Annotated in this window: 50 protein-coding genes and 1 other RNA gene (1 of these 51 cut by a window edge); 30 read left to right on the forward strand and 21 right to left on the reverse strand. The window is 33.1% G+C overall.

From position 1 onward, the window contains the following. Window positions 1–93, reverse strand: partial view of a sensor histidine kinase gene (locus tag ACEN2I_RS08850; protein ID WP_441765737.1) — the start only. 960 nt of this gene lie to the left of the window's left edge; only the first 93 of its 1,053 coding nucleotides appear in the window; its start codon is at window positions 91–93; its stop codon lies off the left edge, out of view. Between the two features lie 261 nt (window positions 94–354). Between ACEN2I_RS08850 and ACEN2I_RS08855 the strand changes: the two genes are divergently transcribed. The 5 genes from ACEN2I_RS08855 (at window position 355) to ACEN2I_RS08875 (ending at window position 15,250) form a co-directional block, all read left to right on the forward strand. Then, the gene (locus ACEN2I_RS08855; protein WP_441765738.1) at window positions 355–3,378 is read left to right on the forward strand and encodes a SusC/RagA family TonB-linked outer membrane protein; all 3,024 of its coding nucleotides are present in this window, start codon (window positions 355–357) and stop codon (window positions 3,376–3,378) included. A 10-nt stretch (window positions 3,379–3,388) separates the two neighbouring features. After that, window positions 3,389–4,972 carry a RagB/SusD family nutrient uptake outer membrane protein gene (locus ACEN2I_RS08860; RefSeq protein ID WP_441765739.1) on the forward strand — a complete coding sequence of 528 codons (1,584 nt, stop codon included), beginning with the start codon at window positions 3,389–3,391 and terminating at the stop codon, window positions 4,970–4,972. 114 nt (window positions 4,973–5,086) lie between these two features. Beyond that, a complete protein-coding gene (nagB, locus tag ACEN2I_RS08865; RefSeq protein WP_441765740.1) occupies window positions 5,087–7,024 on the forward strand; it encodes a glucosamine-6-phosphate deaminase in 1,938 nt (645 codons plus the stop codon). Window positions 7,025–7,176: 152 nt separating this feature from the next. Further along, on the forward strand, window positions 7,177–9,243 hold the full coding sequence (locus ACEN2I_RS08870) for a beta-N-acetylhexosaminidase (RefSeq protein ID WP_441765741.1): 2,067 nt from the start codon (window positions 7,177–7,179) through the stop codon (window positions 9,241–9,243). A gap of 499 nt (window positions 9,244–9,742) precedes the next feature. Beyond that, window positions 9,743–15,250: a glycosyl hydrolase family 18 protein gene (locus tag ACEN2I_RS08875; RefSeq protein WP_441765742.1), complete on the forward strand. Its 5,508-nt coding sequence runs from the start codon at window positions 9,743–9,745 to the stop codon at window positions 15,248–15,250. Window positions 15,251–15,483: 233 nt separating this feature from the next. On the opposite strand, the gene ACEN2I_RS08880 is transcribed toward ACEN2I_RS08875, so the two are convergent. Then, window positions 15,484–15,669 carry a hypothetical protein gene (locus ACEN2I_RS08880; protein ID WP_441765743.1) on the reverse strand — a complete coding sequence of 62 codons (186 nt, stop codon included), beginning with the start codon at window positions 15,667–15,669 and terminating at the stop codon, window positions 15,484–15,486. A gap of 53 nt (window positions 15,670–15,722) precedes the next feature. Here ACEN2I_RS08880 and ACEN2I_RS08885 point away from each other — a divergent pair, with 53 nt between their 5' ends. Together ACEN2I_RS08885 and ACEN2I_RS08890 are read left to right on the forward strand one after the other, a co-directional pair. Then, on the forward strand, window positions 15,723–16,496 hold the full coding sequence (locus ACEN2I_RS08885; protein ID WP_441765744.1) for a TlpA family protein disulfide reductase: 774 nt from the start codon (window positions 15,723–15,725) through the stop codon (window positions 16,494–16,496). A gap of 144 nt (window positions 16,497–16,640) precedes the next feature. Then, complete coding sequence (locus tag ACEN2I_RS08890) at window positions 16,641–18,260, forward strand: ABC-F family ATP-binding cassette domain-containing protein (RefSeq protein WP_441765745.1); 1,620 nt, start codon at window positions 16,641–16,643, stop codon at window positions 18,258–18,260. A gap of 64 nt (window positions 18,261–18,324) precedes the next feature. On the opposite strand, the gene ACEN2I_RS08895 is transcribed toward ACEN2I_RS08890, so the two are convergent. Beyond that, window positions 18,325–18,495 carry a hypothetical protein gene (locus ACEN2I_RS08895; RefSeq protein WP_441765746.1) on the reverse strand — a complete coding sequence of 57 codons (171 nt, stop codon included), beginning with the start codon at window positions 18,493–18,495 and terminating at the stop codon, window positions 18,325–18,327. A gap of 182 nt (window positions 18,496–18,677) precedes the next feature. Here ACEN2I_RS08895 and ACEN2I_RS08900 point away from each other — a divergent pair, with 182 nt between their 5' ends. Both ACEN2I_RS08900 and ACEN2I_RS08905 read left to right on the forward strand, forming a co-directional pair. Beyond that, a complete protein-coding gene (locus ACEN2I_RS08900) occupies window positions 18,678–19,559 on the forward strand; it encodes a helix-turn-helix domain-containing protein (RefSeq protein WP_441765747.1) in 882 nt (293 codons plus the stop codon). Between the two features lie 78 nt (window positions 19,560–19,637). Then, window positions 19,638–20,762 (forward strand): FAD-dependent monooxygenase, encoded by a 1,125-nt coding sequence (locus ACEN2I_RS08905; protein ID WP_441765748.1) that lies wholly within the window; start codon window positions 19,638–19,640, stop codon window positions 20,760–20,762. Window positions 20,763–20,855: 93 nt separating this feature from the next. Here the strand turns inward: ACEN2I_RS08905 and ACEN2I_RS08910 are convergent, their stop codons facing one another. The 5 genes from ACEN2I_RS08910 to ACEN2I_RS08930 all read right to left on the reverse strand — a co-directional run bounded on the left by ACEN2I_RS08910 (window position 20,856) and on the right by ACEN2I_RS08930 (window position 23,225). Further along, window positions 20,856–21,251, reverse strand: a complete 396-nt coding sequence (locus ACEN2I_RS08910; RefSeq protein ID WP_441765749.1) for a VOC family protein — start codon at window positions 21,249–21,251, stop codon at window positions 20,856–20,858. Between the two features lie 45 nt (window positions 21,252–21,296). After that, entirely contained in the window at window positions 21,297–21,686 is a 390-nt protein-coding gene (locus ACEN2I_RS08915) for a helix-turn-helix transcriptional regulator (protein WP_441765750.1), read from the reverse strand. 5 nt (window positions 21,687–21,691) lie between these two features. Continuing rightward, the gene (locus ACEN2I_RS08920; protein ID WP_441765751.1) at window positions 21,692–22,285 is read right to left on the reverse strand and encodes a dihydrofolate reductase family protein; all 594 of its coding nucleotides are present in this window, start codon (window positions 22,283–22,285) and stop codon (window positions 21,692–21,694) included. A 125-nt stretch (window positions 22,286–22,410) separates the two neighbouring features. Next, on the reverse strand, window positions 22,411–22,908 hold the full coding sequence (locus ACEN2I_RS08925) for an SRPBCC family protein (RefSeq protein ID WP_441765752.1): 498 nt from the start codon (window positions 22,906–22,908) through the stop codon (window positions 22,411–22,413). Between the two features lie 5 nt (window positions 22,909–22,913). Beyond that, window positions 22,914–23,225, reverse strand: a complete 312-nt coding sequence (locus tag ACEN2I_RS08930) for an ArsR/SmtB family transcription factor (protein WP_441765753.1) — start codon at window positions 23,223–23,225, stop codon at window positions 22,914–22,916. Window positions 23,226–23,797: 572 nt separating this feature from the next. Between ACEN2I_RS08930 and pyrR the strand changes: the two genes are divergently transcribed. The 9 genes from pyrR to ACEN2I_RS08975 all read left to right on the forward strand — a co-directional run bounded on the left by pyrR (window position 23,798) and on the right by ACEN2I_RS08975 (window position 32,127). After that, window positions 23,798–24,337, forward strand: a complete 540-nt coding sequence (gene pyrR / locus ACEN2I_RS08935; RefSeq protein ID WP_441765754.1) for a bifunctional pyr operon transcriptional regulator/uracil phosphoribosyltransferase PyrR — start codon at window positions 23,798–23,800, stop codon at window positions 24,335–24,337. A 101-nt stretch (window positions 24,338–24,438) separates the two neighbouring features. Further along, window positions 24,439–25,365 carry an aspartate carbamoyltransferase catalytic subunit gene (locus ACEN2I_RS08940; RefSeq protein WP_160373111.1) on the forward strand — a complete coding sequence of 309 codons (927 nt, stop codon included), beginning with the start codon at window positions 24,439–24,441 and terminating at the stop codon, window positions 25,363–25,365. Window positions 25,366–25,554: 189 nt separating this feature from the next. After that, the gene (locus ACEN2I_RS08945) at window positions 25,555–25,887 is read left to right on the forward strand and encodes a ribonuclease Z (protein WP_441765755.1); all 333 of its coding nucleotides are present in this window, start codon (window positions 25,555–25,557) and stop codon (window positions 25,885–25,887) included. A gap of 90 nt (window positions 25,888–25,977) precedes the next feature. Continuing rightward, window positions 25,978–26,883 carry a ribonuclease Z gene (locus ACEN2I_RS08950; protein WP_441765756.1) on the forward strand — a complete coding sequence of 302 codons (906 nt, stop codon included), beginning with the start codon at window positions 25,978–25,980 and terminating at the stop codon, window positions 26,881–26,883. A gap of 46 nt (window positions 26,884–26,929) precedes the next feature. Next, window positions 26,930–27,574, forward strand: coding sequence for a pyridoxamine 5'-phosphate oxidase (pdxH, locus tag ACEN2I_RS08955; RefSeq protein ID WP_441765757.1), 645 nt, complete (start codon window positions 26,930–26,932; stop codon window positions 27,572–27,574). Between the two features lie 445 nt (window positions 27,575–28,019). Continuing rightward, the gene (locus ACEN2I_RS08960) at window positions 28,020–28,505 is read left to right on the forward strand and encodes a SixA phosphatase family protein (RefSeq protein WP_441765758.1); all 486 of its coding nucleotides are present in this window, start codon (window positions 28,020–28,022) and stop codon (window positions 28,503–28,505) included. 5 nt (window positions 28,506–28,510) lie between these two features. Continuing rightward, on the forward strand, window positions 28,511–30,592 hold the full coding sequence (ppk1, locus tag ACEN2I_RS08965; protein WP_441765759.1) for a polyphosphate kinase 1: 2,082 nt from the start codon (window positions 28,511–28,513) through the stop codon (window positions 30,590–30,592). Between the two features lie 39 nt (window positions 30,593–30,631). Next, a complete protein-coding gene (locus tag ACEN2I_RS08970; RefSeq protein ID WP_441765760.1) occupies window positions 30,632–31,522 on the forward strand; it encodes a Ppx/GppA phosphatase family protein in 891 nt (296 codons plus the stop codon). A gap of 23 nt (window positions 31,523–31,545) precedes the next feature. Further along, window positions 31,546–32,127 (forward strand): TMEM175 family protein, encoded by a 582-nt coding sequence (locus tag ACEN2I_RS08975; protein ID WP_441765761.1) that lies wholly within the window; start codon window positions 31,546–31,548, stop codon window positions 32,125–32,127. A 45-nt stretch (window positions 32,128–32,172) separates the two neighbouring features. Here ACEN2I_RS08975 and ACEN2I_RS08980 read toward each other — a convergent pair whose 3' ends face one another. From ACEN2I_RS08980 to ACEN2I_RS08990, 3 genes are all read right to left on the reverse strand, one after another. Then, entirely contained in the window at window positions 32,173–32,811 is a 639-nt protein-coding gene (locus ACEN2I_RS08980; protein WP_441765762.1) for a DNA polymerase III subunit gamma/tau, read from the reverse strand. A 59-nt stretch (window positions 32,812–32,870) separates the two neighbouring features. Next, window positions 32,871–33,956, reverse strand: coding sequence for a DNA polymerase III subunit gamma/tau (gene dnaX, locus ACEN2I_RS08985; protein ID WP_441765763.1), 1,086 nt, complete (start codon window positions 33,954–33,956; stop codon window positions 32,871–32,873). A 161-nt stretch (window positions 33,957–34,117) separates the two neighbouring features. Continuing rightward, entirely contained in the window at window positions 34,118–34,348 is a 231-nt protein-coding gene (locus tag ACEN2I_RS08990; RefSeq protein WP_441765764.1) for a hypothetical protein, read from the reverse strand. Between the two features lie 392 nt (window positions 34,349–34,740). Between ACEN2I_RS08990 and ACEN2I_RS08995 the strand changes: the two genes are divergently transcribed. From ACEN2I_RS08995 to ACEN2I_RS09005, 3 genes are all read left to right on the forward strand, one after another. Beyond that, window positions 34,741–34,992, forward strand: a complete 252-nt coding sequence (locus ACEN2I_RS08995) for a type II toxin-antitoxin system RelE/ParE family toxin (RefSeq protein ID WP_441765765.1) — start codon at window positions 34,741–34,743, stop codon at window positions 34,990–34,992. A gap of 148 nt (window positions 34,993–35,140) precedes the next feature. Further along, window positions 35,141–35,620, forward strand: coding sequence for a BON domain-containing protein (locus tag ACEN2I_RS09000; RefSeq protein ID WP_441765766.1), 480 nt, complete (start codon window positions 35,141–35,143; stop codon window positions 35,618–35,620). A gap of 7 nt (window positions 35,621–35,627) precedes the next feature. Next, on the forward strand, window positions 35,628–35,999 hold the full coding sequence (locus ACEN2I_RS09005) for a LysM peptidoglycan-binding domain-containing protein (RefSeq protein ID WP_441765767.1): 372 nt from the start codon (window positions 35,628–35,630) through the stop codon (window positions 35,997–35,999). A 243-nt stretch (window positions 36,000–36,242) separates the two neighbouring features. On the opposite strand, the gene ACEN2I_RS09010 is transcribed toward ACEN2I_RS09005, so the two are convergent. Beyond that, the gene (locus tag ACEN2I_RS09010) at window positions 36,243–36,536 is read right to left on the reverse strand and encodes a hypothetical protein (RefSeq protein WP_441765768.1); all 294 of its coding nucleotides are present in this window, start codon (window positions 36,534–36,536) and stop codon (window positions 36,243–36,245) included. Between the two features lie 122 nt (window positions 36,537–36,658). Here ACEN2I_RS09010 and rnpB point away from each other — a divergent pair. Next, an RNA gene (gene rnpB / locus ACEN2I_RS09015) (RNase P RNA component class A) lies at window positions 36,659–36,976 on the forward strand. Window positions 36,977–37,198: 222 nt separating this feature from the next. Continuing rightward, window positions 37,199–38,116 (forward strand): ketopantoate reductase family protein, encoded by a 918-nt coding sequence (locus ACEN2I_RS09020; protein ID WP_441765769.1) that lies wholly within the window; start codon window positions 37,199–37,201, stop codon window positions 38,114–38,116. Window positions 38,117–38,121: 5 nt separating this feature from the next. Here the strand turns inward: ACEN2I_RS09020 and ACEN2I_RS09025 are convergent, their stop codons facing one another. Further along, a complete protein-coding gene (locus ACEN2I_RS09025; RefSeq protein ID WP_441765770.1) occupies window positions 38,122–38,316 on the reverse strand; it encodes a hypothetical protein in 195 nt (64 codons plus the stop codon). Window positions 38,317–38,498: 182 nt separating this feature from the next. Between ACEN2I_RS09025 and ACEN2I_RS09030 the strand changes: the two genes are divergently transcribed. Continuing rightward, window positions 38,499–39,050 carry a hypothetical protein gene (locus ACEN2I_RS09030; protein ID WP_441765771.1) on the forward strand — a complete coding sequence of 184 codons (552 nt, stop codon included), beginning with the start codon at window positions 38,499–38,501 and terminating at the stop codon, window positions 39,048–39,050. 32 nt (window positions 39,051–39,082) lie between these two features. Here the strand turns inward: ACEN2I_RS09030 and ACEN2I_RS09035 are convergent, their stop codons facing one another. Together ACEN2I_RS09035 and ACEN2I_RS09040 are read right to left on the reverse strand one after the other, a co-directional pair. Then, a complete protein-coding gene (locus ACEN2I_RS09035) occupies window positions 39,083–39,772 on the reverse strand; it encodes a response regulator transcription factor (RefSeq protein WP_441765772.1) in 690 nt (229 codons plus the stop codon). 10 nt (window positions 39,773–39,782) lie between these two features. Continuing rightward, complete coding sequence (locus ACEN2I_RS09040; RefSeq protein WP_441765773.1) at window positions 39,783–41,141, reverse strand: sensor histidine kinase; 1,359 nt, start codon at window positions 41,139–41,141, stop codon at window positions 39,783–39,785. Window positions 41,142–41,278: 137 nt separating this feature from the next. Here ACEN2I_RS09040 and ACEN2I_RS09045 point away from each other — a divergent pair, with 137 nt between their 5' ends. After that, on the forward strand, window positions 41,279–43,390 hold the full coding sequence (locus ACEN2I_RS09045; protein ID WP_441765774.1) for a TonB-dependent receptor domain-containing protein: 2,112 nt from the start codon (window positions 41,279–41,281) through the stop codon (window positions 43,388–43,390). Between the two features lie 52 nt (window positions 43,391–43,442). On the opposite strand, the gene ACEN2I_RS09050 is transcribed toward ACEN2I_RS09045, so the two are convergent. Continuing rightward, window positions 43,443–44,048 carry an RsmD family RNA methyltransferase gene (locus tag ACEN2I_RS09050; RefSeq protein ID WP_441765775.1) on the reverse strand — a complete coding sequence of 202 codons (606 nt, stop codon included), beginning with the start codon at window positions 44,046–44,048 and terminating at the stop codon, window positions 43,443–43,445. Beyond that, entirely contained in the window at window positions 44,045–44,866 is an 822-nt protein-coding gene (locus ACEN2I_RS09055; protein ID WP_441765776.1) for a DUF3822 family protein, read from the reverse strand. Before ACEN2I_RS09055 ends, ACEN2I_RS09050 begins: the two co-directional genes overlap by 4 nt. A gap of 327 nt (window positions 44,867–45,193) precedes the next feature. On the opposite strand from ACEN2I_RS09055, the gene ACEN2I_RS09060 reads away from it, so the two are divergent. The 4 genes from ACEN2I_RS09060 to ACEN2I_RS09075 all read left to right on the forward strand — a co-directional run bounded on the left by ACEN2I_RS09060 (window position 45,194) and on the right by ACEN2I_RS09075 (window position 48,803). Next, window positions 45,194–46,618 carry an ATP-dependent DNA helicase gene (locus ACEN2I_RS09060; RefSeq protein ID WP_441765777.1) on the forward strand — a complete coding sequence of 475 codons (1,425 nt, stop codon included), beginning with the start codon at window positions 45,194–45,196 and terminating at the stop codon, window positions 46,616–46,618. An 85-nt stretch (window positions 46,619–46,703) separates the two neighbouring features. Continuing rightward, a complete protein-coding gene (ygiD, locus tag ACEN2I_RS09065; RefSeq protein ID WP_441765778.1) occupies window positions 46,704–47,534 on the forward strand; it encodes a 4,5-DOPA dioxygenase extradiol in 831 nt (276 codons plus the stop codon). A 100-nt stretch (window positions 47,535–47,634) separates the two neighbouring features. Continuing rightward, entirely contained in the window at window positions 47,635–48,378 is a 744-nt protein-coding gene (gene kdsB / locus ACEN2I_RS09070; RefSeq protein ID WP_441765779.1) for a 3-deoxy-manno-octulosonate cytidylyltransferase, read from the forward strand. Between the two features lie 125 nt (window positions 48,379–48,503). Next, entirely contained in the window at window positions 48,504–48,803 is a 300-nt protein-coding gene (locus ACEN2I_RS09075; RefSeq protein ID WP_441765780.1) for a hypothetical protein, read from the forward strand. Between the two features lie 245 nt (window positions 48,804–49,048). Here ACEN2I_RS09075 and ACEN2I_RS09080 read toward each other — a convergent pair whose 3' ends face one another. The 4 genes from ACEN2I_RS09080 to ACEN2I_RS09095 all read right to left on the reverse strand — a co-directional run bounded on the left by ACEN2I_RS09080 (window position 49,049) and on the right by ACEN2I_RS09095 (window position 56,537). Continuing rightward, entirely contained in the window at window positions 49,049–51,460 is a 2,412-nt protein-coding gene (locus tag ACEN2I_RS09080) for an alpha-ketoacid dehydrogenase subunit alpha/beta (protein WP_441765781.1), read from the reverse strand. Between the two features lie 188 nt (window positions 51,461–51,648). Further along, entirely contained in the window at window positions 51,649–54,399 is a 2,751-nt protein-coding gene (locus tag ACEN2I_RS09085) for an aminopeptidase (protein ID WP_441765814.1), read from the reverse strand. A gap of 290 nt (window positions 54,400–54,689) precedes the next feature. Next, window positions 54,690–55,418, reverse strand: coding sequence for a TIGR00730 family Rossman fold protein (locus tag ACEN2I_RS09090; protein WP_441765782.1), 729 nt, complete (start codon window positions 55,416–55,418; stop codon window positions 54,690–54,692). A gap of 231 nt (window positions 55,419–55,649) precedes the next feature. Then, window positions 55,650–56,537 (reverse strand): dienelactone hydrolase family protein, encoded by an 888-nt coding sequence (locus ACEN2I_RS09095; RefSeq protein WP_441765783.1) that lies wholly within the window; start codon window positions 56,535–56,537, stop codon window positions 55,650–55,652. 258 nt (window positions 56,538–56,795) lie between these two features. Between ACEN2I_RS09095 and ACEN2I_RS09100 the strand changes: the two genes are divergently transcribed. Further along, a complete protein-coding gene (locus ACEN2I_RS09100) occupies window positions 56,796–57,221 on the forward strand; it encodes a response regulator (protein ID WP_441765784.1) in 426 nt (141 codons plus the stop codon). Window positions 57,222–57,671: the final 450 nt, after the last annotated feature.

Below are 57,671 nucleotides of genomic sequence, written 5' to 3' on the forward strand. Positions count from 1 at the left end.
CCATCTTAAAAAGTTAAGTGTGAAATAAACACTCCAAAACCAAATATGATTTTGAAGTTTAATATCAAAATTTAATTTTTGAATTTCACTCAATTTTTTAATGTATTAGAGATATTGTGATTGGTTTAATTATATGCAACTTTAAACAATTACTTGATGAAACACAATTTTTTTGAATAAAATTTTATATAATTCCAGTAATAGTATATTATTTTATTAAAAAAACGTTTTCGTAAAACGTATTATTGATTGTTTTATGTCGTTCGTTTAAAGTTTGATGCAGTTTGTATAAATTATTTTTTTTAACAATACCTTAAGAATAAATTTACACCATAACTAACAAATAAAATAAACATGAAAAAATTTTTATTAATCTTTATGATTGTTTTTACAGCGCAGGTTTCACTTGCTCAGGTAAAAAATGTCAAGGGTTTGATTACAGATTCTGACGGGATGCCATTACCAGGTGCATCTGTTGCAGTACAAGGAGGCCAAAAGGGAACAACTACCGATTTTGACGGATTGTACACAATCGAAGTTCAAAAAGGTCAGAGTTTAGTTTTTACTTATGTAGGGCTAGAAACTCAGACAATAGTTGTAGGAGATGCCACTACAATTAATGTAAATATGAAACAAGCAGCATCAAATGCACTTAATGAAGTTGTGGTAACTTCTTTAGGTTTGAAGAAAACGAGAAAATCTTTGACATACGCAGCTCAGGAGCTTAAAGGCGAAGAACTAACTCGTGTAAAAGATGCTAACGTTATCAATACAATTGCAGGTAAAATTGCCGGTGTAGCCGTAACTAAAAGTTCTGGTGGTACAGGTGGATCTACTAAAGTAGTTATTCGTGGAAATTCATCAGTTGTTAATAGCCAGCCTTTATACGTTATAGATGGTATCCCAATGTTAAACTCAGGTTCTGGTCAGCCTAATGATTCATTTGGTAGTTTATCTGGAGGTAACCGTGATGGTGGAGATGTAGTTTCTTTAATTAATCCTGATGATTACGAAGGAATGACAGTTCTTAAAGGTGCTGCGGCTTCTGTATTATACGGTTCTCAGGGAGCTAATGGTGTAATTTTGCTTTCATCTAAAAAAGCTAAAACAGGAAAGGCTAATTTTACAGCTTCATCTGTAACTACTTTTGAAGAAGCGGCTTATATGCCTAAATTCCAAACAGATTATATCGCTGCTCCGGGAGCTGACGAATCTTGGGGAGCGAAACAAAAATCACCAGATCATGTGAAAGACTTTTTTAGTACAGGAACTACTCAAATTACATCAGTAGGATATTCTCTTGGTACTGAAACTTCTTCAACTGCATTTTCTTATGCTAATACAAATGCAACAGGTATAGTTCCAGGAAATAGTTTAAAGAAAAACAACTTCGGAATTAGACAAACAGCGAAATTCTTTGATAATAAATTAACTTTTGGAGCTAATGCAAATTATACTTCTCAAACAATTATAAATAAACCTGTTAATGGTTTTTACTTTAACCCGCTTACTGGTGTTTATTTGATGCCAAGAGGAAATGATTTTAATGAATACAAAAATAACTACGAGTTATTTGATCCAAACAGAAACTTAATGGCGCAAAACTGGATGACTAATAGAGATATTATGCAAAATCCATATTGGGCAATCAACAGAAATAAATCTGAAGATCAAAATGATTTCTTCAACGGATCGTTATCTCTATCTTACAAAGCAAGTAGCTGGTTAACAATTGCATCAAGATATAGCTATAATAGAATAACAAGTTCATTTGATAAAAAAATATACGCTACAACTCAAGGTACTCTTTCTAATATTAACGGTAGATATATTAATGAAAATGCATTAAGTTCACAGCGTTACGCAGATTTAATAGCTACAATCAATACAAAAATTGGTTCTGATTTCAATTTCAGTGCAAATGTTGGAACAAGTATTACAAATACATCAACAAACGATAAAACAATTTTAGATTCTGGTATTAGTTCAGGATTAGTTTATGCTAACTGGTTTACATTAGCCAACTTTGTAAATAATTCAGGTAATTATCAAACAATAGATTCAAGAAGAGAAGTTCAATCTGTATTTGCAACTACAACATTTGGTTACAAAGATATGCTATTCTTAGATCTTGCCGGAAGAAACGACTGGTCATCTACAGTGCCTGATCCTTATTTTTATCCATCTGTGGGTGTAACTGCACTAATTAGTGAAATGACAACATTACCAGAATGGATTAATTATGGAAAAGTACGTGGTACGTTTGCAAAAGTTGGTAATGATATCTATCCTTTTATTACTGATCCTACTTACCTTTATACTCCTACTAACGGTCAAAATACACAGCCAAATGCCGGACCAAAAACAGGAACTACATTAAAACCTGAATTAAAATCAGAATTTGAGTTTGGTACAGAGTGGAGAATGTTTAATAATAGATTAGGTTTTGAGATCTCTTATTATAATTCTGAAACAAAAAATCAATACTTACAGATTTTGGCACCAGTTGGAAATAAAGAAGGGGTTAAATATTATGGATTTAATGCTGGTAGTATTCAAAACAAAGGTATTGAGATTGTATTAACTGGAGGAATTGTAAGAGGAGATAAATTTTCTTGGGATACTACAATCAACTTTTCACAGAATAAAAATAAAGTAAAAGAAATTCCTAACGAATTAGGAGGAAGAGTTAATTTAACTGAAGCTGGTGTTAACAGCTACAGATATGCATTAATAGAGGGAAGACCTTACGGTGTAATTGAAGGAATTAACTTTAAAAGAGATGCTCAGGGCAGAATTTTGCTAAACGATGATAATACAGTTCAAAAAACAGACTTTGAAGAAGTTGGAAACTCTAATCCTGATTTCATGTTAGGTTGGTCAAACTCATTCAAATTTGGTTCTTTCTTTGCTAATGTATTAATTGACGGTCGTTTTGGCGGTGATGTAATGAGTTTAACAGAAGCTCAAAATGATTCTTTTGGAGTTTCTAAAGCAACTGGCGATGCCAGAAATGCAGGTGGTGTTGCAATCAATGCTGTAAGAGCAAGTGACGGTACTCCGGTTAATACAATGGATGCTCAGTTCTATTATACACAAGTTGGTGGAAGAGCGGGAGTTACTGGTGAATACGTTTATGATGCAACAAATGTAAGTGTAAGAGAGGTTTCTATTGGATACAATTTTAATCCTAAAACATTGCCTTTTATTCAATCAGCGAGTATTTCATTAATTGCCAGAAACTTATTCTTTATTTACAAAGACGCTCCTTTTGATCCAAATATTGCATTAAGTACTGGTCAAGGGTTACAGGGTGTAGACATTTATGGCTTACCATCTACGAGAAGTATTGGTCTTAATTTAAATGTAACTTTCTAAATTTAAAAAAATGAAACTAAATAATAAAATAACGAAAGCGGCTATTTGTGTGTCATTGCTTGCTGCAGTAGGTTGTACAAGTAATTTTGACGAAATAAATACCAATCCATATGGTATTACACCAGAACTGCGTGAACAGGATTTTAACCACATCAAAGGAGATTTTTCTCCGATGTTTAATAATATACAAGTTCTGACTCCGGAGTGGGTTTATCAATTACAACAAGGTTTAAATTGTGATATCTGGTCTGGTTATATGGCGACTCCAACAGGTTTTGCAGGAGGAATCAACAATACAACTTATTCATTAGTTGATGGATGGAATGGATTTATCTGGGATTACGCATATCCAAACGTAATGTTTAATGCCTATGATATTGCAAATAAATCTAAAGGTAAATATGATCAGTTTTATGCTTTGTCTTTAATATTGAAAGTTGAAGGAATGCACAGAATGACAGATACTTTTGGACCAATAATTTATTCTCAATTTGGTACATCAGATGCTACAATTGGATATGATTCACAAGAAGAAGTATACAATCAAATGTTTAGTGAATTGGATATTGCTGTAGCTGAATTAACAAAAAGAGTAGATGCAGGTGAGGCTTCAACATTTGTAACAACTGACTTGTCTGCATATAAAGGAGATTATAAAGCTTGGGTAAAATTTGCAAACACTTTGCGCTTAAGATTAGCAATGCGTATTGTAAAAGTAAAACCGGCATTGGCAAAAACAGAAGCTGAAAAAGCTGTTGCTCAAAAATTTGGAGTGTTTATGACAAATGCTGATTTATTTAAAATTGTATCACCTGTTTATACAAATCCAATTGCAACAATTAGTGATTCATGGTTAGATATTAGAATGTCTGCCGATATGGAATCAATTATGGGAGGATATGAAGATCCAAGACTGGCAATTTATTTTGACCTTTCAACTCAATTTCCTGGTCAATTTAAAGGAGTTCGTACAGGTATAGATATTGCTGCAAAATCAGATCACCAGGACTTTTCAGGAATTGGATCAGTTGTTAAATCTAAAGAAATTGTTTTAATGACTACCGCTGAAGCTTATTTTTTAAGAGCTGAAGGTGCATTAAGAGGATGGGATATGGGAGGTGACGCTGAGTCATTATATAAAGCGGGAATTCAAGCTTCATTTGACCAAAGAGGAGCATCTGGCGCAGCAGCATATATGGCTGACAATATAAAAACTGCAAAAGCTTATGTAGATCCTAATTTCCCGGTAAACAATTCTCCAGCGGTGAACAATGTTACTGTGGCCTGGGATGAAGCTGCAACTAATGAAGTGAAATTGCAAAAAATTATTACTCAAAAATGGATTGCAGGTTTCCCTGAAGGACAAGAAGCTTGGTCTGATTACAGAAGAACAGGATATCCTAAACTTTTCCCTGTACTTAAAAATTATAGTGGAAATACAATCACGACAGAATTTGGTGTAAGAAGAATCAATTTCGTTCAATCTGAAAAATCTGCTAATTCAGGTGGTGTTGCAACAGGTGTTGCTAAACTGAATGGTCCTGATACAGGAGGAACAAGACTTTGGTGGGATACTACTGGCCCTAACTTCTAAAAAAAAATAAAAAAAAAGAAAGAATATTAAGTTTGGTTAGTAAATGGTATAAGCGGTGAAAATTGCTTATACCATTTCAAAAACCAAAAGGGTAATTACTATAAAAAGAAAAAAATGAAAAGTGCTTTAGAAATAAAACCTGATATCAGCTATAAAAGTGCAGGGAAATTTGAAGAGACCAGATTTGAAAAAATCCATAATGAAATTTTCAAAAATTCTACTGAAGCTTCAATAATTGTTGCGCAGGAAATTGCACAATTAATTAAATCTAAACAAGAAAAAAACAAGTCTTGTGTATTGGGTTTAGCAACAGGTTCTTCTCCTATAAAAGTATATGAGGAATTAGTGAGAATGCACAAAGAAGAAGGATTAAGTTTTCGTAATGTAATCACTTTTAATCTGGATGAATATTATCCAATGACAAAAGAGAACAATCAGAGTTACCACTATTTCATGCATCAGCATCTTTTTAACCATATTGATATTGATCCTGAAAATGTAAATATTCCTGATGGTACGGTATCTATTGATGAATTAAATCAGTATTGCATTGATTATGAGATGAATATTAAAAATGCAGGAGGGCTTGATTTTCAATTGTTAGGTATTGGTCGTACGGGTCACGTAGGTTTTAATGAGCCGGGATCACATATTAATTCAGGAACCAGAATCATTACACTGGATCACATTACAAGAGTTGATGCTTCATCAGATTTTAATGGTATAGACAATGTCCCGAAAAGAGCAATTACTATGGGCGTTTCTACAATCATGAGATCAAAAAGAATTGTATTAATGGCCTGGGGACAAAACAAAGCCGATATCATCAAAAGAACGATTCAGGGTGATATCAGTTCTGAAGTTCCAGCCACATTTTTACAAAACCATCCAAATGCGACTTTCGTATTGGATCAGTCTGCAGCAGTAGAATTAACGCGTTTTAAAACACCTTGGTTAGTAGGAGAATGTATCTGGACACAGGAATTAAAAAGTAAAGCGATTGTTTGGTTATGCCAAAAAACGAAACAATCTATATTAAAACTGACTGACCGTGATTACAACAACAACGGAATGTCTGATCTTTTGGCGCAAGAGGGTTCTGCGTACGATTTGAATATTAATATGTTCAATGTTTTGCAGCATACCATTACAGGATGGCCGGGTGGAAAACCAAACACAGACGATTCACATCGTCCGGAAAGAGCTAATCCTGCTAAAAAAAGAGTTATTCTTTTTAGTCCACACCCTGATGATGATGTGATTTCTATGGGAGGAACTTTTTCAAAATTGATAAAACAAGGTCACGATGTACATGTAGTATATCAAACCTCAGGAAATATTGCAGTTACAGATGACGAGGCATTAAAATTTGCCGAAGTAGCTAAAGATTTTGTTGGCGATTCCGCCAGCGTAATTAACTTCAAATCGGTAATTGAATTTTTGAATAACAAATCAGAAAACCAAATCGATTCTTTAGAAGTTCGCAAATTAAAAGGACTTATAAGAAGAAGAGAATCTTATGCAGCAACAAGATACATTGGATTAAAAGATGAAAATACTCATTTTTTAGATCTTCCATTTTATGAAACGGGACAAGTTAAGAAGAATCCATTAGGTCCTGAAGATGTGGCTATTGTTAAGGATATTATAGCCAAAATAAAACCACATCAGGTATTTGCAGCAGGCGATCTTGCTGATCCACACGGAACACATGAAGTTTGTCTAAACGCCATCTTTGCAGCCATGAAACAATTAAAACCAGAAAAATATATGGATGATTGCTGGTTATGGTTATACCGAGGTGCATGGCACGAGTGGGATATTCATGAAATTGATATGGCCGTTCCGCTTTCACCATCAGAAGTATTATTGAAACGTCACGCAATCTTGTACCACCAATCCCAGAAAGACAGGGTTATGTTCCAGGGTAATGATTCCAGGGAATTCTGGGTTAGGGCAGAAGACCGAAATAAAAACACAGCAATTCTATATGATGAATTAGGACTGGCAGAATATGAAGCTATTGAAGCTTTTAAGCGTTTTGATTATTAAGATTATTTAGTGATTTGAGTGGGGACAAATCTAATAGCAAAATTCAGTTTGATTCATAGTGATTTGTGAGTTTCAATAAAGATCATCTGAGTTTTGTTTCTTAATTATTTATTAATGTTATCAGTTGGTAACATCATTTCAAAGAAAAGAAAATGAAATATATACTAGTCCTACTATTAGCAGGTTTAACATCTAGTGCTCAAGTTCAAAAAGAGCAGCTAAATCTTATGCCGTGGCCGCAAAACATTGTTTTAAATGATGGGAATTTTGCTTTAAATAAAAATTTTAAAGTAAACATTACCGGAAATCCAAATCCAAGAATTTTTGGAGGTGTAACTCGTTTTTTACGTCGCTTAGATGGTAGAACTGGAATGTTTTTCGGACAGGATTTTATTACGAAACTAAACGAAGTTCCAACTGCAGAGCTTCAGATTAACTGTACGAAAAACGGAAAAATTGGTTTGTATGAAGACGAAAGTTATCATTTAGATATCAAACAAAACCAAATTACAATCAATGCAACAACAGATTTAGGAGCGTTACATGGCCTCGAAACGTTATTGCAAATGATGCAGAGCAATAGTACATCATTTTATTTTCCGAACTCACAAATTTCAGACTTTCCAAGATTTACATGGAGGGGTTTGATGATCGATGCTTCAAGACATTTTCAGCCTGTAGATGTGATCAAAAGAAATATTGACGGATTGGCTGCTATGAAAATGAATATATTCCACTGGCATTTAGTAGATGATCAGGGCTGGAGAATTGAAATGAAAAAACACCCAAAGTTAATTGAATTGGCTTCGGATGGACAATATTACACACAAGAGGAAATTAAAAATATCGTTAAATATGCTGATGAACGCGGTATTTTGATCGTTCCGGAAATAGATGTTCCTGGTCACGGATCTGCAATCCTTACAGCGTATCCTGAAATAGGAAGCAAAGTGATTACGCTGACAGGAGGGACTTCAGAAAAAAACATTCAGGGAACAGCAATTGCTACCTATGGAGTTGAAAGAAATGCGGGTATTTTTTCGCCAACATTAGATCCTTCAAATCCTAAAACATACCAATTATTAAGTGAGATTTTTGATGAGGTCTGCCCATTATTTCCCGGAGCTTATTTTCATATCGGGGGAGATGAAAATGAAGGGAAAGACTGGGATGCAAACCCAAAAATTCAGGCATTTAAAAAGAAAAATAATTTAGCAACAAATCACGAATTACAGACCTATTTTACTATGCAATTAGTGCCAATGCTTAAAAAACACGGCAAACAATTAATGGGATGGGAAGAAATTTTGACAAAAAACATGTCTAAAGAAGCTATTATTCATTCCTGGAGAGGCCCGAATGAAGGTGTTGCTGCAGGTCAGTCATTAGTAGATGCAGTAAAAAAAGGATACAAAACAGTATTATCAAACGGATATTATATTGATTTGATGTATCCAATTGAGAGTCATTATCTAAACGATCCAATGCCTAAAAATGCTAGTTTAACTGCCGAAGAAAAAGCAAGAATTCTTGGAGGTGAAGCCACTATGTGGACAGAATTGGCAACGCCAACAACATTAGATTCAAGAATTTGGCCTAGAACAGCCGCTATTGCAGAAAGACTTTGGTCAGATGAAAATATTACAGATGTATCTAATATGCACAGACGTCTTGAAACCGTTTCTTTCAGATTAGAAGAATTGGGTTTGACACACATTCGCAACAAAGGTGTGATTTTAAGAAATATTTCAAACAATCAAGATACTAAATCTCTTAACGAATTTTCAAATGTTTGTGAACCTTTAAAAGGATATACCCGAAATAAAGACGGAACAGAATATCAAACGTATTCTCCTTTCACACTTTTTGCAGATGCCTGTACGCCTGATGCAAAAGATGCGCTGGCTTTTGATGAAGCCGTAACACAGTATTTGACTGCTAAAACAGCTGATAATAAAGCAAAAGTAGCCCGTTTTTTCAACAAATGGATTGCTGTAAATAAAGAACTAAATAATTTAAGTGCAAATGCCCCTTTAGTACAGCCAATTTTGCCTTTAGCTAAAAAACTGAATGATGCCTCACAAGAATTGCTACTTGTTTTAGACAATAAATCAACTTTAAAATCAGAAGATTTAAAAAGTTTAATCGAACAATGTAATACAAAAGAACATGCTGATGTTGAGTTGGCAGTGTATGCAAGTCTTAAAAAATTGATATAAAAATTGGTTTGAATTAGTAAGTGTTTAGGTTTTGTTACCATTATTGTTTTGGATTTTATTTATCTCTACTAGAAATTCCTAGTAGAGATAATTATGGTAAACACTCTTTATACTTAGAATTATAAGAAAACCAAGACCAATAAAAAAAATAACCATCAAATAGTAATAATCTTTAAAACCAAATAAATAGAATAAGAAACAGAAAGAACAAAAAAGTAAAATATTTAGAATGATGATTTATTTTCAAATTTATCTTTTAGTATTTAACAAATATCTTTAAAAAAGACATAAGTATAATTTACTACTATTCACTAATCATTATTGACAAAATAGGTAATAGTAATATTTATTTTTAGAAGTAAAAAAGAATTTATTCCAACTGTATGCAAGGTTTTTATTTGTAATCAGTTGAATCCCAGTTATTGTATTTGCAGGTTTTTTTTAAGCCAGTGTCTATTGTAATTGGAATATTTTTTCTATTAACCAATATTAATTAACTATGAAACATTATTACAGATTACTTTTTTTACTATTGTTTCCCTTACTCGCGTCAGCACAACCAGCTCACGGTAAAAAAGTAGTAGGGTATTATGCACAATGGTCAATCTATGCGCGGGATTTTAACGTTCCGAAAATTGACGGAAGCAAATTGACGCATTTGAATTATTCTTTTTACGGAACCACTTTTGATCCCGCCCACCCGGAAAACACAAAGTTATTATCCTTAGATTCTTATGCCGATTTTGAGCATATGGAAGGCGGAATTCCGTGGGATGCTCCTGTAAAAGGGAACTTCTATGATTTGAAAAAACTAAAAGAAAAGTATCCACATTTAAAAATTTTAATTTCTGTAGGAGGATGGACAAAAGGCCAGGATCTTTCTCCAATTGCTGCAAGTCCGGTAGCAAGAGCTGCTTTAGCTGCGGATATGGCCAATTTTATTGTTACTTATCCCTTTATTGACGGATTTGACATTGATTGGGAATATCCTCTTTCCGGAGGAACAGATGGTACAGAAGTGATTAACGGATCTCCAATCCCTCCACAAAAGTACAGTCCGGACGACAACAAAAATCTGGTTTATTTATTAAAAGCAATGCGTCAGGCAATGCCAAATAAATTAATTTCTATTGCGGCAGGAAATAATGTCCGCAAAGTAGGCTCACAATATTTAGGGCCAAATAACAGATCTCAATACGGAATGACAGAAGATATTTCGACTTATTGTGATTATATTACTTATTTCGGTTATGATTTTGGAGGAAACTGGTATGATAAAACATGCTACAATGCTCCTTTATATTCAAGTGGAAACTCAAACGATCCTTTATACGGTGCAACTCAATCAGAGTCATTGGATGAGTTAACAAATCAATTTCTGAATGTGGTTGGTTTTCCTGCTAATAAATTAATAATGGGATTGCCTTTTTACGGAAAAAAATTCGATCATGTTGCTAATAATGGAACAAATCCTAATTTACCGGGATTATTTGTTTCAGCGCCAAGAGATATCGTTTCAGGATGTACAAATCCACAGAATCCGACAGGAACCTGGGATGGGCCTGCAGCCTGCGAAAAATCCGGAAGTATTGAAATTTGTGATTTAGTAGGTAATCCGGTTACTAATTCTCATCCTTATTTAGATCCAAATACCATGTTAGTAACGCCAACTGCTGCAGCTGCTGGATGGGTCAGGTATTTTGATAATACTACAAAAGTCCCTTATTTATACAATGCTACTTTAAAACAGTTTATCTCTTATGAAGATAAGCAGTCAATGGATTTGAAAGTGCAATACATAAAATCAAGAAATCTTGCCGGAGGTATGGTTTGGGAATTATCGCAGGATACCAGAGGTTCGATTCCTAATTCGTTATTAAACCAGGTTGATACTTCTTTCGGTAGTATAGTTGCAGGAACAGTAAGTATTGCCGGTTCTGTAAAAAACGGATCAGTTCTGGTTCCTGACGTGACTGTTGAATTGCGCAATGCAAGTAATGTAGTATTGCAGACAGTGGTTTCTACAGCAGGTAATTTTACGTTTAATAATTTAACTTCAGGTCAAAATTATACTTTGACAGCTTTAAAAGCGAGTTATACTTTTACTCCGGTAACCTTAACTAATGTTACCGTAAACCAAACAGCAATTGTTATTAATGGAACACAACCAACATATACGGTAAACGGAACAGTTCTTGACGGCACAACACCGGTTTCAGGAGTTACAATTTCCGCAGTTTCTGGAAGTACAGCTTTAACAGCTGTTTCTAACGCAAGTGGAATTTATAGTGTAACAGGTTTAACTGCTGGTCTTAATTTTACAGTAACCGCCTCAAAAACAGGGTTCTCTTATACTCCAACCTCTACAGTTTATACATCAATTGATGCGAATAAAACTTTGGATTTTGTTCAGGGAGCACCAATTGTATACTATACGGTAAGCGGAACTATTTCGAATAATACAATGCCAGTTTCAGGAGTTACAGTTACAGCAACCTCTACAGGAGGAACTTTTACTGCTACAACAAACGCAAGCGGAGTTTATACGATTGCTAATTTGCCATCGGGTGGCAATTATACAGTTACTGCTGCATTAGCGGGAAAAACATATACTCCTGCTTCAACAGTTTATACTAATTTAACGGCTAATAAAACATTGAACTTTACGCAAGATGTTATCATCGTTGGAGCCAGTAAAATTAGCGGAACAGTTAAAAATGGTACAAATCCGGTTTCTGGTGCAAAAGTAGAATTGATTTTGCCTTGGACAGATAATACACATCCATATGTAAGTAAAATAGCGGTGACGGATGCTCAGGGAAAATATAGTTTTGATAATGCGATTTTAAATGGGTACACCTCAATTTCGAGCTTAAAATTAAACACTTGGGAAAACGGTGAGGTAGTTTACTTACCAAATAATTTAGCAAATTTCCCAGTTCCTGCAACAGCAACAGTTTATGATTTTAATACAAATGTGGTTACGCCAACTTATTACACAGTTAGCGGAACAGTCTTAAACGGATCAGCTCCGGTTTCTGGCGCAACCATTACGGCAGTATCAGGAAGCGCCACATTAACAGCGGTTTCAGATGCAAACGGAAATTATAGTGTTGCAAATTTAGCTGCTGGATTAGACTATACTGTTACGATTACAAAAACAGGTTTGACATTTACTCCGGCTTCTACTGTTTATACAGGGATAAATTCAAATAAAACAATAAATTTCACACAAACTGTAATAAATCCAACTTATTATACAGTTAGCGGAACAGTTTTAAACGGATCAGCTGCGGTTTCTGGCGCAACCATTTCAGCGGTTTCTGGAAGCACAACTTTAACAGGAACTTCAGATGCTTCAGGAAATTATAGTATTGCTAATTTGGTTTCAGGATCAAATTACACGGTAACTATTGCTAAAACAGGATTAACTTTTACGCCGGCATCAACAGTTTATAGCGCTATTGGTTCTAATAAAACGTTGAATTTTACACAAGTTGTAAATCCAGCTTATTATACCGTTAGCGGAACAACCAAAAATGGAACTACTGCAGTTTCAGGAGTAACAGTTTCTGCGATTTCAGGAGCTACAACATTAACAGCAGTTTCAGATGCTTCGGGAAATTATAGCGTTGCCAATTTAGTTGCAGGATCAGATTATACTGTAACGGCTTCAAAAACGGGAGCAAGTTTTAGTCCGTCTTCAACGGTTTATTCTGCAATAAACTCAAATAAAACATTAAACTTTACGCAGAATACTGCCAATGGTTATTTAATTAGCGGGACTGTTAAAAATGGAGCAGCTCCAGTAGCTGGAGTAAAAGTGGATTTAATTTTACCATATACTAATGAGACTCATGGATGGGTTAACTTATCAACTTTGTCAGACGCCCAGGGAAATTACCATTTTGAAAATGTTGCACTTAATGGCTATACTACTTTTTTAAGTCTAAAGATTAATGGTTGGGAAAATCAAGGTGTTGCTTATTTACCATCTTATCCACAAACAAATCTTCCAACTTCACCACAAGTCTTTAATTTTAATACGCAGACGGTAGTTGCTACAACTCCAGTGGTTACAATTACTGCACCAACAAGTTCAGCGATTTCTTTAAATTTAGGATCAGCAATTAATTTTGTTGCAAGTGTTGGATTAAGTGCTGCTGATGCCACTTCAATCTCATCTGTTGTATTTAGTTTAGATGGACAAAGCCTGAGTACTACCAATTCTTCGGGAACTTATACAGCGATTTGGACACCAGTAGCAAATCAGTTTTCGCTTTCTCATACGTTAACCGTTACGGCTACTGCATCAAACGGAACAACAGATACAAAAACATATAGTTTTACATTAAATTGTTCAGGTGCAAACTGCCCAAATTCACTACCAGTAATTACTTGGAATTCACCATCAAATACTACTGTGAACCAAAGTTCTTTTCAGGTTGTGCCAATTTCAGTTACAGCTGTTGATAGTGACGGATCGGTTTCAGGTGTTAGTATTACAATAAATGGGGGTACATTTAATATGTCAGCAGGGGCAAATAATACCTATACGTATAATTTTACACCAGCCGCTTATCAGGATTATCCAGTTGTGATCAAAGCAACAGATAACAAATCCGGCGTAACTACATTAAACAATACCATTAAAATTGCGCCAGTCAGCACTAATAGATTTATTGCACTTCCATCTAAAGTTATTTTAGGATATGCACACTCTTGGGAAAACTCTGCTGCTCCATTTTTGTATTTTTCTCAAATGGTTGGAAGCAAGTTCAACGTAGTTGACTATTCTTTCGTAGAAACAGTTAATCGTGATGGTTATACACCAGTACTAACTACAAATGACAACAGATATCTGACTAATGGGGTTTTCAATAAACAATTGTTGAAAAATGATATTCAAAGTTTAAGAGCTAGCGGCGTTCCCGTTATTATCTCTATTGGAGGTCAAAATGGTCATGTCGTTTTAGATAATGTAACTCAAAAAAATATTTTTGTTAATGGCTTAAAAGCAATTATTGACGAGTATCAATTTGATGGAGTTGATTTAGATTTTGAAGGTGGATCAATGAATTTTAATGCAGGAAGTTTAAGAGATATTTCTTATGCGGGAATCTCAGCTTATCCAAGATTAAAAAACATAGTAGATGCCTGTAAAGAATTAAAAGCGTACTATGGCCCTGGATTTTTATTAACTGCAGCTCCGGAAACACAATATGTACAAGGAGGATATTCTACCTATACGGATACTTTTGGTTCCTTCCTTCCAATTATTCAAAACTTGCGTAATGAATTGGATTTGCTAGCTGTACAATTGTATAATACAGGAGGAGAAAACGGATTAGATGGTCAATACTATGGTTCAGCTAAGAGAGCAAATATGGTGACCGCTCTAACTGATATGCTTGTAAAAGGGTATAATATTGGTACAACCGGAATGCATTTTGATGGTTTACCACCTTCAAAAATTCTTATAGGGTTACCCGCTTGTCCAAGTGCAGCTGGTAGTGGTTATATCACTCCGGCCGAAGGAATTAGTGCTTTGAATTATTTAAGAACAGGAACCACTTTTTCAGGAAGAACGTATACTATGCAACCTGGAGGGCCTTATCCTAATTTGAGAGGTTTAATGACTTGGTCTGTAAACTGGGATGCTTCTTCTTGTGGCAATTCGTCTGAATTATCAAAGGCATATGCAGCCTATTTTGCCTCACAATCAACAGCGAAAATGTTAGCAATTGAGGATTATTCTACTGAAAGTAAAACAGTTGCATATTTTAAAAACGACGCTTTATCAGTAACAAGTAATACAGAAGATATCGATCAGGTTGATGTTTTCAATTTACTAGGACAAAGAGTAGTTAGTTATAAAAACATTCAAAATAATAAAGAAATTTTACTTCAGAATCACAGTTTCTCTACTAAACAATTGTTTTTAGTTATAGTAACAAACAAATCAGGAAGTAAAAAAACTTTCAAAGTCATGAACTTTATGAACTAGAGTTAAGGGCTAAAATTTAGAAATAAAATGTTAGGATGGTTAAAATTGAGTTTGGTTATTTATTTTTTAATCTAATTTTTATTTCGAATAAATGTATCGATTTTAGGTAATTTGTTATTTGGTTTTTGCTTAGAGGAGAGCATTATAAACCTGGCAAGTAATTGTCAGGTTTTTTTGTGTTTTAAAACTAAACGCATAAAGTAACTGCGAAGCATAAAGTTAGAATTTGAATTTTATTTTTCATTAGGAGCTATTTCCTGCTCTCCGTTTAATCTTTTATGGCGAACCCCGCCATAAAAGGATAACGCTTCGATCAGGGCTAGGGCTTTAAGTTTAGCAAGAAAGTTTGTTGTCTTTGCAAGGAACGAAGCAATCTCATTTACTAAATAAATTAGCTGCTTAATCTCCAGAATCTGCATAAGATATGAATTTTTAAGTACTTTTGAATCCTAAAATTATTCTATTGAATTTCATGAAGAAACTAATTAGCTTTATCGTTATATCCTTAATTGTAAGTTCTTGCTCAGGTCAGACTAAATTTGGAAATCCAGAAGTTGATCCAATTCAGATTCAAAATAAATTTATGGATTGGTGGACGTATCAAAGCAAAAAAATAATGCTTTCAAGAGATTTTACAGCACTTGATCTTCAGTCAAAAGAAATTTCAAAAGAATCATTTTTGGATCAATTGGTTAACGAAAGTTTTATTCCAGTCTGTTTAAAATCAGCTGACTCGGTTTATTATTATAAATTATTTAAAATTCAGCCTAAATCTGATACCAGTATAAAAGCCACAATCAATCAAATTGCTTTTGACGTCCTTAAAAACTATAAGATGGAAGGCAACACTTTTCCTGAATTCACTTTTAAAGATTTAGACGGAAATGTAGTTTCAAACGAAACTATGAAAGGAAAAATTATTGTCATTAAATGCTGGTACATTCATTGTGCCGCCTGCATCAAAGAATTTCCGCATGTCAATCAATTAGTCGAAAAATACAAAGACAGGAAAGATATTTTATTTATAAGTCTCGCCGAAGACACAGAGGAACAGCTAAAAACATTTTTGGCAAGAAAACCATTGTCATATTCCGTAATCCCAAACATGAAACTGTATATGAACGAAACTTTAGATTTAAATGCTTTTCCAACACATTTTATCCTAAATAAAGAAGGTATAATAACGAAAGTGGTGAATGATTACGAAAGTTTAGAAGTTGCTTTGGAGAAAGAAAGTAAATTGTAATATGTTATAAGTTTTAGTGTGGTAGACGTCTCACATTTCACTTTTTTTTACCACTTGCACCACAAAAAAACTTAGCAACGTAGCGCCTTTGCAACTTAGAACCTTTTTTCGTACTTTTGCACCAAATTAATTAAAAAGACATTCATGTTAACAGTCAATAATTTATCAGTTCAATTTGGCAAACGTATTTTGTTTGACGAAGTAAATACTACATTCACACACGGAAATATTTACGGCGTTATTGGAGCCAATGGTGCTGGAAAATCTACTTTTCTAAAAATCATTTCGGGCGATATCGACCCAACTTCTGGCCACATTCATTTAGAACCGGGAAAACGTATGTCGGTTTTGAACCAAAATCACAACATGTTCGATGAACATACGGTTTTGGAAACTGTTTTGATGGGAAATAAAGTTTTATATGCTGTTAAAAAAGAAATGGATGAACTTTATTTAGACTACAACGATAAAAACGCGGATAGAATTGGAGAACTTCAGGTTCAGTTTGAAGAAATGAACGGCTGGAATGCTGATTCTGATGCTGCTGCGATGTTGTCTAACTTAGGAATCAACGAAGAGCATCATTATACTTTAATGGGTGATTTAGAGGGAAAAATTAAAGTACGTGTGCTTTTGGCGCAGGCACTTTTCGGAAACCCTGATTTGCTTATTATGGATGAGCCTACCAACGATTTGGATTTTGAAACAATCGCCTGGTTAGAGAATTTCTTGGCAAATTATGAAAATACTGTAATTGTAGTATCTCACGACCGTCACTTTTTAGATGCGGTTTGTACCCATATTTCAGATATCGATTTTGGAAAAATAAATCACTATTCAGGAAATTATACTTTCTGGTACGAGTCTAGCCAATTAGCGGCAAAACAACGTGCTCAGCAAAACAAAAAAGCCGAAGAGAAGAAACAAGAGCTGGAAGAATTTATTCGTCGTTTTAGTGCGAACGTTGCCAAATCGAAACAAGCGACTTCACGTAAAAAAATGATTTCTAAATTGAATATTTCAGAAATCAAGCCTTCAAGCCGTCGTTATCCTGCGATTATTTTTGATCAGGATCGTGAAGCCGGAGATCAGATTTTGAATGTTGAAGGTTTGGCAGCTTCTGTAGAAGGAGATCTTTTGTTTAAAGATGTAGATTTGAATATGGCAAAAGGAGATAAAATCGTTCTTTTCTCAAAAGATTCGCGTGCTACAACAGCTTTCTACGAAATTTTGAATGGCCAGCAAAAAGCAGATGCTGGAACTTTTGATTGGGGAATTACAACCAATCAGGCATATTTGCCTGCTGAAAATCATTCATTCTTTGAAAATGATTTGACGTTGGTAGACTGGTTACGTCAATACGCAAAAACAGAAGAGGAGCGTGATGAGGTATTTATTAGAGGATTCTTAGGGAAAATGATTTTCTCAGGAGAAGAAGCTTTAAAAACAAGTCGCGTATTATCAGGAGGAGAAAAAGTACGTTGTATGTTATCCAGAATGATGATGGAGCGCGCTAATATCTTAATGTTAGATGAGCCAACTAATCACCTGGATTTGGAGTCTATTACGGCTTTCAATAACTCATTAAAAAACTTCAAAGGATCTGTAATTTTTACCACGCATGACCACGAGTTTGCACAAACTGTGGGTAATAGAGTAGTGGAACTTACACCAAACGGAGCAATTGACCGTTACATGACATTTGATGAATATCTGGATGACGAAAAAATTCAGGAACAAAGAAAGAAAATGTATAATTTGTAAAATACAATCTGAATAAAAAAAATCCCGTTATTTAATAGTAACGGGATTTTTTATGTTTTTTATTTTATTTTTTGAAGAATTTGGCAAATATCCAAATAATTATGGCGATTACAAAAATCACAATAAAGATTCCAACGCCCATTCCGGCCTGAAAAATATCTCCTACTAGTTCGCAACTTGTAAATGAAAATAGTATTACGAATACCATTAACAAACGTGTAATGATTTTTTGCATGATTTTGCTGTTTTAATTGTTTTAAAAAGAATTTAGTATTCTAATTATCGTTAGAATAAAATTACTTCAAACAACAAAAAAATGTCTTATATAATTTTTGAGAAAAGTTCTAATATTTAGAGATTCTCTAATATCTTTATTCTCTAAATTTTAACTATCCTATAATCCTGGGTAAAAAGATAATGATTAAAAAAGCACAATCGATTCCTGTAAATACAATGACTGACAATTTTGACGGCGATATTTCTATTGAAAGAATTTGTATTGATGATTTACTTACTTTAAACAAAGAAAATTTACCTACTGTTGAAGAAGCAACAGACACGCACAGGCATGATAGGCATTCTTTTTTTCTGCTTGAAAGCGGAACAGTTCAGCTTGATATTGATTTTCAGAATTTTACTATTACAGCTCCTTCTATTATTTATATTCACCCAGATCAGGTACACCGTACAATAACATCTGAAAATGTAATCGTCAGTAGTTGGGCCATTAGTAATGAAAGCCTTAATCCTGAATACCTGAAATTGTTGCAGGACATAACACCGGCAAAACCTTTAGTATTAACTAACGAAATGTTTTTAATGCTGTCAGAAGCTGTTTCAGTTTTTATAAAATTTACGGAACGTAAAAATGACAAACTTTATCATGCTGTATTAAAAGACAGTTGCAATACATTGGTGGCTTTGGTTATTTCACAATATCTGGAACAATCGAAGTCTACAGATAATCCTGCACGATTTGAAACTATTACGAAATCTTTCAGGCAACTTTTAGAAAATAATTATACAACAGTAAAACGTCCGGCAGAATATGCTCAAAAGTTGCATTTGTCTAGACCATATCTTAACGAATGTATTAAAACGACAACTGGTTTTTCGGTTTCTTATCATATACAGAACCGTATAATTTTAGAAGCAAAACGTTTGCTATACCATACAGATAAATCGGTAAAAGAAATTGCTTCAGAACTGGGTTACGACGATTATCCTTATTTTTCAAGATTGTTTACTAAGGTTACAGGAATGACCGCTTTAGCTTTTCGGAGTAAAAACCTCGATTAGTCCAATAATTACTTTGTATTGTTATTTTCTACCTTCACTGTACGCTGTTCATTTGCAGAAACAAATAACTCGTATAGAATGGAATCATTTAAAGATAAAAAAGTACTCATTTCAGGTGCAAGTATAGCCGGACTTTCAACAGCATACTGGATGAACAGATTAGGATATCAGGTAACAGTCGTAGAAATGGCAAGTAAACCCAGAACTGCAGGCGCAGCGGTTGATTTACGAGGAAATACCATAGCTATTGCGAAACGAATGGGAATTTTTGAGCAATTAAAATCACATCGATTGCAGGTAGAAATGATAGAATTTAAAAATGCAGAAGATCTTACCGAAGGCTCTATAGTGCTTGCCAACGATGATGCAGAACTTCCTGAAGATGAAATCGAAATTGAACGCGATAAATTTATTCCTTTTTTATTTCACGATTTAAAAGAGGATGTTCAATTTATTTTCAATACCAGTATTACAGCATTAAACGAAACAAAGGAAAATATTGAAGTTACTTTTAAAGATGGTTCGCAACAAGCTTTTCATTTAGTATTGGGCTGTGACGGAATGCATTCTGGTGTGAGGAAAATTTGGTTTGGTGATGAAACCAAATATGCACATTTTCTAAATGCTTATTTTTCACTCACAATTGTCAACAAATTGTTGGTAAAACAAAAAACAATGCAAATGTATAATGTACCGGATAAGGCCATTACCCTAAATGCCTACAACAATAAAACAGATATTATCTTTTGTTTTTATTCTGAAAAAGAAATTCAATACGATTATCGTGATGTTGATCAACAAAGAAAAATTATTATGGAAAAGTTTTCCGGACAAAGCTGGAGAACTTCAGAATTGTTGGAAGAATTAGAACAATCGAAAAACTTTTACTTCGATAAATTTTGTCAGATAAAAATGCCGTCATGGACAAAAGGCAGAGTCGCCTTGGTTGGCGATGCCGGTTATTGTGCTTCGCCAGCTGCCGGAATGGGAGCGTCGTTATCAATGAATGGAGCTGCCGAATTAGTAGATGCTTTAGAAAAACACAACGGAAATTTTGATCTGGCATTTGAAGATTATAACAAAAACCTCCGTCCGTTTATTGAAGAAGTTCAGGCCAGAGCCGAGTTGAATGTAAAAGAAAATTTTATTCCGCGAACTGAAGAAGAAATTAGAAAAAGAAACGCTCAGACAAAAGGTTTTTAATTTATTTAACTGTAAAGATTGCGATAAACTCTATTTTCAAATAGAGTTTATCGCAATCTTCAATTTTAAATCAGGAGTAAACCTGAATTTTATTTAGAGCATTTCGATAAGCTGAATGTTATTCCCACAAGTATCATTAAGTACAGCAATTTTAACCGTGCCCATTTCGGTAGGTTTCATGCTAAATTCGACACCAAGATTAATCAGCCTTTCATATTCTTCATCAAGATTATCAACGTTAAATTGGGTATATGGAATTCCGGCTTCAAAAAGAGCATTCTGATAGGTTTTAGCCGGCTCAAAATGATTTGGAGATGGTTCTAATAAAATTTCAGTTCCAAGTTGTTCTTCTTTGGAAACAACAGTTAGCCATCTGTTATTTTCGCTCAACGGAACATCATGTTTTTTAATAAAACCTAGTTTTTTAGTGTAAAACTGTAAGGCACTTTCTTGATCCTGAACCGGGATTCCGATAATTTTTACTTTCATCTTTTGATATTTTAAATTGACTCATGCAAGTTTGTGAATCTAATTTTAATCTACTTTGCGAAAATTGCTCTTTTGAAATGCAGCAGGAGCAATTCCCATTTTATTTTTGAATAAGGTGCTAAAGGAACTTGTACATTCAAACCCAACAGCAAAGCAAGTTTCGGTTACGGTCATCTTTTTTTTTAAATATTCTGCAGCTTTTTCTATTCTTCTGTCTGTTAAATATTGCATGGGTGTTAAGCCGTAATATTTTTTAAATAACCGTAATAGATGAAATTTTGAAGTGAATTGACAATTGGAAAGTAGATTCAGGTTCATTTCTTTTTCAAAGTGAACATCAATAAATTTCTTCGTACGAATTACCGTTTGAAGCTGTTCTTGGTTTTTATAACAAACAGTCCTGATGCGATTTATTTCTTTTTGATAAAAATTCATTTTTCTTAATCTCCAATAGTTCCAGTCTTAACTTCTCCAGCTCTTTTATAACTAACCGCAATTACACCGCTTGGCGTAACCGTACTTTCTGTTAAGGTAAATGCGGAAGGAACAGCATCATCATCAAATAATTTTTTGCCTTTCCCCAGAATGATAGGATAAATTAAGAGCCCGAGTTCATCAACTAAATCACTTTGAAGCAAAAGCTGAACCAGTTTTGCGCTTCCCCAGACTTTAATGTCGCCACCTTCTGAATTTTTAAGTTTTTTGATTTCTTCTATAGTGGAAAGAAATTCCGAGTTTTTCCAATCTGAGTTTTTCCTGCTGGAGGATAAAACGTATTTGCTAACCTCATTAATTCCCGGCCAGCCTTCTGCATTTTTGGGCCAATACGCTTCAAAAATATCAAATGTTTTTCTGCCCAAAAGAATATCGGCAGGTTTCATTTGTTCCTGCATGACATTGCCGTATTCTTCATCTCCAAAAGGTGCTACCCAGCCACCATATTCAAAACCGCCCGAAGTATCTTCTTCAGGACTACCAGGAGCCTGCATTACGCCATCTATTGTAATCATGGTTATGACTATTATTTTTCTCATGATGTTGGTATTTTCTGTTTACTAAATATAAGAATTTGTAATGAAATTTTGAAATTAAAAATAATTTATCCGTTGATTAATAGCTTTTTAGGCGAAATGTAATTTAGAATATGTGCTAAATAAGATTATTTTTGAGACAAATTTGTCAATAATTCCTCTAAGCTTTTTAGTGTCATGGTAAATCCTTCTTTAAAGCCCATTTCGATCATTTGTTCCATTCGCTCCAGAGATTCATTATAAATGGTAATATGTACTTTTGTAGTTCCATTTAGATCAGTAAAATTCAAATCCCATTCAGAACCTGGTAATTGAGGATTTTCATCTTTGTCTGAAAAAGCATTTAAGAATTTAAAATTAGTTTTCGGGCTAATAGAAGTATATTGCTGAATAGACCAATGCTCTTGTCCCTCCGGACTTACCATGGCATAAAATCGTCGTCCGCCCACTTCAAAATCCATTACTTTTGTTTTTGATTCCCAAGGTTTTGGTGCCCACCACTGGTCCAGAATTTCCTGCTTAGTGTAAGCTTCCCAAACCAAAGAAAGTTCGGCTGCAAATTCTTTTACAATCGTTACTGTTTTGGTGGCTTTGTCAACAGTAAAGTCAAATACTAAATTTCCCATCTTTTCTATTTTTTAATTGTTGTTAATAATTGGTCAAGTTGATTGAATCTGGTCTGCCAAATTTCTCTGTACTGGCTGAGCCATTGGTCAATTTCTTTCATTTTTTCAATTTCAAGAGAGTAATAAATTTCCCTGCCCTGATGTTCTTGTTTAACTAATTCGCATTCGGATAAAATGCGAAGATGTTTGGAAATTGCTTGTCTTGTAGTATTAAAATTTTCTGCAATGGCATTTGGTGTCATTGCTTGTACTGCAATTAAAGATATAATAGCCCGCCTTGTTGGATCTGCTATTGCCTGAAAAATGTCTCTTCTCATTTTTGTATATATACTAAATACGAAACTAATTGGTTGCAAATATATATGCAACTTTTTAGTTTCGCAAATTTTTAAGAAGTTATTTTGGAAATAGTTCAATAAAATTTAAAAATGATAGCTTTTTAGTCGAGTTGAAAGCAAGGGCAATTGGCTCTATTAAATGTTGCAGAGCTGTATTTTAATTTGTGAAGTAAGGGAGAGCCGTAGGTTCGACATATTGTATGTTTAACATATTCGTTCGTATGAGATTTTATAGGGAATTTTAAAATGGATTAAAATCTGTCATTGCATATTCATTCCCGCGTAATTTTGATGTTTATAAAGATGATTTGTTTGAAATCACGTAAATCATTTGCCGCACTGTGGTTATGCGTATCTTAGGGATTAGTCTAAAGTTAAAAAAATAAAAAAGCATAATTTAATTTAAACTATAAAAATAGTCTTCATCAAATAATCTAATATAAACAACTAAATTTTCTCCACCAATTCAAAAAATAATATTTCCCTAAATAACACCCCAACAAATAAATTCTGATTTCGTATATTTGCCCAACCAAACTTCACACTTAATTATGAGCCAAAAAGTATTACTTAATTCAAAAGAAGTTACTATTATACTCCATCGTTTGGCTTGTCAGTTAATCGAAAAACATCTTGATTTCTCTGATACTATTTTAGTTGGAATCCAGCCAAGAGGCATTTTTTTAGCGGAACGTTTAAAACAAATATTACAGAGCGAATACAATACTCCCGAAATTTCTTTGGGATATTTGGACATCACTTTCTTTCGGGATGATTTCCGCAGAACAGATAAACCGCTGGAAGCCAATAAAACACAAATCAATTTTATAGTCGAAAACAAAAAAGTTATTTTTATCGATGATGTTTTGTTTACCGGACGAAGCATTCGTTCTGCCTTAACGGCAATTCAGTCTTTCGGGAGACCTTCAGAAATCGAATTGTTGGTGTTAATTGACAGGCGTTTTAGCCGTAATCTGCCAATTCAGCCCGATTATCGCGGCCGTCAGGTAGATGCGATAAATAACGAAAAAGTAGTAGTGAACTGGAAAGAAAATGATGGGGAGGATGTCGTGTACCTGGTGACAAATTAGTTTAATCGGTTGACCGGTTAATTGTTTAATCGGAAAAACCAAACGATTAAATAGTTCAAAAAAATTAAACGGTTAAACAAATAAACATATAAACAAATACAATGAAAGAATTAAGCGTAAATCATTTATTAGGAATTAAATATATCAACGAGAATGATATTAACCTAATTTTTGAAACGGCAGATCATTTTAAAGAAGTCATTAACAGACCTATTAAAAAAGTTCCTTCATTGAGAGATATTACTATAGCCAACATTTTCTTCGAAAACAGTACACGAACAAAACTTTCGTTTGAGTTGGCCCAAAAAAGATTATCGGCAGATGTTATTAGTTTTTCTGCTGCTCAGTCTTCGGTTAAAAAAGGAGAAACACTTATTGATACGGTAAACAATATCCTTTCGATGAAAGTAGATATGGTTGTCATGCGCCACTCCAATCCCGGAGCAGCTTATTTTTTATCCAAAAACGTCAAAGCTAGTATAGTTAACGCCGGAGACGGGGCACATGAACACCCAACGCAGGCTTTGTTAGACAGTTATTCGATCAGAGAAAAACTGGGCGATGTCGCCGGAAAAAAAGTAGTTATTGTAGGTGATATTCTGCACTCGCGTGTAGCGCTTTCGAACATATATGCTTTGCAGATGCAGGGTGCTGAAGTAAAAGTATGCGGGCCGAAAACCTTGATTCCGAGATATATTGAATCACTTGGTGTAACGGTTGAACCAAATTTACGAAAAGCATTAGAATGGTGTGACGTTGCCAATATGCTTCGCGTACAAAACGAGCGTATGGATGTGAACTTTTTTCCTTCAACACGTGAATATGCTCAGCAATACGGAGTCGATAAACCACTTTTAGATTCTCTTGGAAAAGAAATCGTGATCATGCACCCGGGACCAATTAACAGAGGAGTAGAGATTACTTCAGAAGTAGCCGACTCCAATCATTCTGTAATACTCAATCAGGTAGAGAATGGAGTAGCCATTAGGATGGCGGTTATTTATCTTTTGGCTTCGAAAATACAATAGATTTAGTTTAAATTTTCAGGTTTTTCAGGTGAGCGAAGTTGAAGCCCATTTTACCTTATAAGCCTTCGACTCCGCTCAGGGTGACAGTGTGAAAAACCTGAAACTTGAAACCTGAAACAACAAATAAAAAAACTTCGTACATTTGTCTTCAGAAATATCAATTTTTATATAAGCCCCACAAATTATAAAATGAAAGTAGATCAAAAAGGACATACCGTTACCATCAAAGATACCCAAGGAGATTTTAAATCTTTTTTGGATAAAGTGACGCAGCAGTTTAAAACCTTTGAAAAACAAAATATTATTATCGATTTAACCTCAGATTCTAAGTTATCTGAAAGTGATGTAAAACTTTTTTTGCCTCTTTCCAAACAACAAAAAAAAGCAAAGAAATCATTTGTTATTGTCGTTTCAGATCTTGATTTCAATGCTATTTCTGATAAACTAATTGTTGTTCCATCTCTTTTAGAGGCGCACGATATTATCGAAATGGAAGAAATAGAAAGAGACTTGGGATTTTAGATTTAAAGTTCTGATTTTGAATTTTAGATTAATGCTGAATCTAAAATATTTCAATCTAATCTAAAATCTAAAATCAATCTAAAATCTAAAATGAAATTAACCATACTCGGCTGTTATGCCGCAACTCCCAGAACTCTTACGAATCCGACTTCTCAGGTTTTAGAAATCAAAAACAGATTGTTTCTAATTGACTGTGGTGAAGGAACTCAGGTTCAACTGCGTAAGAACAAGATTAAATTCTCAAAAATTAATCATATCTTTATTTCGCATCTGCATGGAGATCATTTCTTTGGATTAATCGGAACTATTTCGACTTTTGCACTTTTAGGAAGAACGAACGATTTACATATTTACGGTCCAAAAGGATTGAAGGAAATTATTACGTTACAATTAAGGTTGTCGAATTCCTGGACGACTTATAGTTTGCTTTTTCATGAATTAGAATCTGACAAAAGTGAAGTGATATTTGAGGACAACAAGGTAATTGTGAGCACAATTCCGTTGAAACATCGTGTATATACCAATGGATTTTTATTTCAGGAAAAGACCGGCGAAAGAAAACTAAACGTAGATGCTGTGAAGCGATACAACATACATACGGCTTATTTTCAAAAGATAAAAAACGGAGGAAATATAACGCTTGATGATGGAACCGTAATTGAAAACGAAAAATTATCCTTTGACCCAATTCCTGCAATGAGTTTCGCTTTTTGTTCGGATACAGTTTACAATGAAGCTATTATTCCGATTATTGAAAATATCGATATCCTGTATCACGAATCTACATTTTTGGAATCAGAAGCTGCTTTGGCGGAAAAAACATTACATTCAACAGCAAAGGAAGCCGCAAAAATTGCTTTGAAAGCAAATACAAAACAATTGGTTTTAGGTCATTATTCGACAAGATATCAAGGAATCGAACCTTTTAAATTAGAGGCTGAAGAAATTTTTCCAAATGTACTTTTAGCAGATGACGGAGTTACTTTTGAGTTTTGAATTACCTGATATAACATTAAATATATAATTCTAATAATCTAAAAAAATGAACGATTTAAGTAATTATAGAAAATCTTACGAAAAAAGTCAATTGTTGGAAACTTCTATTCCGGAAGATCCCATTAATCTTTTTAACCGATGGTTTCATGAAGTGGAAGATTTTGGCGGAAGCGGAGAAGTAAATGCCATGACTGTTTCGACGATTGGATTGGATGGTTTTCCAAAATCGAGAGTGGTTTTATTAAAGAAATTCTCAGAAGAAGGTTTTGTATTTTATACCAATTATAATTCGGAAAAAGGAAAAGCAATTGCTTCAAATCCGCATGTTTGTTTATCTTTTTTCTGGCCCGAAATGGAGCGTCAGGTGATCATTAAAGGAATTGCTCAAAAGACTTCTGAAGGTATTTCAGACAATTATTTTGATTCACGTCCTGATGGAAGTAAACTAGGAGCAGTAGTTTCTAATCAAAGCGAAGTAATTCCGTCACGAACTTTTTTAGAAGATAACCTAAAAGAACTGGAAAAAAAATTTGAAGGTAAATCGATCATAAGACCGGAGCATTGGGGAGGTTATTTAGTAACGCCTCTCCAAGTCGAATTCTGGCAGGGAAGAGCAAATAGACTTCACGACAGAATTCGTTACACAAGCCAGTCAGATTTTACCTGGTCAATTCAAAGATTAGCACCTTAATATAAGATTTAACTTATTTTTTTTAAAATAAAATGTATTTCATCGATTTTTTTTGTTTTTTATCGATATCTTGATTAGTTTTGGAGTCACTAAAAAGATAAGAGAATCACTTAGTCAGTAAAATTTAAGTTGATTTCATAGGATATATTTAACAAAGATGCAAAAAACGTTATTAAAATAGTTTGCAGATTTTGAAAAGGAAGTTAGTATTCAGGTTTAGTTATTAGGTCGTTACAATTATTTGTAACGGCCTATTTTTTTATGAATAAAATAAAATGTAGACTCATAATATTGGAATTAGAGGCATGATTTTTTGATCATTTGTTAATTATTTATAAAATGTTAACAGAATTAAAAAAAAGGCAGTGATTAGAATTTCTTTTGTAAATTAGAACTTCAGTAAAATAGTAACTTCACATTTGGGGTTTCTAAACCTTAGTATCTTATGAAAAATTTAATTTTAATACGACATGCAAAATCAAGTTGGGATGCACCTTTAAAAGATTTTGACAGACCTTTAATGAAAAGAGGTATTTTAGATGCTCATAATGTATCGGGAAACATTACAGAATTTCTGCCTAAAACATATATAATCTGGAGCAGTCCGGCTGCACGTGCTACAGAAACCGCTCTTATATTTGCGCAAAATATTTCCTATCCCATAGAAAGCATTTTATATAAGGACGAATTGTACACTTTTGATGGCAGACAGCTCGAAAAAGTTATCAAATCATGTGATAATAGTTTCGAAAGCGTTATTCTTTTTGGACATAACGAGGCTATTACAAATTTTGTTAATAAATTTGGAGATGTTTTTATTGAAAATGTCCCTACTTCAGGCTTCGTTTCTTTACGATTTGAAGAGGATAGCTGGGATAAAATTAATAAAGGCAAAACCCATAAAACAATTTTTCCCAAAGATTTAAAATAAACAACGTGCACGAACAGAAATATATAGACAGAGAAAAAAGTTGGTTAGCGTTTAATGCAAGAGTACTTCAGGAAGCGGCAGATAATACAGTGCCATTATTAGACAGACTTCGATTTGTTGGAATTTTTTCAAATAATTTAGACGAATTTTTCAGGGTACGTTATGCCGCAATTCGAAGATTGAGTCTTTCCGGAATTTCAGGCGAAAAATATCTGGGAGGTGTTTCTGCTCAGCAATTAATTAAGGATATTACAGAAATCGTAATTCAGCAGCAATCTGAAAGTTTACGTATTTTAAGTAATATTGAAGCTGAACTTGAGGCTGAAAATATTTTTATTATTAAAGAGGATGAAATTACAAAAGAGCAGGATAATTATTTAAAAGATTTTTTTACTCAAAGATTAAGTCCTGAACTTGTTACCATTATATTAAACGATCTGGCAGAATTTCCGGTTCTTAAAGACACGTTAGGATATTTGGCTGTTCGATTGGAAATGAACAAAAATGACGAAGTTCGTTACGCTGTCATAGAAATCCCTAAAACAATCAACAGATTTGTTGTATTGCCTTCTGATGATGATAAACATTATGTTATCTTAATTGATGATGTTATTCGTCATAACCTGAAAAACATTTTTAATATTTTCGACTATAAAAGTGTTTCCGCCCATATGATAAAAATCACACGGGATGCACAGCTGGACATAGACAGCGATTTGAGTAAAAGTATGCTCGAAAAAATTGCAACTTCTGTTAAAGACAGGAGAATTGGAGAACCAGTTCGTTTTATTTATGATAGTCAGATTGAAGAAGATACGCTGCATTTCTTTTTGGAAAAAATGAAAATTGTTGAAACAGATAGTATCATTCCGGGTGGAAGATATCACAATCGCCGTGATTACATGAGTTTTCCCAATTTAGGAAGGTACGATTTACTTTATAAGCCAAATGAGCCATTACCAATTCCAGGCTTGAGTTTGGGAGGTAGTATTCTGGAGAAAATCAGTAAAAAGGATTATTTGTTACACGCTCCATATCAGTCATTTTCTTACCTGACAAAGTTTTTGCGTGAAGCAGCATTAGATCCAAAAGTAACGAGCATAAAGATCACTTTATATCGTTTGGCCAAGAATTCCCAAATTATAAGTTCTCTTATAAATGCGGCAAAAAATGGTAAAAAAGTAGTGGTACAAATCGAACTTCAGGCACGTTTTGATGAGGCCAGCAATATTTCGTATGCAGAGCAAATGCAAACTGAAGGTATTGAGCTTATTTTTGGAATCAAGGGATTAAAAGTACACAGCAAAATTTGTGTAATTGAAAGAATTGAAGACGAAAAAACACGTCGATATGGCTTTATTTCAACAGGAAATTTTAATGAAGCTACGGCAAAAATTTACACAGATGTAACACTTTTTACGTGTAATCCGGGAATACTAAAAGATATCTCGAAAATATTTGAGTTTTTTGACATCAATTACAGAGTGCATCGTTACAAACATTTAATTGTGTCGCCGCATTACACCCGAACTAAATTTATCAAACTGATAGATCGTGAAATTCTGCACGCCTTGGCTGGTAGAAAAACACATATAAAATTGAAAATGAATAGTTTATCTGATTTTAAAATGATCGATAAGCTCTATGAAGCAAGCAATGCGGGGGTTAAAATTCAGCTTCAGGTAAGAGGAATCTGCTCGCTGATTCCGGGAATTCCTGGGATGAGTGAAAATATAGAGGCAATTAGTATTGTTGATAATTATCTGGAACATACGAGGGTTTATATTTTTGGAAACGCCGGTTTAAACGAAGTATACATTTCATCTGCCGATTTTATGACCAGAAATCTGGATGGAAGGGTTGAGGTTACTTGTCCAATTTATGATTTGTCCATTAAAAAAGAACTAATAGATAATTTTAATATAGCCTGGAAAGGGAATGTAAAAGTGAGGTATCATTCTTATAAACTTGACAATAAATACAAAGCCAGAAACCATCACGCTCCTTTTAGGGCACAATTGGAAACCTATAAATATTACCAGAGTAAAATTGAAATAGCCGAAGAAGCTGTTCAGAAAACAAATTAATAACCACACCAAATTTTAAATTTCAAATCATAAGTGAGCATGATTAAAATAAAAAAATTCGCAGCAATAGATATCGGTTCAAATGCCATGAGGCTTTTGATATCTAATGTTGTTGAACAAGAAGGCAAAGAACCGCAATTTAATAAAAGTTCACTTGTTCGTGTGCCAATACGTTTAGGTCAGGATGCCTTTACGGTTGGTGAAATTTCAACAGAAAATATAGACAGAATGGTTGATGCCATGAAAGCATTTAACCTTTTAATGAAAGTCCACAAAGTAGAAAGATATAAAGCTTATGCAACTTCTGCAATGCGCGAGGCTTACAATGCTAAGGAAGTTGTAGAATTGATTAAGAAAAAAGCAGACATAAAAATCGAAATTATTGATGGTAAAAAAGAAGCGGCTATTATTGCTTCAACAGATTTGCATCATTTGCTTAGAACAGATCAAACTTATCTTTTTGTGGATGTTGGAGGTGGAAGTACTGAGTTTACGTTATTTTCTGATGGAAAAATGATTAACTCAAGGTCTTTTAAAGCAGGTACGGTACGTTTATTAAATAATATGGTTCATGATGTAGTATGGGATGAAATCGAAAAATGGATAAAAACAACGACCAATGATTATGAAGAAGTAACTCTTATTGGTTCCGGAGGAAATATCAATAAATTATTTAAAATGTCCGGAAAGCAACAGGAAAAACCATTGTCATACATTTATATCAGTTCGCAATATGCCTTTTTAAACTCGCTGACTTACGAGCAAAGGATTGCTGAATTAGGTCTAAATTCTGACCGAGCAGACGTAATTATTTATGCAACCCGTATTTATTTGAATGCTATGAAATGGAGTGGAGCTCGTCAGATTTTTGTTCCAAAAATAGGACTTTCTGATGGTATCGTGAAAGCGATGTATTTTGGTAAAATTTAATTCCTTATAAAATTCTTTAATAAATGAATAAAACAAGACTTGAAGCTTTTAGTGATGGGGTTCTGGCTATTATTATCACCATTATGGTTCTAGAAATTAAAGTGCCTCACGGTACAGATTTTGCTGATTTGTTACCTTTATTTCCTAAGTTTTTAAGCTATATCCTTAGTTTTATTTATATTGGAATTTACTGGAATAATCATCATTATTTGATTCACAGTTTATCAAAAGTTAACGCAAAAGTCCTTTGGGCTAATTTGCATTTATTGTTCTGGCTGTCTTTAATCCCGGTTGCTACAGGCTGGATGGGAGAGCATAATTTTGCTAAACCATCTATGACTTTGTATGGAATTGTTATGTTTTTATCTTCTGTAGCCTATTTTATTTTACAGAGAATTATAATTATTAATGAAGGAGAAAATTCAGTATTGGCAAAAGCAATAGGAAACGATCTTAAAGGAATTACTTCTACAGCTTTGTATGTTTTTGGAATTTTTTGCTCTTTTTACAGCGAATGGATCTCTGGAGCTGCTTATCTTACAGTTGCTTTGTTGTGGCTTATTCCAGATAAAAGAATTGAGAAGATTTTTACTTCTAAAAATTAATGCAGACTAATAAAAATTTCTGTATAATAGAAAAAATAAATAATACTAAGGTAAATCCAATCCAAATGTTGAACGCAAAAGTTCAATGTTTGGGTTAATTTCTAATAAACGATTGTAGCGGTCCTGATCGTTAAAACTTCTCTTGGTTTCTATGGCTTCATTTACAATTACTTCAATTGTAATGTCGTGATTATGCAGATGTCCTTTTAGATGCCCTAAAAGTCCATTGATCTGGCTTTCAAAGTCTAGTTTAGAACCTTCGTTTGGCAATTCAAGTGTAATGACTGTTCCGTTTAGTTTTGGATCGTTAATCAATAATAAAGATTCCATAATTTTGAAACCTTTCTCACCCAAACGCTGTGCATACTTGTTCCAATACAAAAGCATATCTGTTTCAGTAAATTCTTCTCTAAGCAGAACCGAAGAAGGTTTTACATAAGATTTACTGTTAGCTTCCAACTCTTTTTTCTTTCGGATACTCGCCAATGAAAAAGCAGAAACTTTAGGCTCGTTGCTTGAAGGGATGTTATTCGTTAGGTTTTTTTCGTTTTTTGTTTCGGCTTGCGGTGTTTTAATTGTACCATTCTCAGTTTGAGAAGATAAATTGTTGTATGGATTGACATTGGAATTGATATTGTCATTGCCTTTTTCCGAAACATTTGGATCTTGACTTTCAACTTTCAACTTTGGACTTTGGACTTCAGTTATAGAGTACGCTCCATTTTTAAAATAAGTTGGCGGAATTATGAATTGCTCAACTTTTTTTTTTCTCCATCAAAGTTGATAGAGGCTAATTGCATTAGACATAATTCGACCAAAAGACGTTGATTCTGGCTTAATTTGTATTTTAAATCGCAATCGTTGGCAATGTCAATTCCTTTTAATAAAAAATCCTGAGAACATTTTTGTGCCTGTACACCATACATTTGCTGAGCTTGTTCTCCTACTTCAAGCAAGCTTAAAGTGGCAGGGGTTTTGCTAACCAATAAATCCCTGAAGTGTGAAGCTAAACCGGCAATAAAATGATGCCCGTCAAAACCTTTTGCAAGAATATCATTATAAGCCAATAAAAGATCAGGAATTTTATTTTCTAAAAGTAAATCGGTAATGTTGATGTACGTTTCGTAATCTAAAACGTTTAGGTTTTCGGTTACAGCCTGACGTGTTAAGTTGTCTCCGCAATAAGAGACCACACGGTCAAAAATCGATAACGCATCTCGCATCGCGCCATCTGCTTTTTGAGCGATAATGTGCAAAGCATCGTCTTCAAAATTTATTCCCTGACTTGTAGCAACTTCAGCCAAATGCTCTTTAGCATCTTTTACCGTAATTCTCTTGAAATCAAAAATCTGACAACGTGATAAAATCGTTGGAATAATTTTATGCTTTTCTGTTGTAGCTAAAATGAAAATAGCATGTTTTGGCGGTTCTTCTAATGTTTTTAAAAAGGCATTAAAGGCAGCCGAAGACAACATATGAACCTCGTCAATGATATAGACTTTATATTTCCCGGTTTGTGGTGGGATTCGAACCTGATCAATAAGGTTACGAATATCATCAACCGAGTTGTTGGATGCTGCATCTAACTCAAAAACGTTAAATGCAAAATCTTCATTTGGATCATCATACCCCGGCTGATTTATCTTTCTGGCCAAAATACGCGCACAGGTTGTTTTTCCAACTCCACGCGGTCCTGTGAACAAAAGTGCAGAAGCAAGGTGATTGCTTTCTATGGCATTTAGCAAAGTGTTGGTAATGGCTTTTTGCCCTACAACATCCTTAAAGGTCTGCGGGCGGTATTTACGAGCCGATACTACAAATTGTTCCATATTATCTTTTATTCGATAGCAAATATAGAGTATAATTTAATGAATTAAAAATTTAAAAATTGAAAGATTTTAAGTGTTTTCAATATCAGAAAGTAAGGTCTTATATTAATCTAAATACCATAATAATTTATACGAATCTGGTAAAGTGAATTTCAAACTACTTAAGAAGCTTCTTTTTTATCCTTAAAATTATTTTTTCTAATATTCATTCCGTAAGTGTAATTAGTTGAAAGGATTACATCGTTGCAGTCAAAATGTTTAATGATTCCGCTTTCCTGCAGAGCTACAACCCAGCACGTATTCTGATGCATTCCGTAATCAATAAGGAAAATTGCCTGACCGGTTCCTAATGGTGTTTCTACTAATATTGAAGGTTTTAATTGGTGTATCATGATTTCTAATTTTTTATAAAAGTACATTTGCTTAGAAATAAGGCAGTTATATGATTGTTGGAATTCTTTACAGAATTAAGGGAAGAAATTTTGAACTGCTTTAGATTCTCAATAATTTATGGATAAAGGCAATGTCTAACTTAAGAAAAAAAGTATCATTCTATTTATGTTTGCCTGGTTAAAAAAGATACAGAATTATTTAAATCTAATTGTAAGTTTTGATATAAAAATAATTCTTTTAAAAGTATCAAATAATAATTTGTAATAATTTTTTGTAATGAAAAATACACTATTTTTAATCTGGAAACTAAAGTCTTTATCGATGAAGGAACGAAACGGCTAAACTTTTATGTACGGTTACGCCTGCAGTATTAGACGATTTGTTTGTAGAAATGGCTGCATATCTTGAAACGGCTTCTTCAAATACAGAAAGTGAAACGAAGGAGAAAGTAAATTCCCTTTTTGAAAAGTACGGACAGAAAGTGTTTACTTCAAATCAGGGTAAAAAATATGATAAAGTAAAAGCAGAACTTTTAAGATTTAAATCTAATCATCATATTATTTTCTATCAAATAATTTCAAATCACGAAATAGAAATTATCAGGATTCTTCACGGTCGAATAGATTTAAAAAGCAAATTTTAAGGTTATCTGTGTTTTTTTAGGAAAAATCTAATGTCAAATCCACTCACTTCATGAACTGGGAAAAATATAAATACTACCTGATCATTTTATAATTTTTTTTACGCTAATTCATTTAATTTTAAATGATTAATTATAAAAAAATACCATTATGAAAATCAAATCAATTGTATTAGGAATTAGTCTTTTTCTTTCTTTGTTATCATGCGCTCCAAAAGATTCAGACATTGAAAAAGAAATTAGTGAAAAATTAAGTGATACGCCTAGTGTACAGGTTACGGTTCATGAAGGGGTAGCTACCATTGTGGGAACTTGCGACGATGATGCTTTCAAAAAAAACATAGAAAGTTCAGTTAAAGCTGTTAAAGGTGTTAAATCGGTAGTAAACAATTGCCAGATTCCACAACCAAATATTGAACCTGCAGCAGCAGCGGTTATAATTAATTCGGATAGTGATTTAGACAAATCGGTAGGGAAAGTAATAAAAGCTTATGATGGCGTGAGTGCTACTGTTGTGGGTGGTGTGGTTACACTTTCAGGAGAAATTAAAAGAAGCGAACTCCAGCCTTTGATACAAAGTATACAGGAATTAAAACCGCAAAAAGTCGATAACAAATTAACAATTAAATAATAACGCTATGAGTTTACAAGATAAATACAAAGAGTTAACAGATTTGGCGAATAATTTAGGTATATCGAATTTGGAGGTAAGGGAGCAGGATAATGTTCTATATATTGATGGAACGGCAAAATCTGCTGCAAACAAAGAAGAACTTTGGAATGCTTATGGGAAAATTGACCCAGAGTTCAGATCGGCAGATGTGGTGATGAATATTGCTGTTGTTGAACGAGAAGCTACAGAATATACAGTAAAAAGTGGAGATTCTTTATCAAAAATAGGAAAATTGCATGGCGTTTCCTGGCAGGATATTTTCGAAGCCAATAAAGATCTTATTAAAAATCCGGACCTTATTCAGCCAGGGTGGAAATTAAAGATACCAACTATGTGATTTATTTTGCGTGTTGTTTTAAAAAAGTCTTTCATTTTATGAAGGACTTTTTTTTATGTCTTTACCAAGCATGAAGCAATCTTATTTAGTGAATCAATTTACTTTTGATTGATAGCGTGACTGCTTCATGCCTCGCAATGACTAATGTAACCTAAAGCCCTAGCCCTGATGGGAGCGGCATCCTTTTTCTTGCTTCTTTAGCAAGAAAAAGATACAGCGGACAGCAGGAAACAGCTCTAGAAACTACCTTCCCTTTATACTCAAATCGAATAGAAATTTTGCTGTTTCCTGATCTGAGTGTGCGGAGAAACCTGCTACATAAACACCCTTTTTGCCTGATGTTGATTTAATTCCGTATACAACTGCCTCATCACCCGGGTCTGAATCCCCCTCGTATCGATACACATGAACAATTTCAAATTTTTCGGGATTTTTTTTAATCATGTCTGCATTTCGATTGAAATCACATGTAAATCCTTTTTCATTCAATTGATCTAAAGCCTTTGAGACAGTTGCGTAATGATACATTTTAGCCATAATAAATGAATTTAAAATTAAGGATTTTAAAGGTAACTAATTTAAAATTAAAACGTTAAGAAAGTTTTGTGAAAACTGAAAATTAAATTCTGTTTTCTTCGCTGATAAATCGCTACTTTTGCGACGCAGACCGCCTTATCGTCGTTCCGATTCGTTGGGAGGGAGGAAAGTCCGGACACCACAGAGAAGCATAGCGGGTAACACCCGTCGGCGTTAGAAATGGCGCAAGGACAAGTGCAACAGAAAGTATGTACAGGTAATGCTGTAGTGAAACCAGGTAAACTCTATGCGGTGAAATACCAAGTATATCAGCATTTAAGGGCTTCTCGTCCGTTGTTGAAGGGTAGGTAGCTTGAGTCATACAGTAATGCATGATCTAGATAAATGATAAGGCCTTGATTTATCAGGGACAGAATCCGGCTTACAGGTCTGCATTTTTTATATATTTGTGAAAGCTCTAACTCATTTTCATGAATTTTATTCCTTAAGATTTAGTGTCTATTTTTTTTAATCTTTTTTATACTGTTGAATTTTTTAATCTGCTTTGATGAATTCATTATATAAAGAAGCATTATATGTTTTTTTGGTTCAGTAAATGCTATTCACTTTTATTATAATGGCAGCGATTACGATTCTTAAAGAAAATATTTAAAACAAAATAAATGAAAACAAAAATCGGAATTTTAGGACTCGGAGGTGTTGGCGGCTATTTTGGCGGACTTTTGGCGAAGGCCTATTTTAAGTCGGATGAAATTGACATTGTCTTTATAGCTCGTGGCGAAAACCAAAAAGCAATCGCAGCCGACGGATTAAAAATCATAACTGATGATGCTGAAATGATTGTTTATCCCAATTTAGTATCGAATGATCCTGATGAAATTGGGGCTTTGGATTATTTGATTTGTGCGACAAAAACGTATGATATTGAAGAAAGTTTACTTTCATTAAAAAAATGTATTGTTCCAGAAACTATAATTCTTCCTTTGTACAATGGTGTTGATGCTCCTGAACGTATCGAGAAAATTTTTCCTGAAAATGAAGTTTTACAAGGTTGTGTATATATTATTTCGATGATTTTTTCTCCCGGAACAATCAGGAAAATCGGTTTTTATGAAAAATTGTTTTTCGGTTCAAGAACGGTTTCGGTTTCTAAGTTAGAAGAATTACAAAGTATTTTTCAAAAAGCAAAAATGGAAAGCTATTTGGTTGAAAACATTGAAGAAACAGTTTGGGAGAAATTTATATTTATTTCGGCTTTGGGTTCGGCAACCTCTTATCTGAATCAAAATATAGGTGAAATCCTTAATAATCAGCAATCAAAAGAAATTTACGTAGCATTATTGTATGAAATTGAAGCTGTTGCTAACGCAAAAGGATTACAATTACCAGCGGATATTGTAAAACAAACGATTATAAAACTAGAGAAATCGCCAAAAAATGCAACTTCATCAATGAACAGGGATTTATTAGCGGGAAACAAAACAGAAGTAACCTCGCTGACACAATTTGTAGTCAACGAAGGTTTAAAATATGGTATTGAAACTCCTCTTTATGAAAAGATTGCAAAGGTATTATTGTAATGTTACTATGATTCGTCTTTTGTAGTACGTACCAAACTGATTCCAGATGTAAAGAAAACGATTCCAAGTATTCCGTAAATAATAAGTGATTTAATATCTCGTGTTTCTCCTGAAGTACCGGCAAAAATTACTGCGGTATAAATAAGTCCGACAATTCCGAGAATAGTCAGCACTGCTCCAAAAAATCTTTTAAGGTTCATGATTTATGTTTTTAAAGGTTTATATCAAATGTACTTTTTGGATCCTTTTTAAGCGTTATACAATTACTTACAAAGCTTATATCATTTGCATACCATTAATTAAAATTTTAATGTAAGAAAATATTTTATTTTAATTGATTGTGTCGTTTAAATATTATTTTTGCTGAAAACATTTATACCATATGAAGAAGAAATACTTGTTCCTGCTTTTATCGGTTCTTTTAAATAACATTATTTATTCTCAAGAAGAAGAGGTTGTTTCTGTAGCAAAAAATCAATTTAGGATTAATATTCTATTATCTCCCGGTTTTGTTTATGAACATGGTTTTGACTCTAAGAACACGCTTTATTCAGAAGCAGGTTTGATTTTGGGTTACAGACATAGTGATTTTTATGATGAATCAACCTTGTATTTTGTACCCACTATAAATGAGCAATTTCGACATTATTATAATTTACAAAAAAGAGCCAATAAAGGAAAAAGGACAGCTCATAACTCAGGAAATTATGTAGCATTAATTGCTGTTTATAATTTTAAATCGATTTCAGTTAATGAAAAATTTAACGAATATTGTCCATCATTTACAGTTGCACCGCTTTGGGGATTACAAAGAACTTATAAAAGAAAATTCAATATTGACCTAAACTTAGGTGCCGGAGTTAATATAGATAAAAATGATACTGATTTTATTGCTCTTGCCAATTTTAGCTTAGGCTGGGTAATTGGAAAATAAGATTCAATTAAATATTGATAAACCTTGATTTATCAAGGCTTATCTATTTTAAATTCTAACCCAATATTACGAACACTTTCAATCTTGATTTTTGGATCTGAATTAAAATATTTTCTAAGCCTGCTGATAAAAACATCCATACTTCGCCCAGAGAAATAATCGTCTTTTTTCCAGACTGACATTAAAATTTGATCCCTCTTTAATAACTGGTTATGGTTCAGATATAAATACTCAATAAGAGAAGCCTCCATTTCTGTGAGCTGCTGGACATGATTTTTATTATTAAGAGTTAATCGTTCATTGTCAAAAACATAAGAGCCAATTTCAATTATATTATTCCCGTCCAGACTTCTCTTTTGTTCGATTCTCTTTAGAATATTCTGCAAACGCAGAATGAGTTCGTCGACTTCGAAGGGTTTTACGATGTAGTCATCTGCACCTAGTTTTAATCCAATGATTTTATCTTCTTTTAACTTTCTTGCGGTTAGAAAAATAAATGGAATCTCAGGATTGACTGTAATGATTTTTTCAGCCAATGAAAATCCATCCATTTTTGGCATCATGACGTCAAAAACACATATATCAAAAGTCTGATTTTTAAAATAGTCCAGCGCTTTTTCTCCATTTTCTGCCCAGATTACTTCAAATTGTTGCAGTTCTAAATATTGTTTTAAAATGGATGCAAAATCAAAATCGTCTTCGGCTAAAAGTAATTTTTTCAAAATAAGGTGATTAAACTTTTAATAAAATAGTAAACTGGGTTCCTTTTCCTAAATCACTCACAACATTAATAGTTCCCTGATGTGCTTTTATAATTTGATCGACATAATACAGTCCTAAACCTAAGCCTTTTGTGTTATGTAGATTTCCTTGTTGGACGCGATAGAATTTTTCAAAAAGAAGTGATTGTTTGTTTTTTTCAATTCCAATTCCGTCATCTTCCACACTAATCGAAAATTGATTTTGTACGATTCTTGTTTTGATCGTAATCGTATTCGAACCATATTTTACAGCATTTTCCAAAACATTTAAAAAAGCAGTTGTCAGGTGGAACTTATCTAAAACTAAAATTGTTTTCTGTGTTTGAAAATCAGTTTGAAGGTTGATTTTTGGGAATGTAATTTTAAAATCATTTATGATGGAAAGCAGAAAGTCTTCGGTTTCTATTTTTTCTTTTTGCAATTCAATTTCGTTTTCAGCTAGAGAATTCGCCATAACCTGATCGATTAAACTTTGTAGACGATTGTTTTGGCGAGAAATTGTATTGACAATGGCATTGAAATTTTCATCGTTTTCACGAATGCTTTTCTGTTCCAGAATTTTGGTAGAAATACCCAAAGTTGCCAAAGGCGTTTTGAGTTCGTGCGTAATATTATTGATGAAGTCCGTTTTAACATCAATGACTTTTTTGTGTTTGATTAAAGCTTTAATGGCGATTGTAAAAAGCGTAATGAGCGTTAAAATTGAAAGTAGTGACAACATCAGAATGAAAGTCATTCGTCTTAAAATAATCATTTCCCAATCAATAACAGAAACATACATGGAATCTTCGGTTAGTAATTTATAACCCTGTTTTTCAAAAGTTCCGTTAGTTGTTCCAACATAATTCCGAACCAGAAAAGCATGATTTAAAGATGCTAAATTGCCATATAATTTGTTTTGGATAAAAGGTTTTTCAGAGAAAATGGTATCAGCTTTTTGAGCATTTTTGTACAAAATGAACTTATTAAGCACAATCGCAAAGTCGATTTTTAAATTAGGTAAATCCCTTTCGAGTTTTCGTTTGATTTTTTGTGTTAAGGCATCGCTGAATTCATTTTTAAGAATACCATTCTTAATATCAATTTTATTCTTTTCCCCCTTAATATAATTTTCTGATAATTGTTTATACAGCGTTTCCTTTTTTGAAACAATAACCGAATCAATATCGCTGTAATTATTCGAAATCTGAGCAATCTCGTTTTTTATTTCAATATGAAACTGGGCCACTTTATAGTCGTAAGCGGTTTTTACCAAATAACATTGCACTGTCGATAAAACGATCAGCGCGACGATTGAAAACGCAATTAACAAGTTGATTTTTTGTTTCATAAATCTGAAAATTCTTTTTCAAAAATAAAGCTTTTATGATACATTCTGCGCTTTAACCTTGCATTAACCTCCAATTAACTTTCGCATTACTTTTTTAGAAGCATTTTTGCACCAGCTTAATTTAAAATCCTTGTAAAATGAATATTTATCTGCCTTTAAAACTTCTAATATTGTTATTTCTTTTTTTTCTTTCTTTTACTGCTAAAGCCCAAAATGAAACACCGAAAGACAGTATTTCAAATGAGTTAAATGATGTTGTAATCAGTCAAAATAAAAAGACATTTACTAACATCAACGGCAACATAAAAGTAGACGTTGCGAATTCTATTTATAATTCGATTCCCAATTCGGTTGATTTACTGGCTAAATTACCAACGATTCAAATTAGTTCAGATAAAGAAAACATTATAGTTGTTGGTAAAGGAAATCCGTTGATTTATATAGACAATCAAAAATCAGGTATGAATGATTTGAATGCTTTGTCTGTTGCTGATATAAAAACGATTGAAATTATTCAGAATCCATCTTCTAAATATGAAGCCGAAGGAAGATCTGTGATTTTGATTACTCGAAAATTCAGCAAAAAAGATAGTTTTAGAACTGAAATTTCAGAAGTTGCTTCTTTCAAAAAACACTACAATAATTACCTTGGATTTAATTGGGGTTTCAAAAAAAACAAATTAGAATGGAAAGTGAATTTTAATTACAATCGATTAAATCCTTGGGAAAATCATAGCATTGATTATCAAATTACTGATGCCGATATTGCCTCTAAATATGAGGTTACGGCTAACAGTAAAATAAATCAATTTGTTTTTGGAGGAGGTTTGTTTTATAAAATAAACGATGATGATTCATTTTCGTTTACTATAAATAGCAAGTTACACGCAGACGAATTTCCTATTAATACATTTACGGAGAATAAAAATAAAGAGGCGTTAAATAACGTCGTTACTTTGAGTGAAAATGACAATAGAAAGAATTTTGTTAATTCATTTTTAAATTATACTAAAATAATAAAATCAATTGACACACAGTTATTTACTGGATTTCAATATTCAAATTTCGATCGAAGTTCGTTGAGTTATGTTCAAAATAATTTTAACGATACAGCGTTCGAATTGGAACAAATTCGCGATCAAAAGTTTAAAGTTGATGTTTTTTCAGGAAGAGCAGACCTAGAGAGAAAGTTCAAAAGTGAATTGAAATTAGAATTTGGAGGATTGTATTCTTCTGCGAATTCAAAATCTGATTTTGATATATTTTATTATGATACTAGTAAAAATGAGATCAGTCATTATGATTTTAAAGAAGAAAATTCGGCAGGCTATACACAGCTTTCAGGTAAATTCAGGGAAATAGATTTTTCAATTGGGCTTCGCGTTGAAAACACTAAAGTACTCGGGAAATTCAAAGCTGATGTATTACCTTTAATTGATAAAAATTACACCAATTTATTTCCAAAAGCGCAATTTACATTCGTCATTGATAGTGCCAAAAGTATCAGTTTAAATTATGCTAAAAGTATTTCTAGACCTAATTACTCCTCTTTAAGCAATAGCGCGACGTATATAAATCCTTATTTTTTGTATGCTGGAAACATTAATTTGGATCCTACTTTTACAAACGAAATTTCATCGACTTTTCAGTATCATGAGAAATCGGTTAAGTTGAGTTTTTATCAGAATAAAAATCCGGTATTTAACAGTTTTTTTTATGATAAGACACAAAATATAATGACTTTTAAAGAGGTTAATCTGGATAAGGAATCAGGTTTTAATTTAGATTTTGAAATTCCATTTAGTTATAAATTATGGACAACAACGAATTCTGTAATTTTGAGTTTAGCTAAGATTGAAGACACTTCGGCAGTATTTTTAACTTCAAAACCTTATATGTATTATTATTCAAACAATGAATTTAAGCTCCCTAAAAATTATACGTTTGTTGTAGGCTGGTGGGGTGCGACAAAACAAAATAAAGGTATTTTTGAAGATGATGCCAATTTTATTATGGACGCATCACTTTCTAAAAAAATAAAAAAATGGAACTTTACGCTGAGTTGCAATGACATCTTTAAAAGTACAATTTATAAAGAGCAATTTACCATCAATTATGTCCGTTCAAAAGCAAGATATGTGGTTAATGCAAATGAAATTTCTATTGCTGTCCGGTACTCTTTCGGGAAAATAAAAGAAAGCGAATTCAACGAAAAAAGAGTTGATGAAAATGAAAACAGAATTAGGTAAAACAAAAAGAACCTTGAATTTCAAGGGACTTTTTATAGTTTGATAAGGTAGATTATCCTTCGTCTTCGTCTACTATTTTTAGAGGCGAAACACTCGGAAGTTCTTCATCATCATCAGTTGAGTTCAATTCGAAAAAACTAAAAAAAGAACCGCCATAACTTTTCTGGAAAGAGAAATTACTCAAATGTTCCATTTTTGTATATTTAGAATGTTCTATTATCATCATTCCATCTTCATGAAGCAACTCTCTTTCAAAAACTGTCAAAACAATTTTTTCAAAAGCGGACTGATCTAATCCATAAGGCGGATCAGCGAAAATAATATCATAAGAAGTTTTACAGTTTTCCAGAAATTTATAAACATCACTTTTGGTTGCAGCGATATCAAAATCATATTCTGATGCAACCTGTTTAATGAATTTTACGCAGCCAAAATCACCGTCAACAGATGTAATGGGTGCGCTTCCGCGTGAAGCAAATTCAAAACTAATATTTCCGGTTCCCGAAAATAAATCTAAAACTTTTAATCCGTCAAAACTAAAATGATTGTTCAAAACATTAAATAATGCTTCTTTGCTCATGTCAGTTGTAGGTCTTACAGGAAGGTTTTTTGGCGGAAAAATGCGGCGCCCTTTGTATTTTCCAGAAATGATTCTCATGATTGAAATAAGATATAATGTTTTTGATTTTCGATAGTCGAGAAGCTGTTTTTTTGCTGTAAAGTGCTTACATCCAAAAAGGATATATTACGAATGTACTTGTATGCTATGGCATAAAACGGATCGTTTTTGTCGATTGTGCCTAATAATTCGAGTGGGAAAATTTCGGGATTTAGACTCAATTGCTCGGCGGTAAAAAGCAAATAATAAATAAAGTCTTCCGGTGTATGATACTCAAAAGAATTAAAGAACAAGAGTTTTTGGTTTTCAACTACGATAATTTCAAAATGCTCCGGATTAAAATTGACGATCATTTTTTTGTCGTCATTATTTTTTGAAGACTCAAGAATTTTTTCCACCAAAATACTATTCACATGCTTGTAATCAAAAGAGCCAACATTGTCAATCAGAAAGTTATTAATATTTACATACGGAATATAAACCGCATTCATTTCGTAATTTGAAATTTTATCGTATGTAAAAAAATCGGTTTCAAAAACTTTTGTGGTGTATTGTAAATAGCTTCCCAGATAATTTTCATCAAAAAGCGCCGTTGGTACAAATGTTGAAAGATTGTTATTATGAATTACCATAATTTCATCATACGTACCTTTTAGTTCAGGATATTTTTTGAAAGCTTCTGCGAAGGACTCCTCAATTTTAGCTGTTTTTTTTGAATTATCAAACTGAACTTCATTGAACGAAGTAATAGTGTTATTTAATGTATCAAAACAACAAAAAGAAAATCCGTTCAGGGAAACCTGAATAGAAAGTTTTCTATAAAGTTTTGATGTAATATTAGTATTTTGAAATGCCATAATTTGATTTTCAATTCATTACCTGTTCTAGTATCAAGAAGGAATTTAATTCGAACACAAACTTACAAATAAAATAAATAACAATATCAATAACAATATCAATGTCAATGGGAAAAATTGAATTTTCAATTTCAAAAATTGCTAAGCAAAGAAATCAATTTTAAGTTAATTAAACATTTTGAAATTGATATTATTTATTTAACATTAACATTGAAGTTGTATTTAGACTTTTAGATTAATATTGAAATTGATTATTGATATTGGCATCGATTTTTGTCATTGCCATTGCCGTTTAAAAGTGCGTACTTTGTAATTCAACTTTACTCTATGAATTCAGCATTGTTTTACGGCATTTTACAAAGAAAATTTCCTTTTGCACCAACTTATAAGCAGGATATTTTTTTTCAAAAAATCGCTATTTTTTTGACCGAATCTGCTAACGATACGATTTTTGTACTGAAGGGCTATGCAGGAACAGGAAAAACAACCGTGATTTCGACTATTGTAAATAATCTGGGAGAAATTAACAAGAAATTTGTTTTGCTCGCACCAACAGGCCGTGCAGCAAAAGTAATTGCCAATTACTCGAATACACCGGCTTTTACAATTCATAAAAAAATATATTTTCCAAAAAAGACTTCGGGAGGTGGTGTGGCTTTTACCAAACAGGTCAACAAACATAAAAATACGATTTTTATCGTCGATGAGGCTTCGATGATTTCAGACAGCAATTCCGATTCGAAAGTGTATGATAATGGATCGCTTCTGGATGATTTGATTCAGTATGTGTATTCGGGAACCAATTGCAAAATGATTCTATTGGGAGATACGGCCCAGCTGCCTCCCGTGAATTTAGATATTAGTCCTGCGCTTGATACACATACTTTGGGTGCACATTACGATAAAGAAATTGAACATATAGAATTGGACGAAGTAATGCGTCAGGAGGAAAGTTCGGGGATTTTGTATAATGCTACCGAATTGAGGGAATTGCTGAAAGATAGTTTTATTACCGAATTTAAATTTAATGTAAAAAAGTTTAAAGACATTGTTCGTTTGACGGATGGTTATGATATTCAGGATGCCATAAATACTGCGTACAGCAATTACAGTATTGAAGACACGGCTTTTATTGTACGTTCGAATAAAAGAGCCAATCAGTACAATGAACAAATTAGAACCCGAATTTTGTTTAAGGAAAGCGAACTTTCTGTAGGAGATTTTTTGATGGTGGTAAAGAATAATTATTTCTGGCTAAAAGAAACCGATGAAGCCGGATTTATTGCCAACGGAGATATTATAGAAGTTCTCGAAATGTTCGGAATTAAAGAATTGTACGGATTTACTTTTGCGAAAGTAAAAATCAGAATGGTCGATTATCCAGATCAGAAACCTTTTGAAACGGTTTTGCTTTTGGATACCATTAAAAGTGAATCGCCATCATTAACCTACGAAGAATCAAATCGTTTGTATGAAGAAGTGATGAAAGATTATGAAGACGAAACTACGAAATACAAGAAATTTCAAAAGGTAAAAAATAACGAATATTTTAATGGGCTGCAGGTCAAATTCTCATACGCTATAACCTGCCATAAATCACAGGGAGGGCAGTGGAATACCGTTTTTATTGAGCAGCCGTATTTGCCAAACGGAATTGATCGTGATTATATTCGCTGGTTGTATACAGCAATGACCCGTGCAAAAAATAAGTTATATTTGATAGGATTTAAAGATGAAAGTTTTGTAGAGTAAAATACTAATTTCGATTTACACGAATTATTTTTAAGATTTGAATTAATGATAATCTGTGAAATTCGTGTTTCATATTAACGCAACAATGACAACACTAAACGACTTACATTTGATTTCGTCTGCGTTCTCGAATACAGATAAAATGCCGGTTTTGTTTTTAGGACATGGAAGTCCGATGAATGCGATTGAAGAAAATCAGTTTGTGGCGGGTTTTCGAAATCTGGCTAAAACATTGCCACAGCCGAATGCGATTTTGTGTATTTCGGCGCATTGGTTTACGAACGGGACCAAGGTAACTTCGATGCAAATGCCTAGAACCATTCATGATTTTGGCGGTTTTCCGCAGGCACTTTTTGATGTGCAATATCCTGCAAAAGGAAGTCCCGAACTGGCTCTGGAAACTAAGAAAATATTAGAACCTGTAAATGTCGATTTAGACGAGCATTGGGGGTTAGATCATGGCGCCTGGAGCGTAATCAAACATTTATACCCAAATGCAGACGTTCCGGTAATTCAGCTAAGTATTGATTATACCAAGTCAGGTCAATATCATTTTGAACTGGCACAGAAACTGCAATCATTGCGCCACAAAGGAGTTTTGATTATAGGAAGCGGAAATATCGTTCACAATTTGCGTTTGGTTGATTTCAGAAATTTTGATAAAGATAATTACGGTTTTGACTGGGCAATTGAAGCTCGTGAAACGATCAATAATTATTTACTGGATGGAAACTTCCAGCCTTTGATGGATTTTGAGAAAATGAATAAAGCCATTCAATTGGCTATTCCAACTCCGGATCATTATTTACCTTTGCTTTATACTTTAGGTTTAAAAGAAGAGTCGGAAGAATTGAGTTTGTTTAATGACAAATTGTTGGCGGGTTCATTGAGTATGACTTCGGTAAAAATTATATAAAAAAAACCTTTGTGAATCTCTGTGAAAGCTTAGTGTAACTTTGTGTTATAACTTTCTCACAGAGACTCACAAATAATAAAAGATAAAAAATAGATTTAAAATGAAAATAATAGCTGTAATTCCGGCACGATATGCATCCACACGTTTTCCTGCAAAATTGATGCAGGATCTGGGAGGTAAAACTGTAATTCTAAGAACTTATGAAGCATCTGTTGCTACAAAATTGTTTGATGATGTGTTTGTCGTAACCGACTCTGATTTGATCTATAATGAAATTATTTCGAACGGCGGAAAAGCTATTATGAGCGTCAAAGAACACGAATCAGGAAGTGACCGTATCGCAGAGGCAATATATAGTTTAGATGTAGATATTGTGGTAAATGTGCAGGGTGATGAACCTTTTACAGAAGCCGGGCCTTTGGAACAAATGTTATCAGTATTTAAAAACGATGAAGATCATAAAATTGATTTAGCTTCACTAATGCGTGAAATTTCAGATGAAGACGATATCAGTAATCCGAATAATGTAAAAGTTGTTGTTGACCAGTCACAGTTTGCGTTGTATTTTTCTCGTTCTGTAATTCCATATCCTAGAGATAAGGATGTTGGTGTACGTTATTTTCAGCATATCGGAATTTATGCTTTTAGAAAACAGGCTTTATTAGATTTTTACAGTTTACCAATGAAGTCATTGGAAGCTTCTGAAAAACTTGAGCAATTACGTTATTTAGAATTCGGAAAACGCATTAAAATGGTTGAAACTACTCATGTTGGAATTGGAATTGATACAGCTGAAGATTTAGAAAAGGCGAGGGCTATTTTGGCATTAAAAAAAGATTTATAAAACTCCAAATAATGAAAACAAAAAAGTTAATATTTTTGATAGGTGTTTTTTTTACTTTTTTTTGTTTTCAAGCTTTCAATACAGTCAAAAAATTATGAGGGAATATACCACAACTTGAAGCTATTTTGATAGCAGAAATATTTGTTAAAGAAAATAGCTACACTTTATCAAATCCAAACAAATCCAATTTGAAGTTGGAACGTTATGAAGATGAAATTAATATTGATAAAGTATTAAAGACACGTTATAATACGTTATATGAAAAAGCTTTTTGTATAAGTGGTGATGAGAGAGGCTGGCATGTAGGTTTTTTATCCAGATCAGTCGATGTAAAAAAAATAACTAAAAAACAGGAAGAATCTGATTTGTCAGGAAGAGTTGTATTTGTAAGTAAGGATGGCAAGGAGATTTTTTATGATGCATAAAGATCCAAGGTTTTCATTTTTTAAAAAATTGGAATTCTAAAATAAACTTAAAATTTCTGATAAAAAATTAATGCGATAGCCCTGATAGAAGCGGTATCCTTTTTATTCGCTTTTTTGCGGATAAAAAGATACAAGTGAATAGCAGGAAACAGGAAATAGCTTCTAAAAATTGTATTTAAATTCTATAAAAAGAAAGCTCCAAGTAAATTAATTTGGAGCTTTTATATTAAAACCGAATTAAACTCTTAGTATAGACTTGGGAACTTAGTTGGGTTCACTTCATGCATCATATCGTAAACTTTTTCGAAAATATCTTCAGCAGAAGGTTTCGAGAAATAGTCACCATCAGTTCCGTAAGCAGGTCTGTGTGCTTTTGCTGCCAGGGTTTGAGGTTTGCTGTCCAAATAATTGTAGGCATCCTGTTCTTCCAGAATTTGCTGTAAAATATAAGCAGAGGCTCCACCTGGAACATCTTCGTCTATTACTAATAAACGATTTGTTTTGGCTATGCTTTTTACAATATCCTTATTGATATCAAAAGGGAGCAATGACTGGATGTCAATAACTTCGCAATCAATTCCTAAATCTAATAATTCTTTAGCGGCTTGTTCTACCAACCTTAATGTTGATCCGTATGAAACGAGTGTGATATCTGTACCTTCTTTTAAGGTTTCAACTACACCAATTGGTGTTTTGAATTCACCAAAATTCAAAGGTGTTTTTTCTTTTAAACGATAGCCATTCAGACATTCGATTACTAAAGCAGGCTCATCGCACTCGAGCAATGCGTTATAAAAACCTGCTGCCTGAGTCATATTTCTTGGAACCAGAACATGAATACCACGAACAGCATTAATGATCATTCCCATTGGGGAACCGGAGTGCCAGATACCCTCTAAACGGTGTCCTCGGGTTCTGATGATTAAGGGTGCCTTTTGTTTTCCAACTGTTCTGTATTGCAATGTTGCCAAATCATCACTCATGATTTGAATCGCATATAATAAATAATCTAAATACTGAATCTCGGCAATAGGACGTAGACCTCGTAAAGCCATTCCGATTCCCTGACCAATAATTGTAGCTTCACGAATACCGACATCGGCAACACGAAGTTCTCCGTATTTTTCCTGCATTCCCTCTAAGCCTTGGTTTACATCACCAATATTTCCAACATCTTCGCCAAAAATTAAGGTTTCCGGATATTTTGTAAATAAAGCGTCAAAGTTGTCACGAAGTATCATTCGGCCATCTAAGTCTGGTTTTGCATTCTCTGCATATTCAGGCAATACTTTTTGCACAGAAAAAACATTTGATTGTGATTCAGAATGCAAATGACTACTAAATCTTGGCTGCGTTAAAGCAATGTAGTTTTTTATCCAATTGGATACTAAAATTTTATTATTAGGGACCTCTACAAAGCGCAATATTCTTCTGGTGATCATTAACATTTCCTTTTTTAGAGGATCTTTAATGACTTTTAATTCTGATATGTATTTTTGAATCTTATCTTTATGATTGATACTGGCATCAGAAATTTGCTCTAATAAAACTAAAAGATTTTTTTGATCTTCAATAATTGGATTGATGAATTGGTTCCACGCTTCTTTTTTAGCTTCCAGAACTTCTTTTTTTATTTGCGATTCCATCTCTACCAATTCTTCAGGAGATGCAATATTAATGGCAATCATCCATAGACGCATCTGACGAATACAGTCGTAATTTTTTTCCCAGTCCAGTCTTTCGCCATTTTTATAGCGTTCATGTGATCCGGAAGTGGAGTGTCCTTGCGGTTGAGTTAACTCATTTACGTGAATTAAAACCGGAATATGCTGCTCGCGCGCAATAGCTGCGGCTCTTTCATAAGTAGAAACTAACTCGGCGTAGTCCCAGCCTTTTACCCTAAAAATTTCATATCCGTTTGAGTCTTCATCACGTTGGTATCCTTTTAGTATTTCGGATATATTTTCTTTAGTTGTCTGATGTTTGGCATGTACAGAAATTCCGTATTCATCATCCCAAATACTTACTACCATAGGAACTTGTAAAACTCCGGCAGCATTTATGGTTTCAAAAAACAAACCTTCAGAAGTACTTGCATTTCCAATAGTTCCCCAGGCAATTTCATTTCCGTTTACAGAGAATTTGTCTTTAATTTTTATTCCGTCAACATTTCTGTAAATTTTGGATGCCTGAGCCAATCCCAATAATCTTGGCATTTGTGCGGCTGTGGGGGATATGTCTGCGCTTGAGTTTTTTTGTTTTGTTAGGTCTTTCCAGGAACCGTCTTCATTTAAACTGTGGGTAACAAAGTGTCCGCCCATCTGTCTTCCGGCTGACATTGGGTCAAAATTCAAATCGGTATGACCATATAATCCTGCAAAAAACTCTTTTGGAGTAAATTGACCAATTGCCATCATAAAAGTCTGGTCGCGGTAGTATCCTGAACGGAAATCTCCGTTTTTAAATGCTTTTGCCATGGCAAGCTGCGGTACCTCTTTACCATCTCCAAAAATTCCAAATTTGGCTTTTCCGGTCAATACTTCTTTGCGCCCTAAAAGACTGCATTCCCGACTGGTAACTGCAATTTTGTAGTCATTTAATACTTCAGTTTTAAAATCTTCAAAGGTCAGAGTTGTATTGTTTTTTTCTTTAATCATAATCTGGAATGGCCATGTTTAGACTGCGAAATTACTCAAAATCTATCAATAATCATAATTCCTTAAAATAAATATAATTTAATTATATGTATTTAAATCCTAAAAACTACGTATTTTTTTTGATTATTATTTGGTGTAAACAAATTAAAAATGATAATAATTCATTTTTTTGTTTAAAATTCGATTGATTAAAACCATTTTCGGGTAAAAAGATTAATTAATGTTTTTGGGGATAATGTGATAACAAATCGTATTTTTTCATCATATTTATTTTGAGAAATTTCCCAGCCGTTATTTGAATAAACCGGAAAATAAACTTCAAAATAGTCCGGTACAAGATTCAATCGGATACCGCTGTCATACACAAACTGTTCTTTTTGATGTTTGTTTTTCATGAAACCCAGATCGCCATATGCTTCAATCCAGTTCCAAATAGAATAACTTGCATTTAAAGTGGTCATCCAGAGATTTGCGTATCTGGGTTTGATCATAGACTTAAATCCACCTTCGGCAATGATATATTGCTGACTAAAAAAACCAGTACTTTCTGATCTTCCATAAAAATTGTAATCAAATAAATAATCTGTTGGGCGATCTAATCCAAAGCTAAAATAATCTGAATTTGATGTGTTGTATAAAAAACTTCCCGCATATAATCTTAAATTCAATTTACGATTGTTTTCAAATAGTCTTCTGTATTCAATTTCTCCGGCCAGTTTTCCGAAGTTACCCGCAAACTGTAGATCTGTCATAAAACTAAAATGATTAATTAATTCTGTTTTTGTATTAATGTAGCGTGCATTAAAAACAGAATAATTAGGCTCTGAATTATCAGTTATATAATCACTTGCTTCACGATTTACAATTACCTGACGAGCCATAATAAGCTGTTTTCTATTATCTCTGAAATTTTGCTCTCGTATTCGAAGCTGTACCATAGGATTTAATCTAAAATAAGCAGCATCAGGAGCATAGTGAAAATAGTTTTGACTAATAGAGTATCTCACATTATAAAGCGTGCTATTACGATAATATTCATTCCATGAAAAGGCAGATGAACCTGATATTGTTCCTGTATTAATCGAATAAGCAGGATTAACATCAAATGTAAAAGGCTTGTCTAATATGGTTTTGTTATGAAAACGTACTCCGGGGATAAAACCATCATATAAATTATAACCCAGTGTTGGTACATATAATATCTGATTATAATATGGATCTTCTAAATCTTTCATAAAATTAAATTTTATGGGACGATTTGTTATTGCCAGACTTTTTAATGATTTCCAATTGTTTCGCTGATTGTATTCAGGAACTTCATTGTCATAATTTAAAACAATTTTATCAGCATTTTTTCTTTCAAAAATATAAATGGAATCATTGTTCTTGGGTTCAATCCATTGTTTAAAAACGACTTTGTTTTTTTTGAGTCCGTAAACCGGAACCGGGACATAGGTTTTTGTCTTATTTCGTATTGAAAACTGAATACTGTCTTTTGTTCTTGAAACATCTGAAAACTTATAATCGATAATTTCTCTCGAATCAATAATGGTTTCAAAAAACCAATCAATTTTTTTTGAACTTTTTTCAGTTAGTATTTTTTCAAAATCATATCTGTTGGTTTGCTGCATTTTATTGAGCCCATAAAATTCCTGAATACTTTCGGGCACAACATTATAATCTAAATAATCATCTAAATAACTCAAACTTAAACCTGCCCGATATTTACCCGCAATCTGTTCGTTAAATTTTATGAGTGTATTTTTTGGGTTACCCAAAGGCTGATCCAGATTTTTTCGTGCCATCAGCATATAGTAATAACTGTATTGCTCATTAAAAGTCAGATTGGTAATATTATAACTTTTAAAGAGTTTCATTTTTGAAAGCCTACCCAGCATTTTCTCATCTAAGTGGTTTTCTTCCATGTATTTCATCATGGCGTAAATCTGGATTCCATCATAAACCCAACTATCTTTTCGGGGATCTAAGCGCAGGCTATGTTGGAGATAATTATTTAAATATGTTTTTAAAAAAGTGATTTCAAACATAAACTCATCTGAAAAAGGACTTATAAAAGACGGCAGCTGATTAAGTCCGTAAAAGGGATTCCGATCATAATCTGCCTGGGAAACCGTGATTTTTTCATGTGGATATTTTCCAATAAAATCATTGGTAAAAGAGACTACTTTATTAATGACTATCGCTTTTTGGATTTCATCAAGTTTTTTATTTTTTAAATTTGAAAGAACTTCGACTTCACCGTTATTATAACTGTTGAAAGTGTTTTGTTTGTCGATAAATAAATTGACATCAGTTCTGTTTGCTCCAGAAAAAAGATAAATACTGAATGAAGTATTGGATGAATTTTTTGAAATTGAATTCAGATCTGTGGTAACGGTATATTGATTAGGGATTTTAATTTCTAATTCATAATCAGTTACAGCGTTTGCAATATCATCTAAATTGAAGTTATGGTATTTTATAAAATGATTATCTTCAAAGCGGGCAGGAGATAAAAACCAGTTTTTAAGGTTCATTCCTCCGTTTTGCGTGTATCCGTAACGTGTGAATTTGTCACTTGGAATTTTAACAATGTAAGTAAGATGTAAATCAAACTTTTCATTTGGGGGTAGTTTTTTTGGCAGTTTAATTACAATATAATCAGGGTTTTCATCGGTTCTTTCCCATTCCAGAGCCATGTATTGAGTATCTGTCAATTCAAGTATGGTCGTGCTTCCACGTTCTTCGGGCTTAGCCAAATGAAAACCTTTATAAAACTCATCTGAAAAGCGCAATGCAAGTGGCGTATTTTTATTAGAAAAAGCATTGTTCCAGTCATTCAAAACAATAGCACTCAAAGAATCATTTGAAGTATTGTAATATGCAATATCCTGTTTTATATTCAGTGTCTTAAGTTCAAGATTCACCGCCACTTCCATCTTAGACTGATGTTGAGCGTATTGTTTTAATGAGGACATTAAAACAAAAATAAAAAAAATAATTTTAGAAATTGATTTCAATTATGGCTTAAAATTTAGGTATATAACTTAAGTTACGGGCTTATTGCTGTTTTGGTTTTATTGTAAAAATAGTATAAAAAAAGCTGTTTAAAAAACAGCTTTCATTTTTTAAAAAAGTGATGAAAATTTCACCTTATTATACGTTCATTTAAGTTTTTCATTGAAAAGCAGCAACTTATATTTTTTATATTACTTAAATGGTAAAAAAATTAGAAATTAGGACTTAGGTCGTATTTCTTGTAGAATTTATCTAATACAGCAACTACTTCATCTTCAGTGTCTACAATCTTGAATAAATTTAAATCGTCAGGGCTTACAGTTTGCATTTTTTCAACTAAAACCGTTTTTACCCATTCGATCAATCCTGACCAAAACTCAACTCCAACTAATATAATGGGAAATTTTCCAATTTTTTTTGTTTGAATCAAGGTAATGGCTTCAAACATTTCGTCTAAAGTTCCAAATCCTCCAGGCATTACTACAAAACCTTGTGAATATTTTACAAACATTACTTTTCGAACAAAAAAGTAATCAAAATTTAGATTTTTATCGTGATCAATATAAGGGTTAAAATGCTGTTCAAAAGGCAGTTCTATATTTAATCCAACAGAAATTCCACCGCCTAAATGCGCCCCTTTATTTCCCGCTTCCATAATTCCTGGACCACCGCCTGTAATCACACCGTAACCTGCTTTACTAATTTTATAGGCAATTTTTTCGGCCAGCACATAATATTTGTCATCTGGCTTTGTCCTCGCTGATCCAAAAATAGATACACAAGGACCAATACGTCCCATGCTTTCATATCCGTTTACAAACTCGGCCATGATTTTAAAAATCGCCCAACTGTCATTGGTCCTGATTTCATTCCACGTTTTTTGTTTTAAACGATCCTGAATTACTTTGTCCTCATCATTATCAAAATCTTCTAATCTCATTCTTTGTTGTATTATTAATTATTTTTTGGGTTTTGTCTTCGGTTATTAGAGTATAATAATTTCTATCTGACTCACTTTTATATCAGAAAACAACAGCTTTGACAAGTTCTAAAACTTTGACAAAGCTGTTGTACTAAATTAACTCTTTTTTTGAAAATGGTTATAAAAATTGAACTTTTATTAATTGAAGTATAACTTTGAGATAGAATATATTTATAACTTTTTTATATTTTACTTTAGTTTATCATTAAAAAATTTAATGGTTCTTTTCCACGATAAGGTTGCAGCGGTTTCATCATATCTTGGTGTTGTATTGTTATGAAAACCGTGGTTAACTCCCGGATAGAAATAAGCTGTGTTTTCAACTTTATTTTTTTTAAGTATTTCTTCAAAAGCCGGCCATCCTTCATTAACTCGAGTATCCAAACCTGCATAATGCAGAAGTAGTGAAGTTTTTATTTTTTCGGCTTCTTCTTTAGTTGGCTGCCCGCCATAATAAGGAACAGCCGCTGATAAAGATGGTATTTTTACTGCCATCATATTAGAAATCCAGCCTCCAAAACAAAATCCAACAACACCAACATGACCATTACAATCTTTGTATGATTTTAGATATTCATAAGCTGCAATAAAATCTTCCAGCATTTCTTCACGGGTTCTCTTTTTTTGAAGTTCACGTCCGTCATCATCATTTCCCGGATATCCGCCTAATGGAGATAAAGCATCGGGAGCTAAAGTAATAAAACCTTCGACAGCAGCTCTTCTGCCAACATCTTTAATATAAGGATTTAGCCCGCGATTTTCATGTACAACAATGATTCCGGGTAACTTTTTTTTGGTTTCTGCAGGCTTTGACAATTGTCCTCTAATAGTGCCTCCTCCTTTTGGGGATTCATAAGTGATATATTGCGTTTCTAATCTTGGGTCTGCAGACGGAATTAAAATACTATCTGTGTAATTAGGTGTCATAAAGCTTAAAAGAGAAGGTAGCGTTACAGTTCCTACAGCAAAAATGGAAAGTTTTTCGATAAATTGTCTTCTCTCAATTTTATTATGGGCATAATCATCATATAAATCAAACACTTCCTGAGATATATCTTCTTTGGTTAATTTTTTCATAGCGGTTAATTTTTTGAAATTGATATAAAAGTAAAAAATACGAATTATGAATGTTTATTTTTATAAAAATTCTCTTCAAACTTTTAAATTATTAAATGATTTTTAAAGCATCAAATGAAAATTATATAAAGGGAAAATAATATTTTGTAAGTTTTTTTTCCGGTATTTTAGAAATATTTGTATGTGATTTTATTATTTGGGAAGACCAATTAGTAATTTGATTATCGATAAAATTTATAATTTTTAAATTTATGACTTATGTACAAAAAAGGACCCATAGTAATTATTGAAAATAAACAGGGTGATCGTAAGTTGTTTATAGAGGTTTTTTCTGAGTTGAATTATCCAAATCAGGTAATCTATTTTAACAACCCGGAAACAGCCTATAATCATTTACTTAGACATAAAATCAAACCATTACTTATCTTCTCTGATATTGTCCTGTTGAATGTCATGAATGATAAGGTTGTCGAAACAAACCTTGATAATGTAGGTTATTTATTTAATTGCCCCTATCTTTTTTTTACAACATCTTTTAATCAGACGTATGTAATTGATCCGTATTCGATGCCTACACAAAGTTACTTCGTTAAGCCCTTTGAATATGCTGAATTCAAACAAATTATAAAGACAATAATTGATTATTGGCTTAAATCGAAAACAAATGTGTATAATAAAAATTGACTAAGAGTATTGATATAAGTGATTAGAAATAGTAATTTATGATTTTTCGTTTTATTTTTTTAAAATTTATAAATTAGGTAATTACATAATTCTATTTTTTTGTTGTATAATTCCCACTTTGGTGTCTTTTTTTTAGTGACAATTCATGTGCTCAGTTGGAAATTAAATTTTAAAAAAAAACCTGAAACGATTTGTCATTACAGGTTTTTGTTTCGATAAAAAATAAGTAGCAGGCAAATATTTAAAAATCAACTCGATTTCAAATAAGTTTCACATTCATAACATTATCCTTTACCGCTTTTACAAAATAGGGACTAAGAAGCTTTCAGATAGAACTCCCAAAGGAAGAGGGTAGAGAGGGTAGGAAATAGTGATATCTATTTCTGTAGCTTTTCCTTTTTATGTAAGAGTAACCTTTCCTGCATTTGATAGATGAATTGGTAAAGATTT

This window comes from Flavobacterium sp. W22_SRS_FK3, from assembly GCF_052113665.1.
Taxonomy (GTDB): domain Bacteria; phylum Bacteroidota; class Bacteroidia; order Flavobacteriales; family Flavobacteriaceae; genus Flavobacterium.

Excerpts from the sequence above, each read along its gene's own strand:
- ACEN2I_RS08855 (WP_441765738.1), top strand. The coding sequence starts at position 355 with ATGAAAAAATTTTTATTAATCTTTATGATTGTTTTTACAGCGCAGGTT.
- ACEN2I_RS08860 (WP_441765739.1), top strand. The coding sequence starts at position 3,389 with ATGAAACTAAATAATAAAATAACGAAAGCGGCTATTTGTGTGTCATTG.
- nagB (WP_441765740.1), top strand. The coding sequence starts at position 5,087 with ATGAAAAGTGCTTTAGAAATAAAACCTGATATCAGCTATAAAAGTGCA.
- ACEN2I_RS08870 (WP_441765741.1), top strand. The coding sequence starts at position 7,177 with ATGAAATATATACTAGTCCTACTATTAGCAGGTTTAACATCTAGTGCT.
- ACEN2I_RS08875 (WP_441765742.1), top strand. The coding sequence starts at position 9,743 with ATGAAACATTATTACAGATTACTTTTTTTACTATTGTTTCCCTTACTC.
- ACEN2I_RS08880 (WP_441765743.1), bottom strand. The coding sequence starts at position 15,669 with ATGCAGATTCTGGAGATTAAGCAGCTAATTTATTTAGTAAATGAGATT.
- ACEN2I_RS08885 (WP_441765744.1), top strand. The coding sequence starts at position 15,723 with ATGAAGAAACTAATTAGCTTTATCGTTATATCCTTAATTGTAAGTTCT.
- ACEN2I_RS08890 (WP_441765745.1), top strand. The coding sequence starts at position 16,641 with ATGTTAACAGTCAATAATTTATCAGTTCAATTTGGCAAACGTATTTTG.
- ACEN2I_RS08895 (WP_441765746.1), bottom strand. The coding sequence starts at position 18,495 with ATGCAAAAAATCATTACACGTTTGTTAATGGTATTCGTAATACTATTT.
- ACEN2I_RS08900 (WP_441765747.1), top strand. The coding sequence starts at position 18,678 with ATGATTAAAAAAGCACAATCGATTCCTGTAAATACAATGACTGACAAT.
- ACEN2I_RS08905 (WP_441765748.1), top strand. The coding sequence starts at position 19,638 with ATGGAATCATTTAAAGATAAAAAAGTACTCATTTCAGGTGCAAGTATA.
- ACEN2I_RS08910 (WP_441765749.1), bottom strand. The coding sequence starts at position 21,251 with ATGAAAGTAAAAATTATCGGAATCCCGGTTCAGGATCAAGAAAGTGCC.
- ACEN2I_RS08915 (WP_441765750.1), bottom strand. The coding sequence starts at position 21,686 with ATGAATTTTTATCAAAAAGAAATAAATCGCATCAGGACTGTTTGTTAT.
- ACEN2I_RS08920 (WP_441765751.1), bottom strand. The coding sequence starts at position 22,285 with ATGAGAAAAATAATAGTCATAACCATGATTACAATAGATGGCGTAATG.
- ACEN2I_RS08925 (WP_441765752.1), bottom strand. The coding sequence starts at position 22,908 with ATGGGAAATTTAGTATTTGACTTTACTGTTGACAAAGCCACCAAAACA.
- ACEN2I_RS08930 (WP_441765753.1), bottom strand. The coding sequence starts at position 23,225 with ATGAGAAGAGACATTTTTCAGGCAATAGCAGATCCAACAAGGCGGGCT.
- pyrR (WP_441765754.1), top strand. The coding sequence starts at position 23,798 with ATGAGCCAAAAAGTATTACTTAATTCAAAAGAAGTTACTATTATACTC.
- ACEN2I_RS08940 (WP_160373111.1), top strand. The coding sequence starts at position 24,439 with ATGAAAGAATTAAGCGTAAATCATTTATTAGGAATTAAATATATCAAC.
- ACEN2I_RS08945 (WP_441765755.1), top strand. The coding sequence starts at position 25,555 with ATGAAAGTAGATCAAAAAGGACATACCGTTACCATCAAAGATACCCAA.
- ACEN2I_RS08950 (WP_441765756.1), top strand. The coding sequence starts at position 25,978 with ATGAAATTAACCATACTCGGCTGTTATGCCGCAACTCCCAGAACTCTT.
- pdxH (WP_441765757.1), top strand. The coding sequence starts at position 26,930 with ATGAACGATTTAAGTAATTATAGAAAATCTTACGAAAAAAGTCAATTG.
- ACEN2I_RS08960 (WP_441765758.1), top strand. The coding sequence starts at position 28,020 with ATGAAAAATTTAATTTTAATACGACATGCAAAATCAAGTTGGGATGCA.
- ACEN2I_RS08970 (WP_441765760.1), top strand. The coding sequence starts at position 30,632 with ATGATTAAAATAAAAAAATTCGCAGCAATAGATATCGGTTCAAATGCC.
- ACEN2I_RS08975 (WP_441765761.1), top strand. The coding sequence starts at position 31,546 with ATGAATAAAACAAGACTTGAAGCTTTTAGTGATGGGGTTCTGGCTATT.
- dnaX (WP_441765763.1), bottom strand. The coding sequence starts at position 33,956 with ATGGAACAATTTGTAGTATCGGCTCGTAAATACCGCCCGCAGACCTTT.
- ACEN2I_RS08990 (WP_441765764.1), bottom strand. The coding sequence starts at position 34,348 with ATGATACACCAATTAAAACCTTCAATATTAGTAGAAACACCATTAGGA.
- ACEN2I_RS08995 (WP_441765765.1), top strand. The coding sequence starts at position 34,741 with ATGGCTGCATATCTTGAAACGGCTTCTTCAAATACAGAAAGTGAAACG.
- ACEN2I_RS09000 (WP_441765766.1), top strand. The coding sequence starts at position 35,141 with ATGAAAATCAAATCAATTGTATTAGGAATTAGTCTTTTTCTTTCTTTG.
- ACEN2I_RS09005 (WP_441765767.1), top strand. The coding sequence starts at position 35,628 with ATGAGTTTACAAGATAAATACAAAGAGTTAACAGATTTGGCGAATAAT.
- ACEN2I_RS09010 (WP_441765768.1), bottom strand. The coding sequence starts at position 36,536 with ATGGCTAAAATGTATCATTACGCAACTGTCTCAAAGGCTTTAGATCAA.
- ACEN2I_RS09020 (WP_441765769.1), top strand. The coding sequence starts at position 37,199 with ATGAAAACAAAAATCGGAATTTTAGGACTCGGAGGTGTTGGCGGCTAT.
- ACEN2I_RS09025 (WP_441765770.1), bottom strand. The coding sequence starts at position 38,316 with ATGAACCTTAAAAGATTTTTTGGAGCAGTGCTGACTATTCTCGGAATT.
- ACEN2I_RS09030 (WP_441765771.1), top strand. The coding sequence starts at position 38,499 with ATGAAGAAGAAATACTTGTTCCTGCTTTTATCGGTTCTTTTAAATAAC.
- ACEN2I_RS09040 (WP_441765773.1), bottom strand. The coding sequence starts at position 41,141 with ATGAAACAAAAAATCAACTTGTTAATTGCGTTTTCAATCGTCGCGCTG.
- ACEN2I_RS09045 (WP_441765774.1), top strand. The coding sequence starts at position 41,279 with ATGAATATTTATCTGCCTTTAAAACTTCTAATATTGTTATTTCTTTTT.
- ACEN2I_RS09050 (WP_441765775.1), bottom strand. The coding sequence starts at position 44,048 with ATGAGAATCATTTCTGGAAAATACAAAGGGCGCCGCATTTTTCCGCCA.
- ACEN2I_RS09055 (WP_441765776.1), bottom strand. The coding sequence starts at position 44,866 with ATGGCATTTCAAAATACTAATATTACATCAAAACTTTATAGAAAACTT.
- ACEN2I_RS09060 (WP_441765777.1), top strand. The coding sequence starts at position 45,194 with ATGAATTCAGCATTGTTTTACGGCATTTTACAAAGAAAATTTCCTTTT.
- ygiD (WP_441765778.1), top strand. The coding sequence starts at position 46,704 with ATGACAACACTAAACGACTTACATTTGATTTCGTCTGCGTTCTCGAAT.
- kdsB (WP_441765779.1), top strand. The coding sequence starts at position 47,635 with ATGAAAATAATAGCTGTAATTCCGGCACGATATGCATCCACACGTTTT.
- ACEN2I_RS09080 (WP_441765781.1), bottom strand. The coding sequence starts at position 51,460 with ATGATTAAAGAAAAAAACAATACAACTCTGACCTTTGAAGATTTTAAA.
- ACEN2I_RS09085 (WP_441765814.1), bottom strand. The coding sequence starts at position 54,399 with ATGGAAGTGGCGGTGAATCTTGAACTTAAGACACTGAATATAAAACAG.
- ACEN2I_RS09090 (WP_441765782.1), bottom strand. The coding sequence starts at position 55,418 with ATGAGATTAGAAGATTTTGATAATGATGAGGACAAAGTAATTCAGGAT.
- ACEN2I_RS09095 (WP_441765783.1), bottom strand. The coding sequence starts at position 56,537 with ATGAAAAAATTAACCAAAGAAGATATATCTCAGGAAGTGTTTGATTTA.
- ACEN2I_RS09100 (WP_441765784.1), top strand. The coding sequence starts at position 56,796 with ATGTACAAAAAAGGACCCATAGTAATTATTGAAAATAAACAGGGTGAT.